At 55.3% G+C, this 56,730-nt stretch carries 56 protein-coding genes and 2 tRNA genes (2 of these 58 only partly in view); 31 read left to right on the forward strand and 27 right to left on the reverse strand.

Features of this window, described 5'->3' with window-relative positions:
- Positions 1-45, reverse strand: partial view of a UvrY/SirA/GacA family response regulator transcription factor gene (gene uvrY / locus FHW04_RS00890; RefSeq protein ID WP_031376086.1) — the 5' portion only. It extends 615 nt beyond the left edge of the window; only the first 45 of its 660 coding nucleotides appear in the window; it begins with the start codon at positions 43-45; its stop codon lies off the left edge, out of view.
- Positions 46-476: 431 nt separating this feature from the next.
- Here uvrY and FHW04_RS00895 point away from each other — a divergent pair, with 431 nt between their 5' ends.
- Entirely contained in the window at positions 477-701 is a 225-nt protein-coding gene (locus FHW04_RS00895; protein ID WP_031376087.1) for a DUF2594 family protein, read from the forward strand.
- Positions 702-733: 32 nt separating this feature from the next.
- On the opposite strand, the gene FHW04_RS00900 is transcribed toward FHW04_RS00895, so the two are convergent.
- Together FHW04_RS00900 and sdiA are read right to left on the reverse strand one after the other, a co-directional pair.
- A complete protein-coding gene (locus FHW04_RS00900) occupies positions 734-1,345 on the reverse strand; it encodes an acyl-homoserine-lactone synthase (protein ID WP_031376088.1) in 612 nt (203 codons plus the stop codon).
- 122 nt (positions 1,346-1,467) lie between these two features.
- Positions 1,468-2,190, reverse strand: a complete 723-nt coding sequence (gene sdiA, locus FHW04_RS00905) for a transcriptional regulator SdiA (protein ID WP_069728140.1) — start codon at positions 2,188-2,190, stop codon at positions 1,468-1,470.
- A gap of 546 nt (positions 2,191-2,736) precedes the next feature.
- Between sdiA and FHW04_RS00910 the strand changes: the two genes are divergently transcribed.
- On the forward strand, positions 2,737-3,411 hold the full coding sequence (locus FHW04_RS00910) for a DUF4396 domain-containing protein (protein ID WP_046288405.1): 675 nt from the start codon (positions 2,737-2,739) through the stop codon (positions 3,409-3,411).
- Between the two features lies 1 nt (position 3,412).
- Here the strand turns inward: FHW04_RS00910 and FHW04_RS00915 are convergent, their stop codons facing one another.
- The gene (locus FHW04_RS00915; RefSeq protein ID WP_069728139.1) at positions 3,413-4,108 is read right to left on the reverse strand and encodes an extensin family protein; all 696 of its coding nucleotides are present in this window, start codon (positions 4,106-4,108) and stop codon (positions 3,413-3,415) included.
- Positions 4,109-4,394: 286 nt separating this feature from the next.
- Between FHW04_RS00915 and cycA the strand changes: the two genes are divergently transcribed.
- Positions 4,395-5,792, forward strand: coding sequence for a D-serine/D-alanine/glycine transporter (cycA, locus tag FHW04_RS00920; protein ID WP_069728138.1), 1,398 nt, complete (start codon positions 4,395-4,397; stop codon positions 5,790-5,792).
- A 43-nt stretch (positions 5,793-5,835) separates the two neighbouring features.
- Here cycA and FHW04_RS00925 read toward each other — a convergent pair whose 3' ends face one another.
- Positions 5,836-6,810 (reverse strand): metal-dependent hydrolase, encoded by a 975-nt coding sequence (locus FHW04_RS00925; RefSeq protein ID WP_089561071.1) that lies wholly within the window; start codon positions 6,808-6,810, stop codon positions 5,836-5,838.
- A 37-nt stretch (positions 6,811-6,847) separates the two neighbouring features.
- Positions 6,848-7,483 (reverse strand): HTH-type transcriptional regulator RutR, encoded by a 636-nt coding sequence (gene rutR / locus FHW04_RS00930; protein ID WP_069728137.1) that lies wholly within the window; start codon positions 7,481-7,483, stop codon positions 6,848-6,850.
- Between the two features lie 307 nt (positions 7,484-7,790).
- Between rutR and rutA the strand changes: the two genes are divergently transcribed.
- The 6 genes from rutA to rutG are packed head-to-tail and all read left to right on the forward strand — an operon-like array spanning position 7,791 to position 12,753.
- Positions 7,791-8,882 (forward strand): pyrimidine utilization protein A, encoded by a 1,092-nt coding sequence (gene rutA / locus FHW04_RS00935; protein WP_089561072.1) that lies wholly within the window; start codon positions 7,791-7,793, stop codon positions 8,880-8,882.
- Complete coding sequence (gene rutB / locus FHW04_RS00940; RefSeq protein WP_031376095.1) at positions 8,882-9,604, forward strand: pyrimidine utilization protein B; 723 nt, start codon at positions 8,882-8,884, stop codon at positions 9,602-9,604. The genes rutA and rutB overlap by 1 nt, the downstream gene beginning before the upstream one ends.
- A 24-nt stretch (positions 9,605-9,628) precedes the next feature.
- Positions 9,629-10,024 carry a pyrimidine utilization protein C gene (gene rutC, locus FHW04_RS00945; RefSeq protein ID WP_069728134.1) on the forward strand — a complete coding sequence of 132 codons (396 nt, stop codon included), beginning with the start codon at positions 9,629-9,631 and terminating at the stop codon, positions 10,022-10,024.
- Positions 10,024-10,833: a pyrimidine utilization protein D gene (gene rutD / locus FHW04_RS00950; RefSeq protein WP_031376097.1), complete on the forward strand. Its 810-nt coding sequence runs from the start codon at positions 10,024-10,026 to the stop codon at positions 10,831-10,833. Before rutC ends, rutD begins: the two co-directional genes overlap by 1 nt.
- A gap of 20 nt (positions 10,834-10,853) precedes the next feature.
- Positions 10,854-11,369, forward strand: a complete 516-nt coding sequence (gene rutF / locus FHW04_RS00955) for an NADH-dependent FMN reductase RutF (protein ID WP_031376098.1) — start codon at positions 10,854-10,856, stop codon at positions 11,367-11,369.
- Between the two features lie 55 nt (positions 11,370-11,424).
- A complete protein-coding gene (gene rutG / locus FHW04_RS00960; protein WP_089561073.1) occupies positions 11,425-12,753 on the forward strand; it encodes a pyrimidine utilization transport protein G in 1,329 nt (442 codons plus the stop codon).
- Here rutG and FHW04_RS00965 read toward each other — a convergent pair whose 3' ends face one another.
- Together FHW04_RS00965 and FHW04_RS00970 are read right to left on the reverse strand one after the other, a co-directional pair.
- A complete protein-coding gene (locus tag FHW04_RS00965; RefSeq protein ID WP_046288407.1) occupies positions 12,754-13,677 on the reverse strand; it encodes a DMT family transporter in 924 nt (307 codons plus the stop codon).
- Positions 13,678-13,771: 94 nt separating this feature from the next.
- Positions 13,772-13,948: a general stress protein gene (locus FHW04_RS00970; protein WP_069728130.1), complete on the reverse strand. Its 177-nt coding sequence runs from the start codon at positions 13,946-13,948 to the stop codon at positions 13,772-13,774.
- Between the two features lie 302 nt (positions 13,949-14,250).
- On the opposite strand from FHW04_RS00970, the gene wrbA reads away from it, so the two are divergent.
- The 3 genes from wrbA to FHW04_RS00985 are packed head-to-tail and all read left to right on the forward strand — an operon-like array spanning position 14,251 to position 16,528.
- On the forward strand, positions 14,251-14,850 hold the full coding sequence (gene wrbA / locus FHW04_RS00975) for an NAD(P)H:quinone oxidoreductase (protein WP_089561074.1): 600 nt from the start codon (positions 14,251-14,253) through the stop codon (positions 14,848-14,850).
- A 20-nt stretch (positions 14,851-14,870) separates the two neighbouring features.
- Positions 14,871-15,101, forward strand: coding sequence for a YccJ family protein (locus tag FHW04_RS00980; protein WP_031376101.1), 231 nt, complete (start codon positions 14,871-14,873; stop codon positions 15,099-15,101).
- A 53-nt stretch (positions 15,102-15,154) separates the two neighbouring features.
- A complete protein-coding gene (locus FHW04_RS00985; protein ID WP_031376102.1) occupies positions 15,155-16,528 on the forward strand; it encodes an NAD-dependent succinate-semialdehyde dehydrogenase in 1,374 nt (457 codons plus the stop codon).
- Positions 16,529-16,593: 65 nt separating this feature from the next.
- Here the strand turns inward: FHW04_RS00985 and agp are convergent, their stop codons facing one another.
- The 3 genes from agp to FHW04_RS01000 form a co-directional block, all read right to left on the reverse strand.
- Positions 16,594-18,297, reverse strand: coding sequence for a bifunctional glucose-1-phosphatase/inositol phosphatase (gene agp / locus FHW04_RS00990; protein ID WP_094106254.1), 1,704 nt, complete (start codon positions 18,295-18,297; stop codon positions 16,594-16,596).
- Positions 18,298-18,569: 272 nt separating this feature from the next.
- Positions 18,570-18,657 (reverse strand) — tRNA-Ser (locus FHW04_RS00995).
- Between the two features lie 72 nt (positions 18,658-18,729).
- A tRNA-Ser gene (locus FHW04_RS01000) sits at positions 18,730-18,817 on the reverse strand.
- 220 nt (positions 18,818-19,037) lie between these two features.
- Here FHW04_RS01000 and yccA point away from each other — a divergent pair.
- Positions 19,038-19,691: an FtsH protease modulator YccA gene (yccA, locus tag FHW04_RS01005; protein ID WP_031376104.1), complete on the forward strand. Its 654-nt coding sequence runs from the start codon at positions 19,038-19,040 to the stop codon at positions 19,689-19,691.
- Between the two features lie 107 nt (positions 19,692-19,798).
- Positions 19,799-20,125 (forward strand): TusE/DsrC/DsvC family sulfur relay protein, encoded by a 327-nt coding sequence (locus tag FHW04_RS01010; protein ID WP_031376105.1) that lies wholly within the window; start codon positions 19,799-19,801, stop codon positions 20,123-20,125.
- 13 nt (positions 20,126-20,138) lie between these two features.
- On the opposite strand, the gene yccX is transcribed toward FHW04_RS01010, so the two are convergent.
- Entirely contained in the window at positions 20,139-20,417 is a 279-nt protein-coding gene (gene yccX, locus FHW04_RS01015; protein ID WP_031376106.1) for an acylphosphatase, read from the reverse strand.
- Between the two features lie 85 nt (positions 20,418-20,502).
- On the opposite strand from yccX, the gene rlmI reads away from it, so the two are divergent.
- Entirely contained in the window at positions 20,503-21,693 is a 1,191-nt protein-coding gene (rlmI, locus tag FHW04_RS01020; protein ID WP_046288409.1) for a 23S rRNA (cytosine(1962)-C(5))-methyltransferase RlmI, read from the forward strand.
- A 59-nt stretch (positions 21,694-21,752) separates the two neighbouring features.
- Complete coding sequence (hspQ, locus tag FHW04_RS01025) at positions 21,753-22,070, forward strand: heat shock protein HspQ (RefSeq protein WP_031376107.1); 318 nt, start codon at positions 21,753-21,755, stop codon at positions 22,068-22,070.
- Between the two features lie 36 nt (positions 22,071-22,106).
- On the opposite strand, the gene FHW04_RS01030 is transcribed toward hspQ, so the two are convergent.
- Positions 22,107-22,520 carry a CoA-binding protein gene (locus FHW04_RS01030; protein WP_069728126.1) on the reverse strand — a complete coding sequence of 138 codons (414 nt, stop codon included), beginning with the start codon at positions 22,518-22,520 and terminating at the stop codon, positions 22,107-22,109.
- Between the two features lie 176 nt (positions 22,521-22,696).
- Between FHW04_RS01030 and FHW04_RS01035 the strand changes: the two genes are divergently transcribed.
- Both FHW04_RS01035 and mgsA read left to right on the forward strand, forming a co-directional pair.
- Positions 22,697-23,338, forward strand: a complete 642-nt coding sequence (locus tag FHW04_RS01035) for a YccT family protein (RefSeq protein WP_089561075.1) — start codon at positions 22,697-22,699, stop codon at positions 23,336-23,338.
- 69 nt (positions 23,339-23,407) lie between these two features.
- Positions 23,408-23,866: a methylglyoxal synthase gene (gene mgsA, locus FHW04_RS01040; RefSeq protein WP_031376110.1), complete on the forward strand. Its 459-nt coding sequence runs from the start codon at positions 23,408-23,410 to the stop codon at positions 23,864-23,866.
- 1 nt (position 23,867) lies between these two features.
- On the opposite strand, the gene helD is transcribed toward mgsA, so the two are convergent.
- Complete coding sequence (gene helD, locus FHW04_RS01045; protein ID WP_089561076.1) at positions 23,868-25,922, reverse strand: DNA helicase IV; 2,055 nt, start codon at positions 25,920-25,922, stop codon at positions 23,868-23,870.
- A gap of 123 nt (positions 25,923-26,045) precedes the next feature.
- Between helD and FHW04_RS01050 the strand changes: the two genes are divergently transcribed.
- Together FHW04_RS01050 and yccS are read left to right on the forward strand one after the other, a co-directional pair.
- Positions 26,046-26,486: a YccF domain-containing protein gene (locus FHW04_RS01050; protein WP_031376112.1), complete on the forward strand. Its 441-nt coding sequence runs from the start codon at positions 26,046-26,048 to the stop codon at positions 26,484-26,486.
- On the forward strand, positions 26,470-28,629 hold the full coding sequence (yccS, locus tag FHW04_RS01055; RefSeq protein WP_031376113.1) for a YccS family putative transporter: 2,160 nt from the start codon (positions 26,470-26,472) through the stop codon (positions 28,627-28,629). Before FHW04_RS01050 ends, yccS begins: the two co-directional genes overlap by 17 nt.
- Here yccS and FHW04_RS01060 read toward each other — a convergent pair.
- A complete protein-coding gene (locus FHW04_RS01060; RefSeq protein ID WP_089561077.1) occupies positions 28,626-29,255 on the reverse strand; it encodes a TfoX/Sxy family DNA transformation protein in 630 nt (209 codons plus the stop codon). The genes yccS and FHW04_RS01060 overlap by 4 nt on opposite strands.
- A 211-nt stretch (positions 29,256-29,466) precedes the next feature.
- Between FHW04_RS01060 and sulA the strand changes: the two genes are divergently transcribed.
- Entirely contained in the window at positions 29,467-29,958 is a 492-nt protein-coding gene (gene sulA / locus FHW04_RS01065; RefSeq protein WP_031376115.1) for an SOS-induced cell division inhibitor SulA, read from the forward strand.
- Positions 29,959-30,308: 350 nt separating this feature from the next.
- On the forward strand, positions 30,309-31,376 hold the full coding sequence (ompA, locus tag FHW04_RS01070) for a porin OmpA (RefSeq protein ID WP_031376116.1): 1,068 nt from the start codon (positions 30,309-30,311) through the stop codon (positions 31,374-31,376).
- A gap of 84 nt (positions 31,377-31,460) precedes the next feature.
- Here the strand turns inward: ompA and matP are convergent, their stop codons facing one another.
- A complete protein-coding gene (gene matP / locus FHW04_RS01075) occupies positions 31,461-31,928 on the reverse strand; it encodes a macrodomain Ter protein MatP (RefSeq protein ID WP_139807893.1) in 468 nt (155 codons plus the stop codon).
- 53 nt (positions 31,929-31,981) lie between these two features.
- Here matP and FHW04_RS01080 point away from each other — a divergent pair, with 53 nt between their 5' ends.
- Both FHW04_RS01080 and fabA read left to right on the forward strand, forming a co-directional pair.
- Complete coding sequence (locus FHW04_RS01080) at positions 31,982-33,850, forward strand: AAA family ATPase (RefSeq protein WP_089561078.1); 1,869 nt, start codon at positions 31,982-31,984, stop codon at positions 33,848-33,850.
- A gap of 68 nt (positions 33,851-33,918) precedes the next feature.
- Positions 33,919-34,437 (forward strand): bifunctional 3-hydroxydecanoyl-ACP dehydratase/trans-2-decenoyl-ACP isomerase, encoded by a 519-nt coding sequence (fabA, locus tag FHW04_RS01085; protein ID WP_008925876.1) that lies wholly within the window; start codon positions 33,919-33,921, stop codon positions 34,435-34,437.
- A 69-nt stretch (positions 34,438-34,506) separates the two neighbouring features.
- On the opposite strand, the gene rmf is transcribed toward fabA, so the two are convergent.
- The 6 genes from rmf to rlmKL form a co-directional block, all read right to left on the reverse strand.
- Positions 34,507-34,674: a ribosome modulation factor gene (gene rmf / locus FHW04_RS01090; RefSeq protein WP_072050988.1), complete on the reverse strand. Its 168-nt coding sequence runs from the start codon at positions 34,672-34,674 to the stop codon at positions 34,507-34,509.
- A 281-nt stretch (positions 34,675-34,955) separates the two neighbouring features.
- Entirely contained in the window at positions 34,956-35,525 is a 570-nt protein-coding gene (pqiC, locus tag FHW04_RS01095; protein WP_046288411.1) for a membrane integrity-associated transporter subunit PqiC, read from the reverse strand.
- The gene (pqiB, locus tag FHW04_RS01100) at positions 35,522-37,165 is read right to left on the reverse strand and encodes an intermembrane transport protein PqiB (protein WP_031376120.1); all 1,644 of its coding nucleotides are present in this window, start codon (positions 37,163-37,165) and stop codon (positions 35,522-35,524) included. The genes pqiC and pqiB overlap by 4 nt, the downstream gene beginning before the upstream one ends.
- Positions 37,152-38,420: a membrane integrity-associated transporter subunit PqiA gene (gene pqiA / locus FHW04_RS01105; RefSeq protein WP_089561079.1), complete on the reverse strand. Its 1,269-nt coding sequence runs from the start codon at positions 38,418-38,420 to the stop codon at positions 37,152-37,154. Before pqiA ends, pqiB begins: the two co-directional genes overlap by 14 nt.
- 15 nt (positions 38,421-38,435) lie before the next feature.
- Positions 38,436-40,355, reverse strand: a complete 1,920-nt coding sequence (locus tag FHW04_RS01110) for an ABC transporter ATP-binding protein (RefSeq protein WP_069728121.1) — start codon at positions 40,353-40,355, stop codon at positions 38,436-38,438.
- A 6-nt stretch (positions 40,356-40,361) separates the two neighbouring features.
- Entirely contained in the window at positions 40,362-42,476 is a 2,115-nt protein-coding gene (rlmKL, locus tag FHW04_RS01115; protein WP_031376122.1) for a bifunctional 23S rRNA (guanine(2069)-N(7))-methyltransferase RlmK/23S rRNA (guanine(2445)-N(2))-methyltransferase RlmL, read from the reverse strand.
- 111 nt (positions 42,477-42,587) lie between these two features.
- Here rlmKL and FHW04_RS01120 point away from each other — a divergent pair, with 111 nt between their 5' ends.
- Positions 42,588-43,697, forward strand: a complete 1,110-nt coding sequence (locus tag FHW04_RS01120) for a YcbX family protein (protein WP_089561080.1) — start codon at positions 42,588-42,590, stop codon at positions 43,695-43,697.
- Here the strand turns inward: FHW04_RS01120 and FHW04_RS01125 are convergent, their stop codons facing one another.
- The 4 genes from FHW04_RS01125 to FHW04_RS01140 form a co-directional block, all read right to left on the reverse strand.
- Positions 43,698-44,240, reverse strand: coding sequence for a cell division protein ZapC (locus FHW04_RS01125; RefSeq protein ID WP_031376124.1), 543 nt, complete (start codon positions 44,238-44,240; stop codon positions 43,698-43,700).
- A gap of 153 nt (positions 44,241-44,393) precedes the next feature.
- Positions 44,394-45,404: a quinone-dependent dihydroorotate dehydrogenase gene (pyrD, locus tag FHW04_RS01130; RefSeq protein ID WP_089561081.1), complete on the reverse strand. Its 1,011-nt coding sequence runs from the start codon at positions 45,402-45,404 to the stop codon at positions 44,394-44,396.
- Positions 45,405-45,538: 134 nt separating this feature from the next.
- Positions 45,539-46,840 (reverse strand): flippase, encoded by a 1,302-nt coding sequence (locus FHW04_RS01135; protein ID WP_069728118.1) that lies wholly within the window; start codon positions 46,838-46,840, stop codon positions 45,539-45,541.
- A gap of 83 nt (positions 46,841-46,923) precedes the next feature.
- A complete protein-coding gene (locus FHW04_RS01140; protein ID WP_046288414.1) occupies positions 46,924-47,904 on the reverse strand; it encodes a glycosyltransferase family 2 protein in 981 nt (326 codons plus the stop codon).
- Between the two features lie 749 nt (positions 47,905-48,653).
- Here FHW04_RS01140 and ssuE point away from each other — a divergent pair.
- Genes ssuE through ssuB form a run of 5 tightly spaced genes read left to right on the forward strand, consistent with a single transcriptional unit; the run spans position 48,654 to position 52,914 of the window.
- Positions 48,654-49,205 (forward strand): NADPH-dependent FMN reductase, encoded by a 552-nt coding sequence (gene ssuE / locus FHW04_RS01145; RefSeq protein ID WP_069728117.1) that lies wholly within the window; start codon positions 48,654-48,656, stop codon positions 49,203-49,205.
- A gap of 12 nt (positions 49,206-49,217) precedes the next feature.
- Positions 49,218-50,171: a sulfonate ABC transporter substrate-binding protein gene (locus FHW04_RS01150; protein WP_031376127.1), complete on the forward strand. Its 954-nt coding sequence runs from the start codon at positions 49,218-49,220 to the stop codon at positions 50,169-50,171.
- A gap of 10 nt (positions 50,172-50,181) precedes the next feature.
- The gene (gene ssuD, locus FHW04_RS01155) at positions 50,182-51,327 is read left to right on the forward strand and encodes an FMNH2-dependent alkanesulfonate monooxygenase (RefSeq protein WP_089561082.1); all 1,146 of its coding nucleotides are present in this window, start codon (positions 50,182-50,184) and stop codon (positions 51,325-51,327) included.
- A 10-nt stretch (positions 51,328-51,337) separates the two neighbouring features.
- Positions 51,338-52,129, forward strand: coding sequence for an aliphatic sulfonate ABC transporter permease SsuC (gene ssuC / locus FHW04_RS01160; protein WP_089561083.1), 792 nt, complete (start codon positions 51,338-51,340; stop codon positions 52,127-52,129).
- On the forward strand, positions 52,126-52,914 hold the full coding sequence (gene ssuB, locus FHW04_RS01165) for an aliphatic sulfonates ABC transporter ATP-binding protein (RefSeq protein ID WP_089561084.1): 789 nt from the start codon (positions 52,126-52,128) through the stop codon (positions 52,912-52,914). Before ssuC ends, ssuB begins: the two co-directional genes overlap by 4 nt.
- Before the next feature lie 41 nt (positions 52,915-52,955).
- Here the strand turns inward: ssuB and pepN are convergent, their stop codons facing one another.
- The gene (gene pepN, locus FHW04_RS01170; RefSeq protein ID WP_089561085.1) at positions 52,956-55,571 is read right to left on the reverse strand and encodes an aminopeptidase N; all 2,616 of its coding nucleotides are present in this window, start codon (positions 55,569-55,571) and stop codon (positions 52,956-52,958) included.
- A 244-nt stretch (positions 55,572-55,815) separates the two neighbouring features.
- On the opposite strand from pepN, the gene pncB reads away from it, so the two are divergent.
- Positions 55,816-56,730 carry the 5' portion of a nicotinate phosphoribosyltransferase gene (gene pncB, locus FHW04_RS01175; protein WP_031376621.1) on the forward strand. 291 nt of this gene lie beyond the right edge of the window, so only the first 915 of its 1,206 coding nucleotides appear in the window; its start codon is at positions 55,816-55,818; the stop codon falls past the right edge of the window.

Here is a 56,730-nt window from a genome sequence, read left to right on the forward strand (position 1 = left end):
AGCACGGACCAGTTCATGGTCATCAACAAGAAGCACACTGATCAACGGGAAGACTCCAGAGGCTAAAAAGAGGAAGCAATTAACGATTTCAGGCGGTAATCATACCCGTTTTTACCTCAAAAGCACATCAACAAAGTAAAACTGTAGCGGCGATACCTGATTGAAAACCGATGATCACGCTTATCTTAGCCGCGTTAAAACCGCCACCTGTCCCACCTGAAAAATAAAATTAAAAAAGTTATTTTTCATTTACTTAAACAGAATTCGATGCGGGATTTATGTGGGTGTGCAACACCGTCAGGAACATCGTTAAGCGCTATGATAACTTTCCGCGATTGATTAGCCCTGCTGGATTGATAACCTTTTCGGCCAGAAGCGAACCGGCCCGATCAGCAACTTAATCGCCCTGTGGTATACTCACGCACTGCTGTACGGACGAGATTGCCGACACGTTGTTATTCACCAAGGAGAAAATCATGAGCGATGAAGACTTTGCAACTTCGCAGGAAGCGCGCAAATTAGCGGATGAAATAGCGGGTCTGAAAATGATGATCACGCTGATTCTGAAAGGCATGGGTCAGGCGGATGCCGGAAAAGTCATTATCAATATGGAACGCTACGTGCAGACGCTGGGCGATAAGCCGCAGGCGGAAGTGTTCAGCAACACCATTAAGCAGATCAAAGCGGCCTACCGCCAGTAAACGTTTTGCCCCCGGTTGCGGGGGCAAATTAGTTAGCTGTGTGACTGCCAGTTAACTGACACACCCAGCGACGGCAGTACTTCTTCCGGACTGAAACGCCGGGTGCCGCGATACTTCTCCGCCAGCGCAGGCTGCACCACCGGAATGCGAATCGCGAACAGATTATCTTCCGACAGGATCAAGCCCGGCGTCAGCGGCTCATACACCACCCGATGCTGCTCAAACATCTTCTCCAGCATCGGTGTGGCTGAACTGATGATGTACTCCATGCCATTCAGCTCTGCCAGCTGCACCGCGTGCCAGAGAATGTTCAGTGGCAACTCAGGATCCACCTCCAGCCGGGCCGAGAAGCGCGACATCTCCCACACCTTTTCATGGCTGAAGGGCAACACAATGCCTTCACTCTGTTCCGGTTCGAACCACGGCATAAGCCGGGCGCAGCCGCTGATCCCTTCCCGCGCATTCCAGGCAATCAGCCAGGTCACGTCTGAGCGATCGAAGCGATCGTATTCCTGTCCCGGCGTGCTAAGACGTGGCGGAATAGACCAGCCTTCGCCGCGCGCAAATACGCTATACCGGTAGCTGCCAAGTTCGGCAAGCAAAGAGGATGGCATATCCTTTAATTGCGTTTGAACTATTTTCATCATGCGCCTCTGACATCCCCATGTTTGCAATGATTTCTTTGCGCCAGCCTGGCAAAGCCCCGGCGCAGGGTAGACAACTGACCTGGACGAGGGAACTACTAAAATTGGTAGTTGCTTTTCGTCTAAATCAGCCCGACTGCTGCTGCATAACAGGCAATCTGGGTTTTATTGGAAACATTGAAACGCTTTTGCATATTTTTTTGGTGAAAGTTAACGGTATGTTCAGAGATGGATAAAATAAGTGAAATTTCCACCGCAGTTTTTCCCTCTGCAGTCCATTTCAAAATTTCCAGCTCGCGCTGACTAAACTCTTTTTTTAGTACCATCATTGCATCATCGCTAAAGCGTTCCAGCGTATCTAAGCTTAGCTCCGCTAAAAAGTGTAGTTTGACTTCCAGCTCAATGCGGCGCTGCTGAATAGGAAGCGGCTGTTGCGATGATATAGATAATATACCAATGACGCGATTTGGTGCCATTGCAGAGCAAGAAAAACCGCTACGCAGGCCGTGCTCTGCCGCCTCCTGCCACAGGTTACCGGCCTCGGTAAACAGTTCACGCGTCCAGACCATTCCCCGGCCGGGCCGCTGGCACTGTTCCAGCACCGGATCGACCGCGTAATAATTGTTCGCTTCATAATGCTTAACCCACTGCGTGGGATAACTGCTGTGTAAATGAATGCGCGGTCGGGTGAAAGGCACCGGATGCTGAATCAGGAAGGCAAAATAGTCGAAGCCTAATGATTCAGTAAAGCAGTGCAATAACGTCTTCAGCTCAGAAGAACAAGTTAATGCCCGAAATTTTTCTTCTGCGTCACCCCGCCAGGCGAAATAATCCCCGCTACTCATATTGCCTCGGCATTATTTTTACGCATTTGCGCATTATTATTCATTTTGGTTATTCAGATAAAAAATAAATTATCAGGAGTAAATTAATTTATTGTACAAACCGGCATCGCCACAATAAAGATGGCATTTAATTCTCTGAACCTCAGGCTCCCCACAACCGCCTTTCAACGTCAATATGAGGCCGTCCGGTGTAACTTTCAATCATCAGTGGAGAATAAGATTTTTCCGATGGAATTTCAATCATTATGTTTCATTCGATTTTTTCAGCAGCGTTGCAAAAGTCTCAGTCCAGATAAAAAGTTATTTCCTGAGCGCCAGTAATTTATGGTTAAACAGCAGGTTAAATAGGTGCTGAATAAGCGAAGCGGTAAAGGTTGATGTTCAACATATTTTTCATCAGGAAATAAGCATGCATTTCACTCTGGTAATCCTGAGACTACGCTTAATCTGCGGTCACCGTGACTAACCGCTTAAGATTCGGGACGAAAACAGCCGTCAGACGCGCGTTTCAACACGACATGGATTAACCCGCCACGGGAGCATACGATGCTAAATCAGTGGGCTTTACTCTTTCTGGTGTCCGGCGTTTGCACCGCGCTGATGATTACCAAGGATATTTTCCTTTACCGTCAGCCGGGCAGACTGATGAACCTGATCTGGCCACTCACCGGGCTTTATCTGCCGTTTATCGGCTGGCTGGCCTGGTGGTATCTCGGCCGGATTCCCCGACATCAGTTAAAAGCAGCGTTACTGATTTCGCCCAAATCGTCCCGCTATCGTGGCTGGCAAGCGCTATTTATCGCCACCGCCATCTCAGCCGCCGCCTGTATTTTAGCTGAGGCGCTAACCTTACCAATTATCACGCTGCTGAACTATCTGAAAATACCGCTGTTGATCTGGCAACAGGCAGCAATTTCGCTGTTACTCTCTTTCCTGTTACTGCTGCTTTTTCAATTTTTCTCCCTGCCTCAACATGAAAAAAAATCATTCTGGCAGCGCTTGTCGCTGGCATTTAAACGCAGCGCCTTTCCGCTGCTGATCTGTCAGGCCGGCATTTTTTTCTTTATGGCGCTGGCCCTGAAATTTGTGCTGCATCAGCAGATCAATCCGTCGCGGACGCTCTTCTGGTTTATGCTGCAACTCGCGATGATGACTGGATTTGTTTTTTCGTGGCCAGCAAATCATTTCATAATCAAACGCGGTATTAATCCTGTTTTATGATTTATCGACAATACCCCGCGCCGCGCATGCCCAGATGAAAATGGGTGGTATGGGCGGCGTTATAGTCGGGTCCCAGCGCATTGCCAAACACCTGGCAACCGCCACGCCACAGCGTATGCAGCATTGCGGCTTTGTCCGTAGGCTGCTGCCAGTGCTGGCTGACAGTAAGCCGCTGACCATTGGCCAGCTGAAAGCCGGTCACATCCCAGGCATCAGCCGTCGCATGTTCGCTCAATCGCCCTTCGGTCCGATGATAAATATTGCGACAGGCATAACTGCCGACGTGGCTAATCCGCACCAGCGGGCTCTGCATCTGCTGCAGGGTTTGTTCACGGCTGCGTAAGGCGTACATGGTGCTGGCAACCGCCATTGGGCAGCTGGCAAGGAAACTGCTGCTCAGGCTGACCGGGCCAAATTTCTGGATACGCAACGGATCGGCAAGGGGACAGTTGCCCCGTAGCGGCGGTCTTTCGCTGAAGCTGACCCAGCCCGCCTGCTGCGCGCGCCGCATCACCGCCAGACAGGCGGCAGGATCGCCGGCCAGCCGTTTCATTTTGAGTTGCGTCATCCAGCCCGGCGGGTCCGTCACCGACAGCGGAATAAAGGGATTAAATTGCGGCGGCAGATGCTGTTTTAGCCAGGGTAAACTGACCCATCCCAGCGCAATCAACAGCAAAAACAGAATAAGCGTGCGCATAGTCCCTCTCGCAGCATGATGAATAACCAACAGAAAGTGTAGAAGTACAATCCTCGTCACGCCCTGAACCTGACACAACGTGATGAAAAATTACCCAGCCTGCCGCAGGATTAACCCGCGTAACGCTTTGCTGCCACCTGATTGAGCGGCAATGGTCACAATTGATAAAAAACCGTTACCGGCTTTAGGGTGACTTCCACTATCTTATGCCGGCTTGCCTTCGGGCGACGCCATTCAGTAACAGCCAGCAGAGCTGACACAACATCAAGAAAGGAAAGACAATTCCATGGTTGATCAATCTAAAGACGCGCCACTCGCGCAGGAAGGCCCGGATAAACTGCGGCGCAACCTGCATAATCGCCATATTCAACTTATCGCCATCGGTGGTGCTATCGGTACCGGCCTGTTCATGGGTTCCGGTAAAACCATTAGCCTGGCGGGACCCTCGATCATTTTTGTTTATATGATCATCGGCTTTATGCTGTTCTTCGTGATGCGGGCAATGGGCGAGCTGCTGCTGTCCAATCTTGAGTACAAATCATTCAGCGATTTTGCGGCTGACCTGCTCGGCCCCTGGGCGGGCTATTTTACCGGCTGGACCTACTGGTTCTGTTGGGTGGTGACCGGCATTGCTGATGTGGTTGCTATCAGCGCGTACTTCCAGCTCTGGTTTCCCGGCTTCTCGATCTGGATGAGCGCCCTGCTGTGCGTGGTGGTTTTCCTGACGCTCAACATTGCGACCGTCAAACTGTTTGGTGAGATGGAGTTCTGGTTCGCGATCATCAAAATCGTGGCGATTGTGGCGCTGATCATTACCGGCATTGTGCTGGTATCGATGCATTATCCCTCACCCGGCGGCGGCACCGCCTCGCTGAGTAATATCTGGGATCACGGTGGGCTGTTTCCAAAAGGGCTGAGCGGCTTCTTTGCCGGCTTCCAGATTGCGGTGTTTGCCTTTGTCGGCATTGAACTGGTCGGCACCGCCGCGGCAGAAACGCACGATCCACATAAAGTGCTGCCGCGCGCGATTAACGCCATTCCGCTGCGGGTTATTATGTTTTACGTGCTGGCGCTGATGGTGATCATGGCGGTGACGCCCTGGACCCAGGTGATGGCCGACCGTAGCCCGTTCGTTGAAATGTTTGTGCTGATTGGCCTGCCCGCTGCGGCCAGTATCGTCAACTTCGTGGTCCTGACCTCGGCAGCCTCCTCCGCTAACAGCGGTATTTTCTCGACCAGCCGTATGCTGTATGGCCTGTCGCAGCAGGGCGTGGCCAGCCGTGCCTTTGGCCGCCTGTCAGCGCGCGCGGTCCCGACCACCGGCCTGCTTTTCTCCTGCCTGTGTCTGCTGGCTGGCGTAGCGTTGATTTATCTGATCCCGGACGTGATGACGGTATTCACCCTGGTGACCACCGTTTCCGCCATTCTGTTCATGTTCGTCTGGACCATCATCCTGTGCAGCTACCTGGCCTACCGTAAAAAGTACCCGCAGCGTCATGCCCAGTCCGGCTTTAAAATGCCAATGGGCAAGTTCATGTGCTGGGTTTGCATGGCGTTCTTCGCTTTCGTGCTGGTGTTGTTGACCCTGCAGGAAGATACGCGCCAGGCCCTGATGGTGACACCGCTGTGGTTTGCGCTGCTGACGATGGGCTGGCTGGTGCGCCGCCGCCGTCAACCACGCTAACCGCCTGCTGGCAATAAAAAACCCGGTCACTGACCGGGCTTTTTTATAGCCGCTGAGACAGTGTCGAGAACACCGCCTGCAAAGTAGGCCGCTCCGACGGCAGCCGCTGTGGCTGTGGATCGGGCTGTTGTGGGCTACCGAGGTTAAAGGTAAAGGTGAAATCATCGCCTTCCCCCATCCGCAGATCGGCAATGGTAATCTGCCCGTTGCGTTCCGCCATCGCATAAAAACCGTGGCTGAACCACGCGACCCGCTCGGCATACCCGTTTCCACGCAGCGCATCAAACAGTTCAGGATGACGGGGTCGCCATACCACCTGCAGCGGACGCCGTGGCGACAGCAGTGACCAGTAAACCTCACCGTAGCGGTCCGGTGTCATCACCACGCTGCGCCACACCAGGCTGTTGAAGGCGGTCGGGGTCACCAGCACCTTATCGGTTGGGATCCCCTGCCGGACCAGCGCCTGCTTGATCTGCCCTGCCGCCACGCCCTGAATCGCCACGCTCCACAGCAGGTAGAGCGTACTCAGGGTCAGGCCAATCCGGTTCCAGCGTAGCCCGCGCTCACTGCGCCGCCACAGCGCCAGCGCCACGCCAATCAGCAGCGGCAGCGTATAAAGCGGATCGACGATGTAAATACTGCTAATCGCATAGGGATGATCGGTCAGCGGCAGGCCAAGCTGGGTGCCATACACCGTCATTAAATCGAGCAGCGGATGGGTAATCAGCGCCAGCCAGATGGCGGGCCACCATGCCGGCCATCTCACCCGGTGGCGGAACAGTCCGGCCACCAGCCAGGCGATCAGCGGCGATATCAGCGTGAGATAGAGCAGCGCATGACTTTCGGTACGATGCAGCGTCATATTGCGTATCGCATCGCCATGATCGATAAACACATCAAGATCGGGCAGGGTGCCGCAGACGGCACCGACCACTGCAGCCTGCCAGACCGGCACCCGTCGTCCCATTACCGCCACGCTGACCGCGGCACCCAGCACCAACTGCGAAACAGAATCCATGGTTTTACTCCGTGGCGAACGGTCGATCCGGCGTCAGTCAGCGCACCCGAATCCCTTCAATAATCATGCGCTGCACGTTGCTGACCGTCTGATCAAAAAAATCGGGATCGTTAAGCGTCTGACCGGTGACCGCCTCGACCTGACTGGCAAAATCGGCATAGTGCTGGGTGGTGGCCCACAGCATGAAGATCAGATGTTGCGGCTGGACACCTGCCAGCCGGCCTTCATCAATCCAGCGCTCAATAATCGCCGCTTTGTCATCCACCAGCTGTTTCAGATCGCCCGCCAGTTCACCTTTAAGCAGTGGTGCGCCCTGCAACATCTCCAGGCAAAACAGCCGCGAGGCCTGTGGGTGATCGCGTGATACTTCCAGCTTAAGGCGGATGTAGCGGCGAATCGCCACCAGCGGATCCTGATCGTGCGCCAGCGCCCGCAGCGGAGCCAGCCAGACATCCAGTATCTGTTTCAGCACCGCCACATACAGCGCTTCTTTAGAGGGGAAATAGTAGAGCAGATTGGTTTTAGAGACGTCAGCCCGTTCTGCCACCTTATCGAGGCTGGTGCCATGAATGCCAAACTGTGAGAAGAACGCCAATGCCGCCTCCAGAATGGCAGCACGTTTCGCGGCGACGGCACGCGAACGACGCGTTGGCTTTTTTTCATCGGTTTTCACACGTTTACCTCATCCCTCTTGTGTCAGCGCATCATAGCAAAGTGCTTCCGCCCTGCCCAATCCACCGCCTGCACCTTTTTCGCTCAGCCTGCATGGAAAATGTGCAGCGAATTTTGACCAAACGGTCCGAAATGGACCATCTGCTCTGGTTACCTCTTTTGGGTTAAGTTTAACCTGTTGTTATTTATTGCATTAAAAAAAGTGGCACACAGTTTGCAGAATTGTGACTGAGCGCAGCCCCTCAGGGATGAAGCAGGAAGCAGTGCCGCGCGTGAAATGTCCTCCCCCGACTGCATAGAGGTTTCACATGAAGATAGGCGTCTTTATTCCGATTGGTAACAATGGCTGGCTGATTTCATCCCATGCACCGCAATACAAGCCGACCTTTGAACTGAACAAAGCGATCGTGCTGAAAGCGGAGCATTACCATTTCGACTTTGCGCTGTCGATGATCAAACTGCGCGGCTTCGGCGGTAAGACCGAATTCTGGGATCACAACCTCGAGTCCTTCACCCTGATGGCGGGCCTGGCAGCCGTGACCTCTCGCATTGAGATCTACGCGACGGCGGCCACGCTGACGCTGCCCCCGGCTATTGTGGCGCGCATGGCCGCCACCATCGATTCGATTTCCAATGGCCGATTTGGCGTCAACCTGGTGACCGGCTGGCAGAAGCCCGAATATGAGCAGATGGGATTATGGCCGGGCGATGAGTACTTCGGCAGCCGTTATGCCTATCTGACCGAATACGTTACCGTGCTGCGCGATCTGTGGGGCACCGGCAAGTCTGACTTCAAGGGCGATTTTTTCACCATGAATGACTGCCGGGTCAGCCCGCAACCGCAGCGGCCGATGAAGGTAATCTGCGCCGGTCAGAGTGATGCCGGTATGGCATTTTCCGCCCAGCACGCCGATTACAACTTCTGCTTTGGTAAAGGCGTGAATACCCCTACCGCATTCAGCGCGACCTCCACGCGGATGAAGCAGGCCGCGGAAAAAGCCGGACGCGATGTCGGCTCCTATGTGCTGTTTATGATTATCGCGGCTGCGACCGATGAAGAAGCCCGCGCCCGATGGGAACACTACAAAGCCGGTGCCGATGAAGAGGCACTCTCCTGGCTGACCACCCAAAGCCAGCAGGACACCAAATCAGGCAGCGACACCAACGTGCGCCAGATGGCCGATCCCACCTCGGCGGTCAACATCAATATGGGGACGCTGGTCGGCTCTTATGCCAGCGTGGCGCGGATGCTGGATGAGGTGGCGCAGGTGGACGGCACCCATGGCGTGCTGCTGACGTTTGATGATTTCCTGCAGGGCATCGAAGACTTTGGTCAACATATTCAACCGCTGATGCAGTGCCGCAGTGCCCTGCTGGAAGCCCAACAGGAGGTGGCCTGATGAGTACGGTTTATTGCGCCCATACCCCAGACGTGCCGCAGATTGAGCTGCCGGCGCGTCCCGAACCGATCGCCTTTCCACCCAGCCAGAGCGCGCTGATTGTGGTGGATATGCAAAATGCTTACGCCACCGAAGGCGGCTATCTGGATCTGGCCGGGTTTGATGTCTCTGCCACCCAGCCGGTGATCGCCAGCATCGCACAGGCGGTGACCGCTGCCCGGGCAGCAGGCATCCAGATTATCTGGTTTCAGAACGGCTGGGATGCGGATTACGTCGAAGCTGGCGATGCCGGTTCACCCAATTTTCACAAATCGAATGCGCTGAAAACCATGCGCAAACGCCCGGAACTGCACGGCACGCTGCTGTCGAAAGGCAGCTGGGATTATGCGCTGGTGGATCAGCTGGTGCCGCAGCCGGGCGACATTGTGTTGCCGAAACCACGCTACAGCGGCTTCTTTAATACGCCGCTCGACAGCATGTTACGCAGCCGCGGTATCCGTCATCTGATCTTCACCGGCATTGCGACTAACGTCTGCGTCGAATCGACACTGCGTGACGGTTTCTTCCTTGAGTATTTCGGCGTGGTGCTGGAAGACGCGACTTATCAGGCCGGACCTGCTTTTGCGCAGCAGGCGGCCCTGTTTAATATCGAAACGTTTTTTGGCTGGGTGTCGGACGTTGCCACCTTCTGCGAGAGCCTGAAACCTGCCGATTCCCGCTGAGCGATTCAAAAAGGAGAAGTTGTTATGCCAAAAAGCGTGATTATTCCGCCGGGAACCACCACCCCCATCGCCCCTTTCGTGCCCGGCACGCTGGCCGACGGCGTGGTGTACGTTTCGGGTACGTTACCGTTCGATGCTGATAATAACGTGGTGCACGTTGGCGACGCTGCGGCACAAACCCGCCATGTACTGGAAACCATCAAGAAGGTGATTGAAACCGCCGGCGGCAATATGGCGGACGTGACGTTCAACTCGATATTCATTACCGACTGGGCCAATTACGCGGCGGTGAATCAGGTCTATGCCGATTATTTTCCCGGTGATAAACCGGCCCGCTTCTGTATTCAGTGCGGGCTGGTCAAACCCGATGCGCTGATTGAAATCGCCAGCGTGGCGCACATCGGCAAACAGGAGGTCTGATGCAGCTGGATATCCTTGGCCTGCAGTCGCCGGATGCCCCGACGCTGGTGCTCTCTTCCGGTCTGGGTGGCGTGGCGGGCTTCTGGCAGCCGCAGCTGGCTGCCCTGACCGCCCGTTACCGGGTGGTGCTCTACGATCAGCGCGGTACCGGCCGCAGCGCCGATACCCTGCCGGAAGGTTACAGCATGGCGATGATGGCGGCAGAGCTGGCCGCCGCGCTGGCGCAGCAGGGAATCCTGCGTTTTAGCCTGATCGGTCATGCGCTCGGCGGGCTGGTGGGTTTGCAACTGGCGCTGGATTATCCGGAGCGGGTTGAACGGATAGTGGTAATCAATGGCTGGCTGACGCTGCATCCCCACACGCGCCGCTGCTTTCAGGTGCGCCAGGATCTGTTGCTTAACGTCGGCGTTGAAGCCTTTGTGCGTGCCCAGCCGCTGTTTCTCTATCCGGCTGAATGGATGGCGCAGCATCAGACCCGGCTGGAACAGGAAGACAGTCATCACATTGCCCATTTCCAGGGAATGGAGAACCTGATGCGGCGTCTGCACGCCCTGATGAGCGCTGATTTTAGCACGCGTGCCGCCGCTATTCCCCAGCCGGCGCTGGTGATCTGCAGTCAGGACGATCTGCTGGTGCCCTGGAGCTGTTCCGCTCAGCTGGCGGCGGCGCTGCCGAACGCCTCGGAGCAGGTAATGGCATGGGGTGGCCACGCGATGAGCGTAACCGATGCCGATCACTTTAATGCCCTGCTGGTGCAGTGGCTGGATGATACCGATGACGTGCAGCCACTGGCACGCGTCGCCGGGTAACCCTTTTTGTGGAGAACGCGATGAATCCGAATCATCTTGCGCCTGTGGTAGAGAAAACTGAGTTTCGTAACGCCATGTCGCGGCTGGGTGCCGCCGTCAATATCATCACCACCGAAGGTCCGGCCGGTCGTGCTGGCTTTACTGCCTCTGCGGTCTGCAGCGTTACCGATTCGCCACCTACCCTGCTGGTCTGCCTCAATCGTTCCGCCTCGGTCTGGCCGGTGTTCTGTGAAAACCGTCAGCTGTGCGTCAATACCCTGGCGGCAGGCCACGAAACCTTATCCAACCTGTTCGGCGGCAAGACGCCGATGGCCGAACGCTTTATTGCTGCCGAATGGTCAACAGCGATTACCGGTTCGCCGGTGCTGAGCGGCGCAGTCGCCTCGTTTGACTGTCGTATCAGCCAGATTGTCAGCGTCGGCACCCACGACATTCTGTTCTGTGAGGTGCTGGCGCTGGTGCGTAACGACGATACCCACGGTCTGGCATGGTTTGACCGCGGTTATCATCCGCTTATGCGGCAGGAAGCCTGTTAATCCGCCAGCCTTCCGCAGGCCTGGCCCCGGCATTCATCACTTTCTGGAGTATACGATGGCACGTTCCTGGTTCCCGCAATGGCAAAAGAAGTCGGCACTGAGTGAAAACGGCATTATTGCCCCGGATGAAACGCTGCCGATGGGGCAAACGCTGATTCTTGGTTTGCAACATGCAGTCGCGATGTTTGGCGCAACGGTACTGATGCCGTTGCTGATGGGCCTGGACCCTAACCTGGCGATTCTGGTGTCGGGGATTGGCACCCTGCTGTTCTTTTTGATTACCGGCGGTCGGGTGCCCAGTTACCTTGGCTCCAGCGCCGCGTTTGTCGGGGTGGTGATCGCCGTGACCGGTTTCAGCGGTCAGGGACTGAACCCTAATCTCAGCGTGGCGCTGGGTGGCGTAATCGCCTGTGGCCTGGTTTATACCCTGATTGGGCTGGTGGTGATGAAAGCCGGTACCCGCTGGATTGAAAACCTGATGCCGCCAGTGGTGACGGGCGCGGTGGTGATGGCCATCGGGCTGAATCTGGCCCCGATTGCGGTGCATGGCGTATCCGGATCCTCGTTTGACAGCTGGGTGGCGGTAATGACGGTGCTCTGTATTGGCGTGGTGGCGGTATTTACGCACGGCATGATACAGCGCCTGCTGATCCTGATTGGGCTGATCGTGGCGTGGGCTCTCTATGCTCTGCTGACCAACGGGCTGGGACTGGGCAAGCCGGTCGACTTTACGCTGCTGGCGCAGGCACCGTGGTTTGGCCTGCCGCACACCACCGCGCCAGCTTTTGATCTGCAGGCGATGGTGATGATCGCGCCGGTAGCGATCATTCTGGTGGCGGAGAATCTTGGTCACCTGAAAGCGGTGGCGGGAATGACCGGACGTAACCTTGACCCGTATATGGGGCGGGCATTTGTCGGCGACGGTCTGGCAACAATACTCTCCGGCTCGATCGGCGGCAGCGGCGTAACCACCTATGCAGAAAATATCGGGGTGATGGCGGTGACTAAAGTCTACTCAACGCTGGCGTTTGTCGCCGCGGCGATCATTGCCATTCTGGCCGGTTTCTCGCCGAAGTTTGGCGCGCTAATCCACACGATTCCGGCGCCGGTAATTGGCGGAGCATCGATTGTGGTGTTTGGGCTGATTGCGGTGGCAGGGGCTCGCATCTGGGTTCAAAATCACGTTGATTTCAGCCAGAACAGCAACCTGATTATGGTCGCCACCACGCTGGTGCTAGGTGCCGGTGACTTTGCGCTGAAGATAGGTTCATTTACCCTCGGCGGTATCGGCACCGCCACCTTCGGCGCCATTATCCTTAATGCGATTCTGCGCCGACGCGGCGTGACGCTACCGGATAAGCCACTGGCGCGACAGGAGGGCTAACTATTCCTGCGATTCCTGCGGTGTGGTCGCTGGCTGCACCGCCTTCTTCCGTTTCAGCCGCAGCTCACTGACAATCACGCCGCAGACAATCAGCGCCCCGCCCAGCAACGCCAGGGCTGGCAAACGCTCACCCGCTATCCGCCCGACCACACCCGCCCAGACCGGTTCACCGGCATAAATCACCGTCGCCCGGGTCGGTGAAACGCTGCGCTGCGCCCAGTTCATCGTGACCTGAATTAAGGCGCTGGCTGCGCCAAGTCCCAGCGCGCTGAGCAGTAGCGGCGTCGAAAGCACCGGAACCGTTTCACCATTGGGGATCATCAACGCAAAAGCGCACAGTGATGCCACCGCCAGCTGTATCAGAGTAACCCGGCGGACATCAACCTGACCGGCATAGCGGCTGATTAAGATGATCTCGGCCGCGATCGCCAGGGTACTGAGCAGGGTCGCCAGTTCACCGGCGTTCAGGCTGATGCGGCCATCCTGCGGCCCGGCTACCAGCAACAGGCCGGTAAATGCCAGCACGATACCGATCCACGACATCAGCCCCGGCGGACGGCGTAAAAACAGCCATTGCAGCAGCGGTACCACCGGCACATAGAGCGCGGTGAGAAACGCCGACTGGCTGCTGGAGATGGTCTGCATTCCCCAGGTTTGTAAGCCGTAACCTCCGGCAATCGACAGGCCAATCAGGGTGCCGGCTTTAATTTCCAGCCAGCTGATAGCGGCCAGATAACGGCGGAAAAACAGTGCCAGCAGCAGCGCCGCCGTAGCAAAGCGCAGCCCGACGAAGAAAAAGGGACCGGAGTGTTGCATCGCACGGTGCACCACCAGAAAGGTGCCGCCCCAGACCATGGTAATAAACAGTAATACCAGCTCCTGGCGCGTAAGGCGCAGGGATAAACCGCGGAGTGCGTCCGACATAATTCACCTGATGATGGATTCGGGCTTATTGTGCGGAGTGAACAGAGGAAAAGCAACGGCGTTGACCGCCGGTGTTTACCGGCGGAACAGAGGTTTATTCATCATCGGTTTTTTTACTGCTGCTGCGCCCCCCTTTTTCGCCAGCACGGGCAGCGCGTTGCGGATCGTTTTTGAAATTCCCGCCGCTGTTTTTACCGCCTTTCCGCCCCGCTTCTGCAGCACGTTCACGGTTTTCGGCGAAATTTCCTGAACCTCCACGATGTGATGCCATGGTCTACTCCTGTCGCGTAACGCGATAAATGAGGAAAGAAAGCAACCTGTGGCTGACGGCAATAGCACCGCTTTCAGCCATGCTTAAAGAATAGCCAATTTCTGTTTTTGCTCCTGCGACAGTCACATTTAGCAACAGACTATTCACCCTCAGTTTGATTAAACAACGCACATTCTGTCGCCTTACAACCGATTGCCTGGCGGTTTATTACCCGACTGCCGAACGCCTGACCCGCGCTTCGCCCACGTGAAACGAAAGCTCTTCTATACTTTTCAGGACGTCAAACCGACCCGGAGAGATCAATGGCTAAGATTCTGGTGCTCTACTACTCAATGTATGGACATATCGAAACGATGGCGAACGCGGTTGCAGAAGGCGCTCGTCGGGTGCCTGGTGCGGAAGTGGATATCCTGCGGGTGCCAGAAACCATGGATGCCGAGCGCTTTGCGCAGGTGGGCGGTAAAACCAATCAGGCGGCTGCAGAAGCAACCCCTGAGGTGTTGACGCAGTATGACGCCATTATCGTCGGCACCCCGACCCGCTTCGGCAATATGTCAGGTCAGATGCGCACCTTCTGGGATCGCACCGGTGGACTGTGGGCATCGGGGGCGCTGCATGGCAAGGTCGGCAGCGTTTTCACCTCAACCGGCACCGGCGGCGGCCAGGAGCTGACGATTACCTCGGTCTGGACCACCCTGGCGCATCACGGCATGGTGATTGTCCCGATCGGCTACGGCACGCAGGAGTTGTTTGATATTTCCCGGACTCGCGGCGGTACGCCTTATGGTGCCTCTACCCTGGCGGGCGGGGATGGTTCACGTCAGCCCACGGAAGAGGAACTGAACATCGCCCGCTATCAGGGTGAGCACGTTGCCGGGCTGACCGTAAAACTGAAGGACTGATTTCATCGAAGGAGAACATTATGGCTACTGAACAAGCAAAAGCACATCACGTTGGCGAATGGGCCAGTCTGCGTCATACCTCGCCTGAAATCGCCGAGGCCATTTTCGAAGTGGCAAATTACGATGAGCGGCTTGCAGAAGAGATCTGGCGCCAGCAAGGCAGTGACGACGTGCTGATTCGCGCCTTTGAAAAAACCGATAAAGATGTCCTGACCTGGGATGACAAAACAGTAGAACGAAAAAACGTGTAATTCAGGGGCGGGAATTTCCCGCCTCGACTTTTTAACTGACCAAGGAGCACGCTATGTCTTCCTATCAAAGCATTAATCCCGCGAACAACCAGGTGCTGAAAAGCTGGCCCTCCCATGATGAGGCGGCCGTCAGCCATGCTCTGGAGGTCGCCGATCGCCTTTACCACTCAGACTGGAGCAAAGGCGATATTCAGCCGCGTCTGCAGGTGTTGCACAAACTGGCTGATCTGATTGATAGCCGTGCGGAAGAGCTGGCCACCATCGCCAGTAAAGAGATGGGCAAGCTGATTGGTCAAAGCCGCGGCGAAGTAAAAATTTGTTCGCAGATTGCGCGCTACTATGCTGAAAACGCCGAACGTATTCTGAAACCGCAGCCCTACCCTAGTGAACTGGGCGAAGCCTGGGTTGAGTATCATCCGATTGGTGTGCTGGTGGCGGTTGAGCCGTGGAACTTCCCTTATTACCAGTTGATGCGGGTGCTGGCACCTAACCTGGCGCTGGGTAATCCGGTGCTGGCGAAACATGCCAATATCGTCCCGCACTGTGCCGACGTGTTTGAAAAGCTGGTCCGCGAAGCCGGTGCGCCTGAAGGTGCCTGGACTAACCTGTTTATCTCGACCGATCAGGTTGCGGATTTGATTGCCGACGAGCGGGTTCAGGGCGTGGCGCTGACCGGTTCGGAACGGGCAGGCAGCGCAGTCGCAGAGCAGGCCGGTAAGCATCTGAAAAAGTCGACTCTCGAACTGGGCGGCAACGATGTTTTTGTCGTGCTGGATGATGCCGATCTCGATGAAGCGGTGCGTCAGGGCGTGCAGGCTCGCCTGAGCAACTGTGGTCAGGTTTGTACCGCTGCCAAGCGCTTTATCCTGCATGAAAAAATTGCCGATCGTTTTATCAGTCAGTTTAGCGCGGCGCTGAGTTCCGTCACGCTGGGCGATCCGCTGGATGAGAAAACCACGCTGGGCCCGCTTTCGTCCAGTGATGCGCGTGACCGTCTGGTGAAACAGGTGGACGAAGCCGTGGCGCATGGCGCGCAGCTGGTCACCGGCGGCAAAGCGGTCGCGGGCGTGGGCTGTTACTATCAGCCTACCCTGCTCACCGGTATTACGCCGGATAACCCGGCCTATTATCAGGAGTTCTTCGGCCCGGTTGCGCAGGTCTACGTGGTTGGTGACGATCAGGCTGCTATCGCGCTGGCCAACGATTCACACTACGGTTTAGGCGGCTCGGTCTGGACCCGCGATATCGCCCGTGGTCGCAAGCTGGCGTCAGCGATTGAAACCGGCATGGTGTTCATCAACTCGCAAAGTGATACCTCGGCAGAGCTGCCGTTTGGTGGGGTTAAACGTTCCGGCTATGGCCGTGAGCTGTCAGACCTCGGCATTAAAGAATTTGCCAATCAGAAGCTGGTGGTGGTCGCCGGCTAACCGGACGTCAGCCATAAAAAAACCCCGTTTCGACGGGGTTTTTTATTTTACCGCGGCAGGAAAACTTACTGCGCTGCCGTTGCCACTGATTTCGCGTCGTTGCTTTGCGCGGCGGTTGGGGCCTGGCTGGCTGTCGCGTTGTCGGCTTTAGCTTTTTCAGCCGCGGCTTTCTCAGCGTCTGCTTTCTCTGCTTTGGCATTCTCGGCCGCCGCTTTATCGGCTGCTGCTTTATCGGCTGCTGCTTTGGCTTTTTCGGCTGCCGCTTTGTCAGCCGCTGCCTTATCTGCTTTGGCTTTTTCAGCGGCTGCTTTGTCCGCTTCAGCTTTCTCTGCCTTCGCTTTTTCAGCGTCTGCTTTGTCCGCTTCAGCCTTCTCTGCTTTGGCTTTATCGGCGTCAGCTTTGTCGGCCTTCGCGTTGTCAGCCGGCTTATCGGTTGCGCTGTTAGCCGCTGCAGCAGCCGGTGCCGCATCGCTGTCAGGCTGAGCCGCTGCCGGTTTTGGTGCGGCCGCAGGTTGCATTGGGGTCCCCTGCAGCGCGCTATTTAACGCCTGCGAGAACTGATCCCAGCTGCAATAGCCATTCGCATCTGTCTGACAACCGGTCAGTTGCAGAGTAACGCGCTTCGGCGGATTTTTCAGGCTCAGTACATCGGCATCACGCAACTGATCGGCGGTCTGGTAAACGTACTCGACCTTCAGCAGATCTTTATCATTTTTGGCATCGTGCCAGCGCTCAAATACCACCTGACCGCCAATCGGCGTTTTTTCATAGGTATCAGGCAGCTCATACGGCTTCACCTGCAACGCACTCAGTAAGGAGGCGATGTTGGAGTCGTGGCCAACCATCAGGGTCACTTTTGGCGCATTGGCCTTGTCCTGATCGACTAACTGGCTACGGATGTAATCCACCAGCGGGGCCGCCACTTCCCGGGCAATCGTCGGGCTGGTGAACAGCGTATCCTGATAACCATTTTTAATCGCAGACAGCTCTTTCCACTGCTCAGGCGTTTTGATCTGGCCCCAGGCAACCTGATCCAGCGGGAAACCTTCATAATATTGCAGCGTAAAGGCATCCATCAGCGAGTTACCCACTTTTAACGGGCCACTGACGTTTGGTTCTTTGCCATTTTCCGCGCTGAAGCTGTTCTGGCCGCTGCTCAGATCACACTGCTTTTTGTTGTTACACGCCGGAGAGGATTTGTAGTCAACGATCTTTTCCAGTCGCTGGAAAGCGGGCTTCAGCGCCAGCTTTTCATTAGCGGCAGCCATGTCAGCCAGCGCTTGCTTGTTGAACGCTTCGCTGCCATCGGTGATGACCGGATTGAAGATAGGATCCATGGTTCCCATCGCGTCCTGATGGGTGACGGCAACATCACAACCCGGGAAGGCACCATTCACAAAGAACTGGGCGGTGGCGACGGTACGCTGCAGGCTATTGGCGTAAACGAAGACGTTATTGCTATCAGGGCAGCTGCCATTCTGCACCAGACCCTGTTGCGCCAGCCACTGACGGGTGTAGTTACCCATGTAGATTTCCAGCACGCCGCCTTTGGTGGTCAGTTGTCCACCGGGCACATCCCATTGCGGCCAGCTTTTTTTAGTCGACTGCTCCAGCACGCTGCCATTATCCGCCAGCGGCGCACGCAAATTATGTCGACTTAACATCAGCACCTGTTGCAGTTGCATATCGCCATCAGCGGCGAAGGCTACCGTTCCGACAGGTAATGCTGCCAGCACTGATAATGCGCAAAGACTCAGTTTCTTGATCATTGTGCCTATTCCATTCATTCAGTAGAGAAACACTCTGGCTATCAACCGATTAGCTCGCCTCAGAGCGAAGTGCTAAACAGTGTAACCCAGCTCATCCAGGAAAATCGCCAGATGTTTACAAAAACAGTGAGTGGACTATAGCAGAGATGCGCCGGGCAGATGAACGCTGCCGCCCTCATCAGAAAGCTAAACGGGAGAATTTCGGAAATGCGGAAGACGGATCGCAGAAACAGAACAGGCCAGCACATTGTGCTGGCCTGTTCTGTAAAATGTGGCGGAGGAGGAGAGATTCGAACTCTCGGATGGTTTCCCATCGGCGGTTTTCAAGACCGCTGCCTTAAGCCGCTCGGCCACCCCTCCGTTTTGTAACATTACTGCATAAGCAAAATCATCATCAGACATTTTGCCGCTTTATCGCCTGAGCAGATAAAGTGGCGGAGGAGGAGAGATTCGAACTCTCGGATGGTTTCCCATCGGCGGTTTTCAAGACCGCTGCCTTAAGCCGCTCGGCCACCCCTCCGCAATGACGCGCACTATAAACATCCCGTTTAGCGATGTAAAGCATCGATCAATTCATTCGCCTGAAAAACAGTCAAATTGCTGTTATTCGATGTCAAAATCGCCACTCTGCTCAAAGAATTAGCGGAATAACGCGTAAAGAAGGGTAAAACGCCTTTTCCCTCATTATTGCACTGCGTATTCTCAGCGCATATTTAGTGTTCTGCTAAAAGGAGCGCAACATGGAAAGAATTGTTACTTCATCGCAGTCGTCACTGCTGACGACCCATAAGGTCCTGCGTAATACTTATTTTCTGCTCGGCCTGACGCTCGCCTTCTCGGCGGTAACCGCTACGGCCAGTACACTGCTGGCCCTGCCTGCACCAGGACTGATCCTGATGCTGGTCGGCTTCTACGGTCTGATGTTTCTGACGTACCGTCTGGCCAATAGCCCGATGGGTATTCTGGCCGCTTTCGCCTTTACCGGCTTTCTTGGCTATTGCCTTGGTCCTATCCTCAGTTCGTTCCTGACTGCCGGCATGGGCGATGTGATTGCGCTGGCGCTGGGCGGTACTGCGCTGGTGTTCTTCTGCTGTTCGGCATATGTGCTGACCACCCGCCGCGATATGTCGTTCCTCGGCGGAATGATGATGGCCGGCTTTGTCGTGCTGCTGGTGGCGGTTATCGCTAACCTGTTCCTGCAACTGCCGGCGCTGCATCTGGCTATCAGCGCACTGTTTATTCTGTTCTCAGCCGGTGCGATTTTATGGGAAACCAGCAATATCATTCACGGCGGCGAAACGAACTATATCCGTGCAACGGTCAGCCTCTATGTCTCGCTGTATAACATCTTTATCAGCCTGCTGAGCATCCTCGGCTTCTCGCGCAGTAACTAACCGGTCACTGCCCGCGAAATCTGCTCAACCCCGCTTCGGCGGGGTTTTTGCTTTTTCCGGTGAGCGAATTTGGTAAAATACGCCGTAATTAATCAAGAGGACCGAACGTGAATTTCAACGGTAACGAAATCGCCGTCGATGCCGAAGGCTATCTGAAGCATCGTGACGACTGGAGTGAGGCACTGGCCAGCCAAATCGCCGACCAGGAAGGTATTGTGATGACCGAAGCACACTGGGAAGTGGTGAATTTTGTGCGGGCGTTTTACCTCGAATACAACACCTCGCCAGCGGTGCGGATGCTGGTTAAAGCAATGGCACAGAAATATGGCGAAGAGAAAGGCAACAGCCGCTATCTGTTTCGGCTGTTTCCTGAAGGGCCGGCCAAACAGGCGACCAAAATCGCTGGTCTGCCCAAACCGGCCAAATGCCTGTAACCCGGACTTTTAGTCAGCCGGTGGTAAAACCGCGCGGTGGCTGAGCGGGCTGATGTGGTTCTACCAGCACCTGGTCAACCCGGGCGCTGCGCGGCCCGCCCGCTTTTAGCCAGCTGATTAACGCATCAACCTGTTCAGACTCACCGCAGGCCAGCACTTCAACGCTGCCATCGTCCAGATTACGCGCATAGCCCTGCACGCCGAGCGTTTTTGCCTCGGCCTGAGTGCTGTAACGAAAACCGACGCCCTGTACGCGACCGTGAACCCACGCTTTGACACAGGCTACTGACATTTTTCACTCCTGCTGCTGTTCGTTGCAATTTCCCGTTATCCACCGGACAATGGCGCCTCATTTTTTCAGGTAAGCATAGCAAACTATGACAGTCAGATTGATTCTCGCGAAGGGACGTGAAAAGTCCCTGCTCCGTCGCCACCCCTGGGTCTTTTCGGGTGCGGTTGCCCGTATGGAAGGCAAAGCGCAACTGGGCGAAACCATTGATGTTTGTGACAGTAACGGTAAATGGCTGGCCCGTGCCGCCTGGTCACCTCAGTCGCAGATCCGTGCCCGCGTCTGGAGCTGGCAAGCTGATGAATCCATCGACATCGCCTTCTTTGTCCGCCGTTTTGAACAGGCGCAACAGTGGCGCGAATGGCTGGCTGCCCGAGATGGTCTGGATAGCTACCGGCTGGTTGCCGGTGAATCAGACGGTTTACCCGGCGTCACCATCGACCGCTTCGGCAACTTTTTAGTGATGCAGCTGTTATCTGCCGGGGCGGAATATCAGCGTCCGGCGATTATCTCGGCCTTGCAGCACTGCTTCCCGGGCTGCGCCATCTATGACCGCTCTGATGTTGCGGTGCGTAAAAAAGAGGGACTGGAACTGGCGCAGGGCACCGTCACCGGTGAGATCCCGCCGCCGCTGCTGCCGATTACCGAACATGGTATGAAGCTATTGGTGGATATTCAGGGCGGCCATAAAACCGGCTATTACCTCGATCAGCGCGACAGCCGTCTGGCGACGCGCCGCTACGCCAAAGATGCCCGGGTGCTGAACTGCTTTTCCTATACCGGTGGATTTGCCGTCTCTGCCCTGATGGGCGGCTGTAAAGAAGTGATCAGCGTTGATACCTCACAGGATGCGCTGGATGTAGCGCGTCAGAACGTTGAACTCAACCAACTGGACGTGTCACGCGCCCGTTTCGAACGGGATGATGTTTTCAAACTGCTGCGTCGTTACCGTGACGCGGGCGAAAAGTTTGATCTGATCATCATGGATCCGCCGAAATTCGTTGAGAATAAAAGCCAGTTGATGGGCGCCTGTCGTGGCTATAAAGATATTAATATGCTGGCTATCCAGTTGCTCAACCCAGGCGGCATTTTGCTGACCTTCTCCTGCTCCGGCCTGATGGCGACCGATCTGTTCCAGAAGATCATTGCCGACGCGGCGCTGGATGCCGGACATGAGGTGCAGTTCATTGAGCAATTCCGTCAGGCGGCTGACCATCCAGTCATTGCCAGCTATCCGGAAGGTCTCTACCTGAAAGGTTTCGCCTGCCGGGTAATGTGACTTGAAAAAGTGGCTCCTGACCCCATATTGGATCAGGAGTACTTTTTTCGGAGGTCACTATGATTGCCAGTAAATTTGGTATTGGTCAGCAGGTTCGTCATCGTTTGTCCGGTGTGCTGGGCGTTATCGTCGATGTCGATCCGGAATACTCGTTAGATGAGCCTAAAATTGAAGACGTTGGCGCAGAAGAGAAGTTGCGCAGCGCGCCCTGGTATCATGTAGTGATGGAAGATGAGGAAGGCGATCAGGTGCATACCTACGTTGCTGAGATTCAGCTTGCCGGTGAAACCAGCGTTGAGCATCCGGAACAGCCGTCAATGGATGAACTGGCTGCGTCAGTCCGCCAGCAATTGCAGGCCCCCCATCTGCGACATTAATCTGTGGCGGCACGGTTTGCCGCCACGTCTGCTCTGTTAACGCGTGATTCCCAGACGCGGAATCTCAATCTTCGGGCAGCGATCCATAATCACCGTCATGCCCGCATCCTGTGCCAGCACCGCCGCCTGTTCATTAATCACCCCCAACTGAAGCCATAGCGTATCCGCGCCCGCCGCGATCGCTTCCTGCGCGACGCCCCATGCGGCTTCAGAATTGCGAAACACATCCACCATATCGATTTTCCCGGGCACCTCAGCCAGGGTGGCATAAGCCTGCTGTCCCAGCAGCGTTTTACCCGCCAGTTTCGGGCTGACCGGGATCACCTCGTAACCCTGATCGAGTAAATACTTCATCACCCCATAACTCGGGCGCTCCGGGCGGTCGCTTGCGCCCACTAAAGCGATTCGCCGGGTGCGTGTCAGCACATCACGAATTGTCTGATCGTTCATTGTTATCTCCTTTCTGGCCTGCGTTGAGTGTAGATTGGCCTGGTGGTTCACGGCTAAGCCGGCAGCGAAATTAATTGAACCGGCGCACGAATAAATATGTTCAAATGTAAATTAACTGCCATAATGTAAGAATTTGCTACACACCTTCCCTTGCGCCCACTGCTACTGGAGTTGAAATGAAGCTGTCGCTGGCTGTCACGGGGTTGTTAACACTCCTCGTCTCGGCGTCTTGTTCTGCCATCACCTTAAAGCTCGATCCGCAGATTGACCTGTTAGTGCTGGATGGCCGAAAAATTTCAGGCTCGCTCCTCAAAGGCGCTGACAGCTTAGAGCTGGATCGCGGTCAGCATCAGTTTCTGTTTCGGGTTGAAAAGCAGCGCAACGATCGGCCGGATATGGTTCAGCGCTACCAGTCGGTACCGATGATCGTTACGTTTACCGCCGCCGCCAAAACCATCACCATTAAGCTGCCGCCACTGGAGACGAAACGCGAGCGTTACCATTTCGATCGCAGCCTCAATTTCCAGCTGGTGGATGAGCACGGCAAAGAGATTATCAGTATGCGTGACCATCTGCCGGCCAGCGCCACCGCGGATATGGAAAAGGCGATGCTCAACTATAATCGCACCGGTCAGGTCGCCTCCGTGCCGCAGTTTGCCCGGCAGGTAAAGAGTTCCGCCCCCTCCGCCCGGTTAACTGCCGATCTTGCCTGGACCACCCAGGCGGAATTGCCCTCGCTACATCGCTGGTTTCAGCGTTTCGATGAAGCAACCCGCCAGCAGTTTATGACGCTGGTCAAAATGTTGCGTACGAGTTGATAGAGAGGAAAGGCCAGGGGTAAACTCATGCCACCGATTCTTCCGCATGAGACTTATCAGGAAGCCTTTATGGAACAAACCGTTCGTACCCTTGGCATAAAAAAACATATCGCACTGGTCGCCCATGACCATTGCAAAGCCGCGTTACTCGACTGGGTTAAACAAAACCAGGCCGCTCTCGAACCGCATACCCTTTACGCCACCGGCACCACCGGCACGCTGATCAATCGGCATACCGGTTTAACCGTTAACGCCATGCTGAGTGGCCCGATGGGCGGCGATCAGCAGGTTGGCGCAATGATCTCCGAAGGCAAAATTGATGCGCTGATGTTTTTCTGGGACCCGCTGAATGCGGTGCCGCACGATCCGGATGTCAAAGCGCTGCTGCGCCTGGCGACCGTGTGGAACATTCCGGTCGCCACCAACCGCTCAACCGCCGACTTCATTATTCAGTCGCCACTGTTTGCCGGCGCGGTCGATATTATGATCCCCGATTATCAGCGCTACATGGCAGAACGCCTGAAGTAATTCAGGCTTTGCGCAGCACCGGTACACCGAGTTCGCGGAACTGTTCGACAAATACCGACGGCTGCGCTTTATCGAACATCAGCCAGACCTGCTGACGCGCCCGCGTCAGCGCCACATAGGCCAGACGTCGCTCTTCTGCATCCGGGAACGCTTCCGGCTGCGGTAACAATCCCTGTTCGATGATCGATTCGCGCGCCGCCGCAGGAAAGCCTTCTTTCCCCTGCTGTAAGCCGAGCAGAATCACGTAATCTGCCTGCTGTCCTTTACTGGCGTGAATCGTCATAAAATCCAGCTTGAGCTTTGGCCAGCGGGTCTTCGCTTTCTCCAGCAGTTCCGGTCGCAGGTAGTGGTAACGCGCCAGCAGCAGGATCCGTTCCTCCGGTTTTGCGTAGCCGCTGAGCTTGTTCAGCAGCCCTTCAAGCTGATCCTGCGCCAGCAGCGAAATCGACTTTTTATTCCCCCTGGTCACGCTGTTAAGCGGTTTGCGTAACTGCTGTGGATTTTGCTGCACAAAGCGATTGGCGATCTCTCCAATGCGATCGTTGAAGCGATAGGTGGTGTCCAGCACACAGCGATCGCCTTCACCAAAATAGTGATGAAAGGCGGTGGTCAGCGACATTTCTGCCCCGCTGAAACGGTAGATCGCCTGCCAGTCATCTCCCACCGCAAACAGCGAGGTACGCTTATTCTGCTGGCGTAATGCGGTCAGCAGCGCTGCGCGTTGCGGGGAAATATCCTGGAATTCATCGACCAGAATATGTTTCCACGGGCTGATGAAACGGCCCTTTTCCAGTATTGCAATCGCCTGGTGAATCAGGCCGGAAAAATCGACTGCGCCCTCCTCTTTCAGCGCACTCTTCCAGGCTTTCAGCAGCGGAGCCATTAGCCGGATGCGTTTGCTGAACAGGTCGCGCGTTTCCTCCGGCACTTCAGCAATCATCGCCGCCCGGGCGCCGCCGTGCATCCGCATCAGGCTCAGCCAGCGCTCCAGTCGCGTTGCCAGCCGGTTAGCCAGCCGGTCATCCTGCCAGAACGCGCCGTCCGGCAACTCCCACTCCAGCTCATCACGCAGCCATTGCCGCCAGCCGTTGGCCTGCGCTTTCTTCTCACTGCACTGCTGACGCCAGTGCTGAATCAGTAAGGCGCGGCGAGCTTCGGTATCGCTCTCCAGTTTACTGATCGCCGGCTGCTTATTACTGCCTTCGCGAATAATGTGCAGCGCCAGCGAATGAAAGGTACGCGCCTGAATCTCGCTGGCACCCAGTCGGGACTGGATCCGATCGTTCATCTCCTCCGCAGCCTGTCGGCCAAAGGCCAGCAGCAGGATTTGATCGGCGCTGGCCAGCCTGCGCTGCATCAGCCAGCCTGCCCGCGCCACCAGCACCGAGGTCTTACCGCTACCGGCACCCGCCAGCACCAGCAACGAAGCCTCACCGTTCACCACGGCTTCACTCTGGGCGGTATTCAGCGGCGTCGTTTCTACGCTGGCAAAGAAATCGTGGTAACGCGTCAGCATGGCGGCGGTCCAGTCACGGTTACGCTGACGCAGTGCCGTCTCGCCCTGCTCCAGCCAGCGCTGGCAAAATTCCAGGTCATCACGACAGGTGGCAAACTCATTGAGGCGGGTCAGCGGCAAGGGTAAGGCATCGAACTGTTTCACGATCTGCGCTTTTAAATCCTGCAGCTCACTGCGATTGAGCCAGCGATCCTGGGTGCTAAACGCCTCAATCGCGCTACGCAGCGCTTGCAGAACCTCACTGCACACCTCGCTCATCTCCAGGCTCCACTGCTGCCAGGATTGCAGCAGATAGTGATGAAAACGCTGCGTTTCCTGCCATTCCGTCCCGTGCAGCCGGACCACTTTTTCGTCAGCCAGTAAAAATTCCAGTTCACCCCACACCAGCCCGCGCTTGCAGGTGATATCCAGCAGCTGGTTAAAAGGGATCAGGTACTCATGCTTATCGCCGCTGACTTCCACGCCAGCCGCCATCAGACGGACCCGATTGTAAGGATGCTGGGCAAGTCGTTTGCCCATGGAGGTTGCTTTCAGTTCCACGCCGACACCAACGACAGAGAATAGGATTAGGGGGAGTTTACCTGTCAGACCCTTGGCGCTCCAGCCTTAAAACAGGCTAAACTTGGCGTCACATCTTGCGGAATGCAAAAGGAAAAAAATGTCATGCGCACCGTCTTAAACGTTCTTAATTTCGTTCTGGGTGGCTTTTTCACCACCCTGAGCTGGCTGTTTGCCACCTTAATCAGCATTGTGCTGATTTTTACCCTGCCGCTGACCCGCTCCTGCTGGGAAATTACCAAACTGTCGCTGTTGCCATTTGGCAATGAAGCGGTGCATGTCGACGTGCTGCGCCCGGAAAACCGGAGTCACATCATGAACACCGGCGGAACCTTCCTGAATATCTTCTGGCTGATCTTCTTTGGCTGGTGGCTCTGCCTGTCGCACATTTCGGTCGGCATTGTGCAGTGCATCAGCATCATCGGCATTCCGGTCGGTATCGCTAACTTCAAAATTGCCGCGATTGCGCTGTGGCCGGTAGGACGCCGCGTCGTATCGGTGGAAGAGGCGCGTGCCGCGCGCGAAGCCAATGCCCGTCGCTATTAGTATGATGTCGAAAAGCCTGCCCGGCTGGCGGCAGTATCTGTTTAACAGTACCTGGCGCTACCTGCTGCGCATTCTGTTTGCACTGAGCGGGTGTGCCGCCATTCCCTGGTGGCTGCACCAGATTGAGTGGACCATCCCGCTGACGCTGGGCGTGGTGGCCGCGGCGCTGGCGGATCTTGATGATCGGCTAGCCGGGCGGCTAAAGAATCTGCTGATCACCCTGCTCTGCTTCTGTATCGCTTCGGTGTCGGTTGAACTGCTGTTTCCCTACCCGCTGGCGTTTATTGCCGGACTGGCGATCTCCACCTGGGGCTTCATTCTGCTGGGGGCGCTCGGTCAGCGCTACGCCACCATTGCCTTTGGTGCCTTGCTGATTGCGGTCTATACCATGCTCGGCATCGGGTTGTTCAGCCAGTGGTATATGCAGCCGATTCTGTTGCTGGTGGGCGCGCTCTGGTACAACCTGCTGACCCTGCTCGGTCACCTGATGTTTCCGGTTCGGCCGGTTCAGGAACAACTGGCGGGCAGTTTTTCCCAGCTGGCGCGTTATCTGGATGCCAAAGCCAATCTGTTCGATCCGGATGCTGGCGAACAGGATGATGCGACCTTTATTGATGCCGCGATGGTCAACAGCCAGCTCGTCGCCCAGCTCAATCTGACCAAGACCACTCTGCAGAGCCGGTTGCGTGGCGATCGCGGTTCACGTGGTACCCGGCGCAGTCTGCATTACTACTTTGTGGCGCAGGATATCCATGAACGTGCCAGCTCCTCTCATCTGCAATATCACCTGCTGCGTGGTGACTGGCGCTATAACGAGATCCTGTTCCGCTTCCAGCGCTTACTCAATATGCAGGCCCAGGCCTGTCGGCAGCTGGCGCACTCTATTTTAATGCGTGAACGCTGGGTGCACGACAGCCGGTTTGAGCGGGCATTTGAACGGCTGCAAAAAGCCATAGAACGCCTTGAGCAGCGTGAGCCAGAGGCCACCCATACCCGTGCGCTTTACTGGCTGCTGCGCAACCTGCAGGCGATTGACGCCCAGCTGGCCTCTATCGAATCGGAGCAGACGCTGGCAGGCGACGATCCGCAGCACAGCGACAATCTGCTGTCACGCGAAGGTCTGAGCGGCTGGAGCGATATCAGGCTGCGCTTCAGTCGCCACCTTACCCCCGCTTCGGCGTTGTTCCGCCACGCGGTGCGGATGTCGGTGGTGCTGTGTATCGGTTACGGCTTCATTCAGATCACCGGGCTGGAGCGAGGCTACTGGATACTGTTGACCAGTCTGTTTGTCTGCCAGCCCAACTACAATGCGACACAGCGGCGGCTGGCGCTGCGTATTGGCGGGACGCTGGCCGGGATCGCTATTGGTCTGCCGGTGCTCTGGCTGGTGCCCTCGGTCGAAGGGCAACTGATTCTAATCGTGATCAGCGGGGTGCTGTTTTTCGCCTTCCGACAGGTGCAGTATGCGCAGGCCACGCTGTTTATCACGCTGCTGGTGCTGCTCTGTTTTAACCTGCTCGGCGAAGGATTTGAGGTGGCTTTACCGCGGGTGGTCGATACGCTTTTGGGCTGCGGTCTGGCCTGGCTGGCCGTCGCCTTTATCTGGCCAGACTGGCGCTTCCGTCAGCTACCGGCGGTAGCAGAACGCACCTTACAGGCCAACTGCCGCTATCTGGATGCGATTATGGAGCAATACCATCAGGGCAAAGATAACCGCCTGGCTTATCGCATCGCCCGGCGGGATGCGCATAATGCCGATGCCGAACTGGCGTCGGTGGTCTCCAACATGAGCAGTGAAAGCCGTACCAGCCAGACAATGCGTGATTCCGCTTTTCAGTTGCTGTGCTCAAATCACTCTTTCCTGAGCTACATCTCTGCACTGGGTGCGCATCGCGATAAAATTAGCGAACCGGAACTGCTCAAACTGCTGGATGATACGGTCTGTTATGTTGAGGATGTGCTGCAAACGGATGTCGTCAGCGATCAACAGGCTGAGACGATGCGTCATCAACTGGCTCAGCGGATCAGCCAGCTGGCCGCCGATGCGGATACACGCGCGCCACTGGTATTGCAGCAACTCGGCTTGCTGGTGGCGCTGATGCCTGAAGTCGCTCGCCTGCGCCGCACGCTTAACGCCGATTAGTTTACGCCGCCTTTGGGATTCAGCGTCATCAGTACGGTGCGCTGAAACCAGGCATTGAGTTCCGCCCTGACCGCCTGTGGCAGGGCGGCATAGTGATGGCCCGATATCGCCCCCTCCAGCGCCAGCAGCGTCTGTAGCCCGACATGCTGGTTTACCGCTTTCAGCTTCAGCCAGCATTGCTTAGCGCCGATCTCATACAGATGCTGCACGTTCAGAATACCCGCCTCATGTAACATCATCTCCATACGCACACTGAGATTAGGCAGATCTTTTAAGCGCAGTGATAACTGCTTACGCTGCTGCTCTTCCCTTGCGGTCTCCAGTGACGCCGCAGATAACGTCAGCAGATGCGCTGGCGCATGCCATAAAGCGTCATCAACCCGATAGTAGTTAAGGCTGACCAGTACGCCACGCTTACGAAAGATTAATGGCTCGAGTGGACGCTGTGCGATGTATTCACGCAGTGGCTCGCTGGCGCGCAGATAGAGTGCGTCATTATTTACCAAAGCAAAAACTACCCGTTCGACAGCCAGCGCATAGCCACCAAACTGGGTTCGCGACTCGATCGAGCCCAGCGGGGCCAGCTGCGCTCTGGAACGTTCAATGATCGGATTTAACTTTTTCATCACTTCACCTCCGTGTTATAGAAATATCTGAAATTATGTTTGGTTTCAGATAATTAGAAGATAGGAAAAAGCCTTATCCGGTTCAATGAATTAATAGCGGTTCCGCTAACCTTGTGACGTTTTTGCGAGGCGTTATCAGAAATTTGGGTTGATCTTTATGCGTAACGCCAGTACTGTATATTCATACAGTCCACTGCTGAGTGATTAACTTATGCGAACACAACATCCGAACAATGCACGCTATGCTCATCATTACGCGTCCTCTTCCGTATCCGCTTCTCAGCATGGCTGGATTACAGAGTTACGCTATAGTGAGCAGCCCGGAATGATGCAGATGTTACTGTTGCCGCTGTTGCAGCAGCTGAGTCAGCAGTCGCGCTGGCAACTGTGGTTAACCCCTGCGCATAAGCTGAACCGTGCCTGGTTACAGCAGTCCGGCTTGCCGCTGGATAAGAGCATGCATATTGCCGATTCTGAGCGTATGAACGCAGTTGAGGCGATGATAAAAGCGCTGCGTACCGGAAATTACAGTGTCGTTCTGGCATGGATTCCGTACGAACTGGATGAAGATGAACGACGTCAACTGGAAAATGCAGCGGCCGAAGGCGATGCCCTGGGATTGATTTTGCGATCGAGTGGAACACCCGAAGCGCCTCTGGGACCACAAAATGCGCTAAAAATTCAGTCGGATTTGTTTCATTAAGTAAAAGTCGGAACTTTCTCAAGCTATATTTCTTATCTGTCGTCGCTAAACCACTGATTCTGTTAGTTCGAGCGTTGACAATGGTTTAGCAGGTTTTTTGGCTATTGATCCGCGACGATAATACCAGGCTAATTGTTAGAATTTGTGTATAAATCTCTGTTTTTTTACAGAAGCGCCTCACATCATACTTGTAAGTTTCCAATCTCGTTGTAGACTTTATCTCGCCAGGGTGCTCAATAACCTCCGTTTTTTTGCGGTAGAGTCATAAGCGAGCGTTTTGACCCGGCGAAGGATTAAACCAAGAGCAACCTTTTTGCTCATTGCCTATTTGGATGATAACGAGGCGCAAAATGAAAAAGACAGCTATCGCAATTGCAGTGGCACTGGCTGGCTTCGCTACCGTAGCGCAGGCCGCTCCGAAAGATGACACCTGGTACACCGGTGCTAAACTGGGCTGGTCTCAGTACCACGACACTGGTTACTACGGTAACGGTTACCAAAACAATGACGGTCCAACTCACGAAAGCCAGCTGGGTGCAGGTGCATTCGTTGGTTACCAGGCAAATCCATACCTGGGCTTCGAGCTGGGCTATGACTGGCTGGGTCGCATGCCTAATAAAGGCAACGTGACTAACGGCGCGTTCAAAGCACAAGGCATTCAGCTGGCTGCTAAACTGAGCTACCCAATTTATGACGATCTGGACGTGTATACTCGTCTGGGCGGCATGGTATGGCGTGCAGACTCAACGCAGACTAATCCTGTTAATGGCCGCATCAGCGACCACGACACCGGTGTTTCTCCACTGGCAGCAGTTGGTGTTGAGTATGCGCTGACCAAAAACTGGGCTACCCGTCTGGATTACCAGTGGGTTAACAACATTGGTGATGCACAGACCGTTGGTACCCGTCCAGACAACGGCATGCTGAGCGTAGGCGTTTCATACCGCTTCGGTCAGGATGAAGCTGCTCCAGCACCAGCTCCGGCTCCAGCGCCAGCACCAGTTGTTGAAACCAAGCGTTTCACTCTGAAGTCTGACGTTCTGTTCACCTTCAACAAAGCTACCCTGAAGCCAGAAGGTCAGCAGGCTCTGGATCAGCTGTACAGCCAGCTGAGCTCAATGGATCCTAAAGATGGTTCCGTTGTCGTACTGGGCTTCACCGATCGCATCGGTTCAGAGCAGTACAACCAGAAACTGTCTGAGAAACGTGCTCAGTCAGTAGTAGATTACCTGGTATCTAAAGGTATCCCTTCTAACAAGATCTCTGCACGTGGCATGGGTGAATCTAACCCAGTTACCGGCAACACCTGTGACAGCGTGAAAGGCCGCAATGCCCTGATCGACTGCCTGGCGCCGGACCGTCGTGTAGAAATCGACGTTAAAGGCATCAAAGACGTTGTAACTCAGCCACAGGCTTAAGTTTACACGTAATAAAAAACCCCGCTAAGGCGGGGTTTTTTTATGCCAGTCTCTCGGCAAAGTTGCCAGACTATACGGGTGTAGTTACTCTTTTTCTGAGCCAGACTTACCGAGAATCGCCTGCAGATCTTCTCTGAGACTCGACATCTGATTGGCATACTTCTCTTTGCGTTCGGCATCTTCAATCAACTGCACTACCGTCTCAGACAAGGTACTGTTACGCCGTTGCGCCAGTCCTGCCAGCCGTTGCCAGACCAGATACTCAAGGTCAATCGACTTCTTCCGCGTATGCTGATGCTCAGCATTGAAGTGACGTTTGCGCCGCGCACGAATGGTCTGCTTAAGCCGATTATCCAGGTCGGCATGAATATGCTCAGCAATCCATTCGTTGACCGTAACCGGATTATTTTCCATCGCCAGCAGCTTATCGACTGCCGCCTGCGCCGCACTTAATTCAAGGTGACGCGTGATCAGTTCACCTTCCCGATGTTTTTTCACCAGGTATTTCCATTTCCATCCACTTTCAAGATTTTCGAGTTGCTGGTATTTCATCGGAATCTCATCGTGATCACGTAACGAGCTAAGAATAACAGCTTTTTTCCCGGATGCAGCAACGAAAAACATGCTGTCAACGTCACATCTTCAACAGGAAGTCTGCAGTGCTTAACAAGGGTGAATCCTGTATAATCTCGCTTTTCTTAAATCAGACAAATGCGATTATTTTGACCAGCACCCAACTTACGTGGCAAACCTTACAGCCGGATAGCGCACAATACCAATCCGTTTTCTCCCGAATTGCTGATGAAGAAACCGATGCTCTGGCAACGGTACAGCCCCGATTGCTGAATGCACTGGCGCATTTACACCACCAGACGCAGGGATTCCCGTTACTGCTGGTTCGCAGCCAGGAAAATCGCGACTACCTGGCGCAGATAACCCAGGCGGCTCAACGGGTCATGGAGGAAACCACTACGCTGTATGGTGGTGATTACCATATCATGGCCGACAACGTCACGCTGCAGCCCCCTTCTGACCCGCAACGTCCTTTCACCAGTCAGGGCGGTATTCACTTCGCCGACTGGATTGAGACCGAACAGCTGTTTGGCTGCGTGCGTCAGCATAAAGATCGCATTCAGCTTGAGCCGGGCCTGATCCATCGCGCTAACGGCGGCACACTGGTGCTCTCGCTGCGCAGTTTTATGACCCAGCCGATCCTCTGGTTACGCCTGAAGAAATGCATCGAGCAGGGTTATGTCGACTGGACCTCTCAGGATGAACGCCGCCCGCTGCCGATCGCTATCCCGCCGCTGCCACTGCAGTTAAATCTGGTCCTGTGCGGCGATCGAGAAGCGCTGGCTGATTTTCAGGAACTCGATCCTGAAGCACATGAAATGGCGATCTACACCGAATTTGAAGAGAACATTCAGATTCTGGATGAAGATGACATGCTCGCCTGGTGCCGCTGGACTGCTGAGCTGGCGCAGCAAGCCGGGCTGCCGTTACCGGAAGTGGATTTCTGGCCGGAGTTGATTAAAGAAGGCGTACGGTTCAGCGGCGATCAGGAAACGTTGCCGCTCTGCCCGCGCTGGTTACAACGCCAGATGCGTGAGTCAGCGCTGATGGGCGAAAAGCTTAATGCGGAAGCGCTGCGTGATGCGCTGGAAGCGCGCCTGTGGCGTGAAAATTATCTCAACGAGCGGATGCGCGATGAGATCCTGCTGAAACAGATCCTGATTGAGACCGAAGGCGAAGTGGTCGGCCAGATTAACGGCCTGTCAGTGGTGGAGTATCCCGGTCATCCACGCGCCTGGGGCGATCCATCACGTATTACCTGCGTAGTGCATCCCGGCGACGGTGAATTTACCGATGTTGAACGCAAAGCAGAACTGGGCGGCAATATTCATGCGAAAGGCATGATGATTATGCAGGCCTATCTGATTGCCGAGCTGGAACTGGAACAGCAGTTGCCCTTCTCGGCGTCGCTGGTGTTTGAACAATCCTATTCTGAAGTCGACGGCGACAGCGCCTCGCTGGCAGAGCTGTGTGCGCTGATTAGCGCGCTGGCAAACCAGCCGGTCAATCAACAAATTGCGGTTACCGGCTCGGTCGATCAGTTTGGTAATGTGCAGCCGGTCGGCGGGCTGAACGAAAAAATCGAAGGCTTCTTCGATATTTGCCATCAGCGCGAACTGACCGGCCAGCAGGGTGTCATTATTCCTGCCTGCAACGTACGCCACCTGAGTCTGAATCAGGCGGTGGTCAGCGCGGTTGAGCAAGGTCGCTTCCATATCTGGGCGATTGAACGTGCTGATGAAGCACTGCCGCTACTGACCGGCAAAGTCTGGGATACTGAGGATGGTGAAGGCGACAGCCTGCTGCGCACCATTCAGGAACGTATTAGCCAACTGAACCAGTCGGACGTGCCGCACCGTCCATGGGGACTACGCTGGCTTAACTGGTTCAACCACCGTTAATCCGATTTGCTCAGCGTACAACTGTTCGCTAATATTCGTGATTCACTAAAAAAAGGCTTATTGTAAACATGGTAGATAAACGCGAATCCTATACCAAAGAAGATCTGATTCTGTCAGGTCGTGGTGAACTGTTTGGCGAAAATGGTCCGCCGCTTCCGTCAGGCAACATGTTGATGATGGACCGCGTGGTCAAGATGACCGAAGACGGCGGCAAATATGATAAAGGCTTTGTTGAAGCAGAGCTGGATATCAATCCTGACCTTTGGTTCTTCGGTTGCCACTTTATTGGCGACCCGGTAATGCCCGGTTGCTTAGGTCTGGATGCCATGTGGCAGCTGGTCGGTTTCTATCTGGGCTGGCTGGGTGGCGAAGGTAAAGGTCGTGCGCTGGGCGTAGGTGAAGTGAAATTTACCGGTCAGGTTCTGCCTGAAGCGAAGAAAGTCACTTACCGTATTCACTTCAAACGCGTTATCAACCGTAAACTGGTGATGGGCGTTGCCGATGGCGAAGTGCTGGTCGATGGCAACCTGATCTATACCGCCAGCGATTTGAAAGTGGGCCTGTTCAAAGATACGGCGGCTTTCTAAGCGTTTCCCCGCAGAAACGAAAACCTCCGCGCGCAGCGGAGGTTATATTCCCTTTTCAGTGACATCCGGCTAGGCAGCTACCGACCTGTCCTCCATGGCTTGTCGCCACCCTCCCAACCAGTGAGACTTAGCGTCAATCATCTGATACGGACACATCTCTTTTGAGCGTCCAGTAATGCCTGCCTGATAACCACGTGAATGGGCGCGTTCGAGGCGGTCTCGTTTCTGTCTCTTCATACTCCGTGTCCCTCATGTAAGGTCTGTGGAATCTGGTGGAAAGAAAAAGGTGGTGAATTAATGTTCAACCACTCTAATGTTCTACCCGCTACGCGCCCAAAGATCAATGCGCAATCTTCACGCCAGTGTCATAAATGTGACCTCTGTCTGACAAAAATGCGCTATTTTGTGATGCAGACGGCAACACTATCCCACTGATTAAGCTAATAAAAAAGCCCCTGCTTTTCGTCGCTAGTGCTTAACGAAAAATCAGGGGCTTAGCTTATTTATTCATACTCTTCTTAATTTAACGCAACCGTACTGTTGGCGATCTGCTGCGCAGTTTGCTGCCAGCCCACCGCCAGCGTTCTGACCAGCGCATCGTAGCCATCTTCGTTCTGCGGCAGCGCCAGATTGAACGCCTGCTTTGTCAGATGGCCCTGATGTTCCAGCGTCCACTCTCCACTGATCACCGCTTTGCCGTCGTAGCGACCCTGGAAGCCAGTAATGGTCACGTTCAGCGTGTCGTGCTGCGCACCCATCGGCGTACCGGCAACCAGTCTGCCCGGCAGGGCTTTGCTGAGGTTGGTAATCAGCGTTTGCTGCAATTGCTGATCGAGCGGACTGGCCCAAAGATTATTGGCGGCGATAACATATTTTACGTCACTGGTCTGATAGACCAGCCCGTTACCCGCCAGATAATCAGGCACCGTAACCTGCTGCACCCACAGCATCGGTTGTGCTTCAGTCGTGCTGCTACTGCTGACCTTCATCGGTGCCGCCCCGGAGGGCAGCTGATACCAGGTATTATCGATGGTGCTGCTGCACGCGCTCAGCAGCAGCGCGGCAGAGAGTATCATTCCTTTCTTCACTGTTTCGCCCTCTTAGGCTGGGGATCCTGTCCCGGTTTCGCCTCAAACACCAGCGCGTTGCTCTTGGTATTCAGCGTCTTCAGCACCGGCTGCAGTTCACGCAGCACCTGGTCGAGTCGCTGCATATCTCCGACCAGCTTGCTGTACGCTGGCGAGCCTGGCTGCAGTCCTTTCATGCTGCGGTTCAGCTCACGCAAGGTCTGTTGCATATCTTCCGGCAGCGTTTTCATCGCCGGGCTGGCCGTCACTTTATTGATGTTATCGATGGTGCGTTGCAGGTCACGCATCGTTTTCTGGCTCTCTTTTAGCGTGCCGGTCGCCTGGTTAATCATACCGTTAAGCGGCAGTCCGTTGATCTTATCCAGCGCCGCCATCAGCTTCTGCTGAATCTGGCTCAGGCCACCGCTGACGGTTGGGATTACTTCATAACCCGACACTTTCTGCGGCCCTTTATACGCTGGTGCATTGTCGTAGAAGTCGAGATCAACGTATAACGCGCCTGACAGCAGGTTGCCGGTTTTCAGCGTGGCACGCAGGCCGCGTTTCTTACCATCCTGCAGATGCTGCTGCAGATCGAAGTTCTCGCCCAGTCGGCTGATAAAGCGATCCGGTTCGATGCGAATCAGCACCGGCACGCGGTAATCATTGTTCAGCGCCTGATCCAGACCCGCTTTCATCAGCGGTGCTTCAGATACCGTACCGAGGCGAATGCCGCGGAATTCAACCGGCGCACCGGCCTGCAGACCACGAATCGAATCGGTGAAGAACAGCAGATAATCGATATGGTTGGTATACAGTGAATCCTGAATGCTGCGTTGATCGTCAAACAGATGATAATCAGACTGATTCTGTGCGGCCTGGCCCAGATCCCAGCCATCCGGCACGTCAAAGCTGACGCCACCGCTGAACAGCGTGGTCAGTGAACCCATTTCTACCCGCATACCTGAGGCAGACATATCAACGGCGATGCCGCTGTCCTTCCAGAAGCGGACATTGGTGGTGACCAGCCGATCATACGGTGCCGCGATAAACAGCTGATAGGTCATCATGCGTTTATCGGTATCGAAGGTGCTGGTTTCTACCGTACCAACACGATAGCCACGGAACAGCACCGGATCGCCAGGGTTAAGCTGGCCGGCTTTTTTACTGTCGAGGATAATGCGGATGCCTTTAGCATCCGGCGGCGCTAAAGGGGGTGCATCCAGCAGGTTAAATTGTTCTGGCGCTTCACTTTTGGTGCCTGGCTGTAATTCAATGTAGGCACCCGACAGCAGGGTTCCTAATCCGCTAATGCCTTCGCGACCAATCTGCGGTTTAACTACCCAGAAAACGCTGTCTTTGTGCAACAGTTTTCCCATACCGGCATTAAGGCGGGCCTTAATTTCAACGTGGTGGAGATCGTCGCTTAGCACCGCGCTCTCAACCACGCCAACATCAACGCTGCGGCTTTTAATGGTGGTTTTACCCGCTTCGATGCCCTCGGCATTTTCGGTAATCAGGGTGACTACCGGTCCCTGATGGCTGAAGTGATAGAACAGAATCCATCCGCCGATTAACAGCGTGACGATGGGGACAATCCAGACCGGCGACCAGCGCTTGATCTGCTCCACCTTTGCGTGGCCGTGGTTAATTTCCGTCAAGGCGCGGCTCCTTTACATTGTTTGCGTGTACACGATCCCAGGTTAATCGCGGGTCAAAGGTCATTGCAGCAATCATGGTCAGAATGACCACCAGCGCAAATAACACTGCCCCCCACGCGGGATACACACTCATTAATTGCCCCATGCGCACCAGCGCAGAGAGCACTGCAATCACAAATACGTCGATCATTGACCAGCGGCCTACAAATTCAACCACTTCATAAATCAGGTGCATCTTGTGGCTATCATGCCTTCCACGTCCGCCGGCATCCCAGCAGAGCCAGCCGATCGCCAGCATTTTCAGCGTCGGCACCATAATACTGGCGATAAAAATCACCAGCGCCACCGGATAAGAACCGTCGCTCCACAGTAAGATAACGCCCGCCATAATATTGGAGGGATAAGCGCTGCCCAGCGTTTCTGTCACCATAATGGGCATCAGGTTAGCGGGAATATAGAGAATGACCGAGGTCAGCAGCAGCGCCAGCGTCCATTGCAGGCTGTGTTTACGGCGGACGGATGCCACCACTCCGCAGCGGGTACAATGCCGCTGGTCGGCGGGCAGAATGGCGGTGCAGCAGGGACAAGATCGCAAACCCTGCTGCAGGCCGGTGACGCCGACTTTGGGTGGATGCGGCAGAGCCGGTAGTGGCGCAATGCTCTGCCACAGCTGACGCCGATCGATGCACTGAAAGGCCCGCAGTTGCAGCAGGCAGAACAGACACCATGGCCAGAAGCTGGTTTCCAGCCCGATATCGCCGTAGGCCATCAGCTTGACGAAACTGACCAGTACCCCCGCCATGAAGATTTCCGCCATGCCCCAGTTGCGTAACTGAAACAGAATGCGCGCCAGCCCCAGTTTCAGGCTGTTGGGCAGCGGCACCGGATTTACCAGCAGCAGAATGGTGATCATGCAGAACGCCGGGATCGCCTGAACAAACAGCAGGAACAGCGTCGCCAGACTGCTGTAGTCCTCCGACACCATCACCTGCGGTATCTCCGCCAGGCTTATCTGGCTGCTGAGCCCGGCCACTTTCATGGTGATAAACGGGAACAGGTTAGCCAGCAGCAGCATAAACAAGGCCGCCAGCGCATAACCGGTTGGCCGTCTGCGCGGCTCGTGCCAGTTCGCCGTCAGGGAAGTCTGGCAGCGCGGACATGAGGCGCGGCTGCCAACAGGGATGTCCGGCAGCTTATTCATTAAATCGCATTGTGGACAGAGCATCCACGCGTCACTTTTATCTGCTGAACACATCCGTTATCCCTTGCTCTACGCGCCGTTTTTCATTGACTCAAGCTCTTCCCAGCGCGCAAAAGCCGTTTCCAGTTCCTGCTCAGCCTGCGCCAGACTGTCCAGCACCGGTTGAGTCTGGTCATGGGCCTGGCTGAAGAAGTCCGGATGACTCATTTTCGCCTGCAGTTCGCCAATTCGCGCTTCCAGCTGTTCCAGCTTTTGCGGCAGCTGTTCCAGCTCACGCGCCAGGTTATAGCTTAGTTTGTTAACGCTGCGTTTGGCAGCATCGCTTTTCTCTGACGCAGGTTTTGCCACAGCAGCAGTTGCTTTCGCCGGTGCGCCCGCTTTTTGCTGCTTATAGGCCGCACGCTGCTGTTGTGCATCGTGATAGCCGCCGACGAAGGTGCCGATCTCACCGTTGCCTTCGAAGATCCAGCATTCGGTGACGGTATTGTCGACAAACTGACGATCGTGGCTCACCAGCAGCACGGTGCCCTGATAGCCATCAATCAGCTCTTCCAGCAGCTCCAGCGTTTCAACGTCGAGGTCGTTGGTCGGTTCATCGAGAATCATCAGGTTGCTGGGACGCAGGAACAGACGCGCCAGCAGCAGGCGGTTACGTTCACCACCGGACAAGGCACGCACCGGCGTCATGGCGCGTTTTGGGTGGAAAAGGAAGTCCTGCAGGTAGCCCAGCACGTGACGTGGCTTGCCGTTGACCAGCACTTCCTGCTTGCCTTCCGCAAGGTTATCCATCACGGTGCGGTCCGGATCGAGTTCGGCGCGATGCTGGTCGAAATAGGCCACTTCCAGCTTGGTGCCAGAGTGCACGCGGCCATGATCGGCTTGCAGCTGCTGCAGCATCAGGCGTAGCAAGGTGGTTTTGCCGCAGCCGTTCGGGCCGATCAGCGCAATTTTATCGCCACGCTGGACCTGGGAAGAGAAGTTCTTCACCAGCACTTTGCCGTCAACCGCATAGTCGACGTTTTCCAGCTCAAATACGATTTTGCCTGAGCGCGAGGCTTCGCCCACCTGCATATTGGCTTTGCCCATGACTTCGCGACGTTCTGAACGTTCACGACGCAGCGCTTTCAGTGCACGCACACGGCCTTCATTACGGGTACGACGCGCTTTGATACCCTGACGGATCCAGACTTCTTCCTGCGCCAGCTTGCGGTCGAATTCCGCGTTCTGCATCTCTTCAACGCGCAGCGCTTCCTCTTTCCCTTCCAGATACTGGTCATAATTGCCCGGCCAGGAGACCAGCTTACCGCGGTCGAGATCGACAATTCGCGTCGCCATGTTGCGAATAAACGAACGGTCATGCGAGATAAACACGATGCTGCCGCTGAAGTTCTTCAGGAAAGTTTCCAGCCAGTCGATGGTTTCGATATCGAGGTGGTTCGTCGGCTCATCCAGCATCAGTACGCGCGGATTGCTGACCAGCGCCCGGCCGAGCGCCGCTTTACGCAGCCAGCCACCCGACAGCGATGAAAGTTCGGTATCAGGCTGCAGACCAATCTGCTCCAGCACATCATTGATACGGCTTTCCAGCTGCCACAAATTCTGGTGGTCAAGAATGCTTTGCAGACGTGCCATCTCATTGAGGTTTTTATCGCTGGGATCTTCCATCACCACATGGGAAATGGCGTGATAAGCCTTGAGATGTTCGGCCTGCTCTTCCACGCCTTCGGCGACGAAGTCATACACTGAACCGGTAATATTGCGCGGCGGGTCCTGCTGCAGACGCGCAACAACCAAATCGGTTTCATAGACGATGCGGCCATCATCCAGCGGCTGTTCACCGTTGATGATCTTCATCAGAGTCGATTTACCGGCACCGTTACGGCCCACCAGACAGACGCGTTCGTTCTCTTCGATGTGCAGTTCGGTATTGTCTAACAGCGGCGCATCGCTGAAGGAGAGATAAGCGCCGTGGATACTGATTAATGACATGTAAACTTATTCCTTACCGACGTGAGTGATCAGCCAGCAGTTGTGAATTTGACGGTTACGCGCGAAGTCCTGCGACTGCGTTTTTTGGGTAATGTCCTGCGCCTGCAGGCCCAACGCCTTCAGACCATCCATATCCATTTTGAAACCACGTTTGTTGTTGGAGAACATGATGGTGCCGCCGCGACGCAGCAGACGCTTCAGGTTGCGCATCAGCATCATGTGATCGCGCTGAACGTCGAAGCTCTCTTCCATACGTTTTGAGTTTGAGAAGGTCGGCGGATCGATAAAGATCAGATCAAAATTCTCATCGCTTTCGTTCAGCCAGCTCAGGCAATCCGCCTGCATCAGGCGATGCTGACGACCGGTCAGGCCGTTCAGACGTAAATTGCGCTCCGCCCACTCCAGATAGGTACGCGACATATCCACCGTGGTGGTTGAACGCGCCCCGCCAAGGCCGGCATGCACGCTGGCGGTGCCGGTATAGGCAAACAGGTTGAGGAAATCTTTCCCCTGACTCATCTGACCCAGCATTTTGCGCGCAATTCGGTGATCAAGAAACAGACCGGTGTCGAGATAATCAGTCAGGTTGACCCAGAAACGCGCATTAAACTCTTTGACCTCAAAATAGTCGCCCTTCTCGCTCAGCTTCTGATACTGCGCTTTGCCTTTCTGGCGTTCACGCGTTTTCAGGATCAGGCGGTCGGCGGGCAGTTCGAGCACGGTGAGCGTCGCACTGATCACATCGAACAGGCGCTGGCGCGCTTTGTTCGGATCGATGGTTTTCGGCGGCGCATATTCCTGAATGATCACCCAATCAGCGTAGCGATCGACCGCCACGTTGTAGTCAGGCAGATCGGCATCATAAATGCGGTAACACTCAATGCCTTCCTGCCGCGCCCACTTCTCCAGCTTCTTCAGATTTTTACGCAGACGGTTGGCATAATCTTCCGCAATCTGGCCGGCGCTTTCACCGCTGTTGACCGACAACTGATAATTTTTCTGTACGCAATCCAGCGGACCGTTTTTCGCTTTGAACTGGCGATCGGCGCGCAGTTGCAGACAGCTCAGCAGTTCCGGCGAGGCGCTGAACAGTGACAGGTTCCAGCCGCCAAAGTGCAGCTTCATCAGGCGTCCGAGCTGGCTGTGCAGCGCAATCAGCGCCGGCTCGCTCTCCAGACGTTCACCGTAAGGCGGGTTGCTCAGCACCGTGCCGTGGATCAGCGGATCGACCGGATTGGTCAGCTTCAGCAGATCCTGCTGGGCGAAGGTAAAGAGTTCGAAGACGCCAGCGCGACGGGCATTGGCCTGCGCCCATTCCAGCACCCGACCATTGTTGTCATAGCCGAAGAAGCGTGCCTGAGTCGCTGCCGTGCCGTTACGGGCGCGGGTCTGCGCTTCGGTTTTCACTTCCTGCCACAGCGCGGCGTTAAACTGACTCCATGCGGTGAAGCCCCAGTGCTTACGCAACAGGCCCGGCGCGCGATCGCAGGCGATCAGTGCTGCTTCGATCAGCAATGTGCCCGATCCGCACATCGGATCGATCAGCGGCGTGGTTGGCTGCCAGCCTGAACGCAACACGATCGCCGCAGCCAGGTTCTCTTTCAGCGGTGCCTGTCCGGTCTGCTGGCGGTAGCCGCGCTGATGCAGCGCACTGCCGCTCAGATCCAGCGCAATACTGGCGCGATCGTCGTTCAGCCAGACGTTAATCCGGATATCCGCCTGTTCGCGATCCACATTCGGGCGCTCCAGATTCTGGCGGGTAAAGCTGTCGACAATGGCGTCTTTAACTTTCAGAGCGCCGAACTGGCTGTTGCGGATCGAATCATTGGTTCCGCTGAAATGCACCACAAAGGTTTTGTCGCTGCCGAACATCGTTGGCCAGTCAACACTTTGCACACCCAGATAAAGATCCAGATCGCTGTAGACGCCAAACTCTCCCAGCGGCAGCAGGATGCGGGAGGCTAAACGGCTCCACATCAGGCTTTGATACATTACGCGCTCGTCGGCCTGGTAGTGAACACCGCCCTGCACCACCTGCAAATCCTGCGCGCCCAGCGCGTCCAGCTCACTTTTTAACAGCTCTTCGAGCCCACGCGCCGTGCTGGCAAACAGAGAATTCATATCGTCACTTTTTAACTCTTGAGAAAATTGTTGCGCATTATAGCGAATCGGAGACCTATGTCATAAAGTTAGCTACTTTTGTCTTGCGCGCCTGGTTTCAAGGAGATCACCATGATTACGCTTTCCCGCCTGTTTATTCATCCTGTGAAGTCGATGCGGGGATTGCAACTGTCGCATGCGCAGGTCTCAGACAGCGGACTGGCGTTTGATCGCCTGTTCATGGTGACTGAACCTGATGGAACCTTTATTACCGCGCGACAATACCCGGAGATGGTCCGTTTCACGCCGGCGAGTCTGCCGGATGGCCTGCTGCTGCTGGCGCCGGACGGCACTCACACAAGCGTTGGCTTCAGCGATTTCAACGGGCAGTATCATCCGACCGAAGTCTGGGGCAACCATTTCACCGCTCGTATTGCGCCAGATGCGATCAATCAGTGGCTCAGTCAGTTCTTTCCGCGCGAGGTGCAGCTGCGCTGGGTCGGCCCGCAACCCACCCGGCGGGTTAAAAATTTCGCCTCGGTGCCGCTCAGCTTTGCCGATGGCTTCCCGTTCCTGCTGGTCAACAGTGCCTCGTTAGCCGATCTGCAACAGCGCTGCCCGGCCAGTGTGCGTGTCGAACAGTTTCGGCCGAACCTGGTCATCAGCGGTGCCGCAGCCTGGGAAGAAGATGGCTGGGCGGAGATTCAGATTGGCGAGGTGTTATTCGAGGTCACCAAACCGTGCAGCCGCTGCGTGTTCACCACCGTCAGCCCGGAGACCGGAAATAAACATCCGGCCGGCCAGCCACTGGCGACATTGCAGGGCTTTCGCAGTGCGCAGGACGGCAGTGGCGACATCGATTTCGGTCTGAATTTAATTGCCCGTAATTCGGGCGTGGTTCGCGCCGGCGATACGGTTACCGTTATTAAACGACGTTCGCCGCGTGTTTACGGAGCAGGTGAGGTGGTTCAGACGCTGCAACCCCGGCAGCAGACGCCGTCGGCCGTCAATATTACCTTTCAGGGTCAGACCTTCACCGGTGATAATCAGCAGGTGCTGCTGGAACAGCTGGAGATGCAGGGATTCCGCATACCTTACTCCTGTCGGGCAGGATTATGTGGCAGTTGTAAACTCAGGCTGGTCGCGGGTGAGGTAAAGGCCCTGAAGCAAAGCGCCATTGGTCAGGATGGCACTCTGTTGAGTTGCAGCTGTATTCCGGCAGGCGATGTGGAACTGAACTGATTACACCGCGCGGGCGTAGCGCGGCATAATATCCTGACAGTAAGGTTGCAGGCGGTCGTTCATCACTTTGATGGCATCGCCAAGCACCATTGCTTTGCCCGCCAGCGTCAGTCCAGGCTGAGCCAGCAAACAGAGCGCAGCGTTATCCCCCTTCTCTACCACCAGCAGTCGTGCCTGCTCGCCATTTTCCGCCAGCGTAACCTGCACCATCTCACCGACATTCGGCCGCAGGGCCGGCGCATAAGAGGAAAAGTGCCAGCTTTTCGGCATCAGCGGTTTCAGGAATCGTGCCGCCACCAGCGCATTTAACACCAGCTCAGCGCGGTGCTGGCTGCTTAACTTACACTGACGACAGGTCTCTTCGAAGGTGAAATAGAGCGCAGCATCATCGACACAAAAGCCGGTTTCATTAAACGCGTCCGGGGTGAGCATTTTGCGGGAAAAGCGGGAACGAAAAAGCATACCGTCAGCCAGGTCGAGCATCATTCGGTCGTGGCTGGCATCAAAATACCAACGCCAGTTATCATCAGGTTTGATTTTCATAGTGTGCCCTGTATTTACCGCTGCGCCAAAAATCACGCAAAATTCAGCGAAAAATGAAACATAAGGAAAAGCTGAAAATTCGTGCAACAGGCCAAAATATAAACGAGCCGGAAGGATAAATAAACCCCCCGGCTTACGATTGTGAGAAATGTCTTAAAGATACGTGACGATATCTTTAATTAATCCTGGCCCCTGATAAATAAAGCCGGAATAAATCTGCACCAGCGTGGCACCCGCTGCGATCTTTTCGCGCGCTGCGGTCAGAGAATCGATCCCGCCTACACCAATAATTGGCAGTTGCCCCTTCAGCTCCTGAGACAGGCGCCGAATCACCTCGGTGCTGCGCGACTGGACCGGACGCCCACTCAGCCCACCGGCTTCTTCAGCATATTTAAGGCCACTCACCAGTGAACGATCGAGGGTGGTATTGGTGGCAATGACGCCATCAATCTGGTGCCGGACTAAACTGTCAGCGACCTGAATTAACTCCTCTTCGGTGAGATCAGGCGCGATTTTTACCGCCACCGGAACATATTTTAAGTGACGTTGTTCCAGCTCTTTTTGTTTTTGTTTGATTGAAACCAGCAGATCGTCCAGCGCTTCGCCATATTGCAGTGAACGTAATCCCGGGGTGTTCGGCGAGGAGATATTGATCGCAATATAACCGGCATGGGCATAGACCTTTTCCATGCAGATCAGATAGTCCTCTTTGCCCTGCTCGACCGGCGTATCTTTATTTTTACCAATATTGATCCCCAGTACGCCTTTAAAACGCGCTTTTTTCACGTTTTCGACCAGGTGATCAACGCCGAGATTATTGAACCCCATGCGATTAATAATGCCGCCCGCTTCGACTAACCGAAACATCCGCGGTTTGTCATTGCCCGGCTGGGCACGTGGCGTCACAGTACCGACCTCAACGAAGCCGAAGCCCATCGCGCCAAAGGCATCGATACATTCGGCATTTTTATCCAGACCTGCCGCCAGGCCAAGGGCGTTATTAAAGGTTAATCCCATGCAGGTTACCGGACGCGACGGCAGCTTCTGGCGGAATAACCCTTCCAGCGGTGTGCCGCTCATAAAACGCAGTTGCTGAAAGGTGAGTTCGTGCGCGCGCTCGGGGTCGAGTTTGAACAGCGCCGGTCGGACGATAGGATAAAACATGCACTCTCCTGAAGGACGGAAGCAATCGTGAAAGTCGGTGCACGGGAAAATGTGCGCCAGAATGGTAAAGTGCTCTGGCGCAAAAGTAAATCGAACGGCGAGGATGGGGAAAAGTATCTGAAGCTGAGTTGATCTTACCCCACGGAATCGTTTACGGGGTCGATTCGGGCGTGTGCAGGAAACAGGTATTCGCGAAGAATACCGCGACGCAGCATGATGCCAAAAATGCCGATACAGACGAATGCTTCCGCCAGCACCATCGACCAGGCGGCACCTATCGCCCCATACTGCCACGCCAGCAGGCAGCAAAGCGGCACGTTAATTACCCCGGCCGCCATCATCACCAGCATACGCTGGCGCGCCAGGCCATGCGGGATCAGGATCTGCAAACCGGCCGGATAAGAGATATTACCGAACAGGAAGCAGAGCACGAACACCCGCAGCACATCCGCCGACGGCATAAACGCTTTACCCAGCAGCAGCGATACCACCTGATCGGCAAACAGCCAGGTAAATATCACAATCGACAGGCTGAGAGAAAAAGAGAGCAGCAAACTTTTGCGGGTTGCGGCAATCGCTGCGCGCTTATCGCGTCCAAACAGGTGGCTGACGCGTGGAAAGAAGGCGCTGCCGATCTGTTCAGGCACCGAGTTCGCTGCTTTACGCAGGCGGTCTGCTCCATTGTAGATACCGACCATATAGTGCGAGGTAAACGACGCGAGGATCACCACATTGACGCTGTTAAACAGATTGGCCCCGGCGATAGCGATAAACACATCCATGCTGTCAGTGATGCGCTGTTTGATTTCGCGTGGCTCAAAGCGATAACGGCCAATCACCTTCATCTCCAGTACAAACTTCAGGGTGATGGCCGCACTGATAATCGAAACGGCACCCGGGATCAGGGCAGCCAGCCAGGTATCCTCAGGCGTTTTGACCAGCAAAAAGGTCAGCGGGATGGCGCAGAAGTTACCAAAGGTGGCAATCACCGCCGTTTTGCCGAGCTTCTCAAAGCCCTGCATCAGCCAGCCAAACGAAAACAGCGAGCCGATCAGCGTGGTGCAGTTGGCAAGGATAATAAAGAACAGCGGATGCCAGGCCGGGTTAAACCAGGTGGCCGTCAACAAGGTGCCGCTGGTCAGCACCAGCAGCATCAGTTTGGCATTGAAGGTCGACCAGAACAGCTGACTGACCCGCGCTTTGTCATCACGATGGTGAGCAATATCTTTGGTGGTAAAGACGTTGAACCCCCAGTCGGAGATGGTGCTGCAATAGAGCACGCAGGCAATCGCCAGCGCCAGGGTCCCCATCTGCTCGACGCCGAGAATACGCGCCAGATAAGGCAAGGTCGCCAGCGGAAACAGAAACGAAGCGCCGCGGTAGGCCAGCAGTGAGAAGATATTAATAATCAGACTTTTATCAAGAACTTTTGCCATGTCGCAACAACCTTATACACATTGCATGTCTCACCTTCTCATTTCGCTAAGGCATAAACAATATCGCTAAACACTTTTCAGAATCAGGCTGCGCGGTTAATTTCTTTTTTGACCTTATAACTCTGCAACGCAATAAACAGATCCGGTTGATTAAACAGCAACCACTCTTTAAAGTTCTGCGCTTTCACCTCTCGCCCCATAAAACGAATGGCATTGCGCACATATTCCGGCACCGGCGTCTGATTATACAGTGATAAATAGATCATCAGGCGGAACGAATGGGTTAAATAGGCTTTCTCCAGCGTCGTGCGCCACTCTGTTTTAGCCTGGGAGCTATTCAGCGTATTGTAGGCATGCATAAAGGCGTCGTAGCGCTGAAAGAAAAACTCATCGCCTTTGGTACTGTTTGTCAGTGAGCCGCTGCGAATACGCTGCTTATAATAAACCTGACGGCTGACCCATGCCTGCTGACATTTCATAAACACCGACAGCGTGAAATTATGATCTTCATGTATCCGGCGAACGAAGCGTAATTTATGCTGCTCTATCACGCTTTTTCTCAGCACGTAGTTCCAGACCGCCGAGGTATAGCTGCCGTTACGCAGCAGGCGCATAAAGACTTCCTGCGGCGGCTGCACACCAAACTGGTCATGCTTAACTTTGGGTGAGGTGACGTCGATATGGCCATCTTCGTAGACGCAGGAATTAAAGCAGAACAGGTCGGTGCGGGGATGTTTCTCTACGACGCTGGCCAGTTCCGCCACCAGCCCATCGACGACCACATCATCCGGGTCACAGAAGAACAGGAACTCGCCCTGAGCCAGCGCAATACCGGTGTCACGAGCATTGCCGAGCCCGCCGTTTTCAATGGTGATAACTTTTACCTGAGAAAGATGCGCATAATTCTGTTCAATCAGGGCCAGTGTTCCATCGGTTGATCCATCATTAACGATGATTATTTCATTGGGCGCTTTTACCTGGCGCAATAATGAATCAACGCACTCCACAATATATTTCTCAACGTTGTAAGTCGGAATAATCACCGATAACAGGATGTCAGACATAGGCAATTCTCTGCTGTTAGAAAATGACAATACGATTCACCTGCCTGATGCAGGTCCAGACCAGAGGCGAAACGTCGGAAAAGGAATAGTCGTTATTATGGCTGCTTACTTTGAGCCTGATTATCTTAAACCGGTTAAGCCGATAAAGACCAGTCGGGAAAAAAAGGCTGCAGTGGTCAGGTGACTCTCACTGTTAAATAAGTTGCATCTATAGTCCGGCACGACGATAAAACGGTTGAGGATTGATTTAATTTCCCGGCAAAAAGCAGCGGTAACCAGAATCCGGAAAATGTAAGCGAATACCTGAAAGCGTTAATATCTTCAACATTACATTCTGTTCGTTTCAGTGACGTTTCTGCAATTAATCTGAGTCCCACTCCCTGCCACGCCCTGGGAGGGGTTGATTTTATATCGCTTTTCCTGATTTCTGCCCCTGCCGCTACGTTTTTTGCGCGGCTCACCATAATAAGAATGTTTAAGCAATCAGCCAGCGGATGATTTACTGGCGACGGCTCGCTTATTTTGTGATCTCGCATCATCACCTTTAATGAGTGATCGGACGAACCGCCCGAATTTTAAGAATTATCGGAAGCCGCTTTATCACGGCTTATTGCTTAACCCGCCTATTTGCAGATTTCACTTTTAGATTGCCAGATAAATCATTTAAGCCCACTCCCCTGCTCTGACAGTATGAAGGCATAAGTTCTCAACATTAGATAATCAATAACTTTTAGTTATAAGGAGTGATGATGCGAGTTATTACGCTGGCAGGCAGCCCACGGTTTCCTTCACGCTCAACGTCGTTATTGACGCTGTGTCAGCACAAACTGGAAGCACGGGGTATCGAAGTCATTCCGTGGAACATTCATAACTTCCAGCCGGACGATCTGATCAATGCGCGTTTTGACGCCCCGGCGCTGCTGGCGTTACGCGAAGATCTGGCCGCCGCGGATGGTCTGATTGTGGCGACGCCAATCTATAAAGCCTCTTTTTCTGGTGCACTCAAAACCCTGCTTGATCTGCTGCCGGAACGCGCACTGGAGCACAAGGTGGTGTTGCCTTTAGCCAGCGGCGGCAGTGCCGGCCATATGCTGGCCCTCGACTACGCCCTTAAGCCGGTGCTTAACGCGCTGAAAGCACAGGAGATTCTGCACGGCGTGTATGCCGAAGATAACCAGATTCATCATTATGATCGTCAGCCAGAGTTACAGGACTCGCTGGCACAGCGCCTTGACGACGCGGTAGCTGCGTTCTGGCTGGCGCTGACCCGTCATCATCATCCCGTTGCACAAGCGGTATAAAGGAGCAGTTCGATGAAACAGAGGTTCGCTAAGTGGCTGACGGCGGGATTATTACTGGCTGGCCTGCAGGCGCAGGCTGCTGAGCCCGATCCAGCGCAAATTCGTATCGGTTATCAAAAAGGGTCAGTCAGTATGGTGCTGGCAAAATCGCACCAGCTATTAGAGAAGCGTTTTCCGCACACCAAAATTCAGTGGATTGAATTTCCGGCCGGTCCACAGATGCTGGAAGCGCTGAATGTGAACAGTATCGATCTCGGCAGCACCGGCGATCTTCCGCCGCTGTTCGCCCAGGCGGCGGGCGCAGATTTACTCTATGTCGGCTCCGAACCGCCCAAGCCGCAGGCTGAAGTGATTCTGGTACCGAAAACCAGCACGCTGCAACAGGTAGCGGATCTGAAAGGCAAGAAAGTCGCCTTTCAGAAAGGCTCCAGCTCGCACAATTTACTGTTGCGAGCCCTGCAGCAGGCTGGTCTGAGCTTTAAAGATATCACCCCGGTTTATCTTACCCCCGCGGATGCACGCGCCGCGTTTCAGCAGGGAAATGTTGATGCCTGGGCGATCTGGGATCCCTATTACTCGTCGGTGCTGTTACAGGGCAATTCCCGGGTGCTGGTTGATGGCAGCAAACTCAATCTGACCGGCTCGTTCTATTTAGCCACCCGCAGTTATGCCGAGGCGCACGGTGCATTCATTCAGCAGGTGCTGGACACCTTTAGTGCAGCCGATGCGCTGACCGTCAGCCAGCGGCCACAGAGTATTACGCTGTTAGCGCAGGCGATAGGCTTACCCGAGCCGGTGATCGCCAGCTATCTCAGCCATCGTCCGCCCACCACCATTACGCCGGTTAGCGACAAAACGGCGGTTGCCCAGCAGCACACCGCTGACCTGTTCTATGCCAATCATCTGCTGCCAGTGAAAGTGTCGATTCGCGATCGCATCTGGCAACCGCATACCGTGACTCAATAAGGAGCAAAAAATGGTATCCATATTCTGGTTTCTGCCAACCCATGGCGACGGCCACTATCTTGGCACCGCAGAAGGCGCACGTCCGGTGGATCACGCCTATCTGCAACAGGTGGCGCAGGCAGCCGACCGTCTCGGCTTTGGCGGCGTACTGATCCCGACCGGCCGATCCTGTGAAGATGCCTGGCTGGTTGCCGCGTCATTGATCCCGGTGACACAGCGCCTGCGTTTTCTGGTGGCTTTACGGCCTGGCGTGATTTCGCCGACCCAGGCGGCGCGTCAGGCGGCAACGCTGGATCGCTTATCCAACGGTCGCGCGCTGTTTAATCTGGTGACCGGCGGCGATCCGGAAGAGCTGGCGGGCGACGGGGTGTTCCTCGATCACCGTGAGCGCTACGCCGAGTCAGCTGAATTTACCCGCGTATGGCGTCGGGTGCTGGAGGGCGAAACGGTCGATTACGAAGGCAAGCACGTTAAGGTGCGCGGTGCCCGCCTGATGTTTAAACCGGTACAGCAACCGCGTCCGCCGTTGTGGTTTGGTGGCTCGTCTGAACCGGCTCAGGATCTGGCAGCTGAACAGGTCGATGTCTATCTTACCTGGGGTGAACCACCGGCTCTGGTGAAAGAGAAAATCGACCAGGTCCGTGCGAAAGCCGCCGCGCAGGGACGTACGGTACGTTTCGGTATTCGTCTGCACGTGATCGTGCGTGAAACCACTGAAGAAGCCTGGCAGGCGGCCGACAAACTGATCGCCAACGTGGACGATGCCACCATCGCCAAAGCGCAGGCGGCGTTTCAGCGAGCAGATTCGGTCGGGCAGCGTCGGATGGCGGCGCTACACGGCGGACGGCGCGACAAGCTGGAAATCAGTCCGAACCTGTGGGCTGGCGTCGGCCTGGTGCGCAGCGGCGCAGGGACCGCGCTGGTCGGCGATGGCCCCACGGTCGCCGCGCGGATTAAAGAGTATGAAGCGCTGGGTATTGAAACCTTCATTTTGTCCGGCTATCCACACCTGGAAGAAGCTTATCGGGTTGGCGAGTTGCTGTTCCCGCATCTCGATCTGCAGGTTCCGCTGGTGCCACAGCCGCGCATAGTGCAGGCACACGGAGAAGCGGTCGCCAACGATTTTACCCCTGAGAAAAAAGTCGCCCGCGGCTGAGGAGAACATCATGGCCAGAACAGGTAAACGTCTCGCCGATACGCTGGTGCCGTGGGTGCTGCCAGCTCTACTGGTGGTGACGTGGCAGATCGCCTCGCAAACCGGCTGGTTATCGACCCGCATTTTGCCGGCGCCTGAAAAAATAGTGACCACGTTCTGGCAGCTGGCCGCCAGCGGTGAACTGTGGCAACACCTGGCGATCAGTAGCTGGCGGGCACTGATTGGTTTCAGCATCGGCGGATCGATTGGTCTGCTGCTGGGGCTGATCACCGGCACCTCCCGCACCGGCGAGCGGCTGCTGGATACCTCGGTTCAGATGTTACGTAACGTTCCCCATCTGGCGCTGATCCCGCTGGTCATTCTGTGGTTCGGTATTGATGAGTCGGCCAAAATCTTCCTGGTGGCGCTCGGCACGCTGTTTCCGATCTACCTGAATACCTACCACGGCATTCGTAACATCGATCGCGGACTGGTGGAGATGGCCCGCAGCTATGGCCTCACCGGCTGGAGCCTGTTTATTCAGGTGATCCTGCCCGGTGCGCTACCGAACATCATGGTAGGCGTTCGTTTCGCGCTCGGCCTGATGTGGCTGACGTTGATCGTGGCAGAAACCATTTCGGCAAATTCGGGCATCGGCTATCTGGCGATGAATGCGCGTGAATTTTTGCAGACCGATGTGGTGGTGGTCGCCATCATTCTGTATGCCCTGCTCGGTAAACTGGCTGATGTCGCCGCGTTGTTGCTGGAACGCGTCTGGCTGCGCTGGCATCCGGCTTATCAACTGAAGGAGGAGAACGCATGAGTCAGACCCTTTCCCCGGCGCGCCTCAATGCGGGCACCCCGGTTGGCGTTAACAACGTCAGCAAGCAGTATGGCAACCGTACCATTCTGAAGAACATCGACCTGCATATTCCGTCAGGTCAGTTCGTGGCGGTGGTTGGCCGCAGCGGCTGCGGCAAAAGTACCCTGCTGCGCCTGCTGGCCGGGCTGGAGCAGACTTCCAGCGGCCAGCTACTGGCGGGCAATGCGCCGTTACAGTCGGCACGTGACGATACCCGCCTGATGTTTCAGGACGCGCGGCTGCTGCCGTGGAAAAAGGTGATTGATAATGTCGGCCTCGGGCTAAAAGGCAACGCCTGGCGCAGTGCGGCACAGGAGGCGCTGGCGGCGGTCGGGCTTGCCGATCGGGCCAGTGAGTGGCCGGCTACTCTCTCAGGCGGACAGAAACAGCGGGTAGCGCTGGCCAGAGCGCTGATTCATCGGCCGGGTTTGCTGCTGCTGGATGAGCCACTGGGTGCGCTGGATGCCCTGACCCGCATCGAAATGCAGGAACTGATTGAATCGCTGTGGCAGCAGCATCATTTCACGGTACTGCTGGTCACCCATGATGTGAGTGAAGCGGTGGCGATGGCCGATCGGGTGCTATTGATTGAAGAAGGCGAGATTGGTCTGGATCTGCTGGTTGATTTACCGCGTCCCAGAAGGCGCGGATCGCCGCGGCTGGCAGAATTAGAGGCGGAAGTGCTGGATCGGGTAATGCGACGCACCGCACCCTCGCAACCGGTCCGTGTCGCGCGACAGCGTTAAAAAAAACGGCGGAGCCCGACTGGCACTCCGCCGTTCTGCTATCAGGCGTTCAGCGCCCGGGTGATCTTCTCGTAGAGATCGCCCGACAACTTCTCCAGCCCTTTCAGCTGTTCCAGTGCCTCGCGCATCATCGCCTGACGATCGTCGTCATAGCGTTTCAGTCGAATCAATGGCTCGACCATCCGCGCCGCAACCTGCGGGTTACGGGTGTTCAGATCGATCAGCATCTCCACCAGGAATTTATAGCCGCTGCCATCTTTGGCATGGAACGCAGCCGGGTTAGCGGAGGCAAAGGCACCCACCAGCGAGCGTACCCGGTTAGGGTTGCTCATGCTGAAGGAGCGGTGGTTAAGTAACTGACGCACATTACGCAGCACATTGGCCGCCGGACTGGTGGCCTGCAGCACAAACCACTTGTCCATCACCAGACCATCCTGATGCCAGCGCTCATCGTAGGCCGCCAGCAGCGCATCGCGGCACGGCAGCTGCGCCGCTACCGCTGCGGAGAGTGCCGCCAGCGAATCGGTCATGTTGGTCGCCTGGTGATACTGCACCTGCACCAGCTTGTCCGCCAGTTGCGCATCGCCAAAGGCCAGATAGGTCAGGCAGATATTTTTCAGGCTGCGCTGACCAATCGCGTCATGCTCAACCCGGTATTCACTCTGCTGATTGGCGTTATAGATCGCAAAGAACTCGTCAGCCAGCTCGCGCGCCAGGGTGCGCTGCAGTGCGTCACGTACCAGCGCAATCGCCTGTGGATCGATGACATCGAACAGTTCGGCGATCTCATTTTCAGTCGGCAACGTCAGAATCAGCGCGGTCAGCGCCGGATCGCAGTCGGCATCGAGCAGTACTGCGCGGAACGCGTCTGCCACATGCAGCGGCAGTGACAGATGCTGCCCCTGCTGATAGCGCGCCACGTTGAGACGGATATAGGTTGCCAGCAGGCTCTGTGCTGCATCCCAGCGTGAAAAATCGTTACGCGCATGACGCATCAGGAAGGTGAGCTGCGCATCGCTCCATTTGTAATCGAGCTTCACCGGCGCAGAGAATTCACGCAGCAGCGACGGCACCGGCTGGAAGTAGACATTATCGAAAATGAAGGACTGGAACTCCTCGGTGACGTTCAGCACGTGATGCACCGGGTGGCCGTTGTGCTGCAGCGGAATCACCTGCCCTTCGTTATCATACAGCTCGATATCGAGCGGGATATGCAGCGGCAGCTTCTCTTTCTGATCGGCGGTCGCTGGCGTGTGCTGCGTGACGTGCAGCGTGTATTGCTCCAGCTCCGGGTTGTAATCATCGCGTACCGTCAACACTGGCGTACCGGACTGGCTGTACCAGCGGCGGAACTGTGACAGATCCACGTTGGAGGCATCTTCCATTGCCTGCACGAAGTCATCGCAGGTGGCCGCACTGCCGTCGTGACGATCAAAATAGAGCTGCATTCCCTTCTGGAAATTAGCCTCGCCCAACAGGGTGTGCAGCATCCGGATCACTTCCGATCCTTTTTCATACACGGTAAGGGTGTAGAAGTTATTCATTTCAATCACCTGATCCGGGCGGATCGGGTGAGCCATCGGACTGGCATCTTCAGCAAACTGCGCGCCACGCACGATACGCACGTTGTCGATGCGATTAACGGCACGTGAACCGAGGTCAGAACTGAACTCCTGATCGCGGAATACCGTCAGCCCCTCTTTCAGGCTGAGCTGGAACCAGTCGCGACAGGTGACACGGTTGCCGGTCCAGTTATGAAAATATTCGTGGCCGATCACCGCTTCAATACCGAGATAATCTTTATCTGTGGCGGTTTCCGCTTTCGCCAGCACATATTTGGCGTTAAAAACGTTCAGGCCTTTGTTTTCCATCGCGCCCATGTTGAAGAAGTCGACCGCCACGATCATAAAGATGTCGAGGTCGTATTCGAGACCGAAACGCTCCTCATCCCACTTCATGCTGTTTTTCAGCGAGGTCATCGCCCAGTCGGCGCGGTCGAGATTGCCACGATCGACAAAAATCTCCAGCGCCACATCACGGCCGGAACGGGTGGTGAAACTGTCGCGCAGCACGTCGAAGTCTCCCGCCACCAGCGCAAACAGGTAGCAAGGTTTCGGGAACGGGTCCTGCCATTTGACCCAGCTACGGCCCTGCTCATCACGTCCACTGTCGACGCGGTTACCGTTTGACAGCAGGTAAGGATAGCGTTCGCCGTCGGCAAAAATGGTGGTGGTGAAACGCGCCAGCACATCCGGGCGATCCAGATACCAGGTAATATGACGGAAGCCTTCAGCCTCACATTGAGTGCATAGCGCCTCGCCTGATTTGTATAACCCTTCCAGCGCCGTGTTCTGATCCGGATGAATATCGTTGATGATTTTCAGCGTGAAACTTTCTGGCAGCTGGCTGAGCACCAGCGCACCGTTCTGCTGGCGATAATCCGTCCAGGGTTGTCCATCCACCTCAAGCGCGATCAGCGTTAAATCTTCGCCATCCAGACGCAAATCAGCCTGGCTGTCACCGAGACGTTTAACCTGACTGATAGCCGTTACGCGGGTGGTCGACGCATCCAGTTCAAAGGTTAAATCAATGTCAGTAATGGTGTAATCCGGCGCACGGTAATCGTGGCGATATTTAATTTGGGGCTGTTGCGTCATATTCCGTCTCGCGTTGTTATAAGTTTACCTGGCAAAGTCTAAGCTTGTTACTACAAGCTTGCCACGCACAATGCACGTAATGCGTGAAATGGCTACAATTTGTTAACAATGGCACAGATTGGCCTCGACCCACTACAGTGAAATATGCTGTGATTGGCGTTAATGACTGAATTATACTTCCGCGTCTTTAAGACTGTGTACAACACCGGGCTCTGCGCCACCGAACAGGATGCTGAAACGCGCCATGACAGGACATGCTTCCCCGATACTGACCTCGCTGCTCGATACGGACGCTTATAAGCTCCACATGCAGCAAGCCGTCTTCCACCGCTATCATGATGTCACGGTGGCGGCGGAGTTTCGCTGCCGCGGCGACGAACTACTGGGCCTCTACGCTGATGAGATTCGTGACGAGATTCGCGCAATGCAAACGCTGGCGCTGACCGATGACGAATATCACTGGTTATCCCGCCTGCCCTTCTTTCAGCAGGATTACCTCAACTGGCTGCGCGATTTTCGCTACAACCCCGATCAGGTTGAGGTACGTAATCACCATGGCAAACTTGAACTGCGTATTCAGGGACCGTGGCGCGAAGTGATTTTGTGGGAGGTGCCGCTGCTGGCGCTGATCAGTGAAGTGGTGCATCGTCACCGCACCCCTGAGGTCACCACTCAGCAGGCGGTCGATCATCTGCAGCAGAAACTTGCCGACTTTACTCACCAGGTGGCCGATCTGGATATGTCACGCTTCCACCTGATGGATTTCGGCACCCGCCGTCGCTACTCGCAGGATGTACAGCAGGCGATAGTGGCGACGCTGAAACAGGATTTCCCGTGGCTGATCGGCACCAGCAACTACGATCTGGCGCGGCGCCTGACGCTGACGCCGGTCGGTACGCAGGCGCACGAGTGGTTCCAGGCGTTCCAGCAGATCAGCCCGGTACTGGCCAACAGCCAGCGCGCCGCGCTGCAGGCGTGGCTGGATGAATATGATGATCAGCTCGGCATCGCCCTGACCGACTGTATCGCTATGGATGCCTTCCTGCGTGATTTCGGTCCGGTGTTTGCCCGACGCTATCAGGGGCTGCGCCACGACTCCGGCGATCCGGTCGAATGGGGCGAGAAAGCCCTCGCCCACTATCAGAAGCTGGGTATCGAC

It is taken from the genome of Pantoea sp. AN62, assembly GCF_050432985.1.
GTDB lineage: Bacteria > Pseudomonadota > Gammaproteobacteria > Enterobacterales > Enterobacteriaceae > Pantoea > Pantoea brenneri.

Bases quoted from the DNA above. Each gene is read 5' to 3' on its own strand.
- FHW04_RS00895 (WP_031376087.1), top strand. From the start codon at position 477: ATGAGCGATGAAGACTTTGCAACTTCGCAGGAAGCGCGCAAATTAGCG.
- FHW04_RS00900 (WP_031376088.1), bottom strand. From the start codon at position 1,345: ATGAAAATAGTTCAAACGCAATTAAAGGATATGCCATCCTCTTTGCTT.
- sdiA (WP_069728140.1), bottom strand. From the start codon at position 2,190: ATGAGTAGCGGGGATTATTTCGCCTGGCGGGGTGACGCAGAAGAAAAA.
- FHW04_RS00910 (WP_046288405.1), top strand. From the start codon at position 2,737: ATGCTAAATCAGTGGGCTTTACTCTTTCTGGTGTCCGGCGTTTGCACC.
- FHW04_RS00915 (WP_069728139.1), bottom strand. From the start codon at position 4,108: ATGCGCACGCTTATTCTGTTTTTGCTGTTGATTGCGCTGGGATGGGTC.
- cycA (WP_069728138.1), top strand. From the start codon at position 4,395: ATGGTTGATCAATCTAAAGACGCGCCACTCGCGCAGGAAGGCCCGGAT.
- FHW04_RS00925 (WP_089561071.1), bottom strand. From the start codon at position 6,810: ATGGATTCTGTTTCGCAGTTGGTGCTGGGTGCCGCGGTCAGCGTGGCG.
- rutA (WP_089561072.1), top strand. From the start codon at position 7,791: ATGAAGATAGGCGTCTTTATTCCGATTGGTAACAATGGCTGGCTGATT.
- rutB (WP_031376095.1), top strand. From the start codon at position 8,882: ATGAGTACGGTTTATTGCGCCCATACCCCAGACGTGCCGCAGATTGAG.
- rutC (WP_069728134.1), top strand. From the start codon at position 9,629: ATGCCAAAAAGCGTGATTATTCCGCCGGGAACCACCACCCCCATCGCC.
- rutD (WP_031376097.1), top strand. From the start codon at position 10,024: ATGCAGCTGGATATCCTTGGCCTGCAGTCGCCGGATGCCCCGACGCTG.
- rutF (WP_031376098.1), top strand. From the start codon at position 10,854: ATGAATCCGAATCATCTTGCGCCTGTGGTAGAGAAAACTGAGTTTCGT.
- rutG (WP_089561073.1), top strand. From the start codon at position 11,425: ATGGCACGTTCCTGGTTCCCGCAATGGCAAAAGAAGTCGGCACTGAGT.
- FHW04_RS00965 (WP_046288407.1), bottom strand. From the start codon at position 13,677: ATGTCGGACGCACTCCGCGGTTTATCCCTGCGCCTTACGCGCCAGGAG.
- FHW04_RS00970 (WP_069728130.1), bottom strand. From the start codon at position 13,948: ATGGCATCACATCGTGGAGGTTCAGGAAATTTCGCCGAAAACCGTGAA.
- wrbA (WP_089561074.1), top strand. From the start codon at position 14,251: ATGGCTAAGATTCTGGTGCTCTACTACTCAATGTATGGACATATCGAA.
- FHW04_RS00980 (WP_031376101.1), top strand. From the start codon at position 14,871: ATGGCTACTGAACAAGCAAAAGCACATCACGTTGGCGAATGGGCCAGT.
- FHW04_RS00985 (WP_031376102.1), top strand. From the start codon at position 15,155: ATGTCTTCCTATCAAAGCATTAATCCCGCGAACAACCAGGTGCTGAAA.
- agp (WP_094106254.1), bottom strand. From the start codon at position 18,297: ATGATCAAGAAACTGAGTCTTTGCGCATTATCAGTGCTGGCAGCATTA.
- yccA (WP_031376104.1), top strand. From the start codon at position 19,038: ATGGAAAGAATTGTTACTTCATCGCAGTCGTCACTGCTGACGACCCAT.
- yccX (WP_031376106.1), bottom strand. From the start codon at position 20,417: ATGTCAGTAGCCTGTGTCAAAGCGTGGGTTCACGGTCGCGTACAGGGC.
- rlmI (WP_046288409.1), top strand. From the start codon at position 20,503: ATGACAGTCAGATTGATTCTCGCGAAGGGACGTGAAAAGTCCCTGCTC.
- hspQ (WP_031376107.1), top strand. From the start codon at position 21,753: ATGATTGCCAGTAAATTTGGTATTGGTCAGCAGGTTCGTCATCGTTTG.
- FHW04_RS01030 (WP_069728126.1), bottom strand. From the start codon at position 22,520: ATGAACGATCAGACAATTCGTGATGTGCTGACACGCACCCGGCGAATC.
- FHW04_RS01035 (WP_089561075.1), top strand. From the start codon at position 22,697: ATGAAGCTGTCGCTGGCTGTCACGGGGTTGTTAACACTCCTCGTCTCG.
- mgsA (WP_031376110.1), top strand. From the start codon at position 23,408: ATGGAACAAACCGTTCGTACCCTTGGCATAAAAAAACATATCGCACTG.
- FHW04_RS01050 (WP_031376112.1), top strand. From the start codon at position 26,046: ATGCGCACCGTCTTAAACGTTCTTAATTTCGTTCTGGGTGGCTTTTTC.
- yccS (WP_031376113.1), top strand. From the start codon at position 26,470: ATGCCCGTCGCTATTAGTATGATGTCGAAAAGCCTGCCCGGCTGGCGG.
- FHW04_RS01060 (WP_089561077.1), bottom strand. From the start codon at position 29,255: ATGAAAAAGTTAAATCCGATCATTGAACGTTCCAGAGCGCAGCTGGCC.
- sulA (WP_031376115.1), top strand. From the start codon at position 29,467: ATGCGAACACAACATCCGAACAATGCACGCTATGCTCATCATTACGCG.
- ompA (WP_031376116.1), top strand. From the start codon at position 30,309: ATGAAAAAGACAGCTATCGCAATTGCAGTGGCACTGGCTGGCTTCGCT.
- matP (WP_139807893.1), bottom strand. From the start codon at position 31,928: ATGAAATACCAGCAACTCGAAAATCTTGAAAGTGGATGGAAATGGAAA.
- FHW04_RS01080 (WP_089561078.1), top strand. From the start codon at position 31,982: ATGCAGCAACGAAAAACATGCTGTCAACGTCACATCTTCAACAGGAAG.
- fabA (WP_008925876.1), top strand. From the start codon at position 33,919: ATGGTAGATAAACGCGAATCCTATACCAAAGAAGATCTGATTCTGTCA.
- rmf (WP_072050988.1), bottom strand. From the start codon at position 34,674: ATGAAGAGACAGAAACGAGACCGCCTCGAACGCGCCCATTCACGTGGT.
- pqiA (WP_089561079.1), bottom strand. From the start codon at position 38,420: ATGTGTTCAGCAGATAAAAGTGACGCGTGGATGCTCTGTCCACAATGC.
- FHW04_RS01110 (WP_069728121.1), bottom strand. From the start codon at position 40,355: ATGTCATTAATCAGTATCCACGGCGCTTATCTCTCCTTCAGCGATGCG.
- rlmKL (WP_031376122.1), bottom strand. From the start codon at position 42,476: ATGAATTCTCTGTTTGCCAGCACGGCGCGTGGGCTCGAAGAGCTGTTA.
- FHW04_RS01120 (WP_089561080.1), top strand. From the start codon at position 42,588: ATGATTACGCTTTCCCGCCTGTTTATTCATCCTGTGAAGTCGATGCGG.
- FHW04_RS01125 (WP_031376124.1), bottom strand. From the start codon at position 44,240: ATGAAAATCAAACCTGATGATAACTGGCGTTGGTATTTTGATGCCAGC.
- pyrD (WP_089561081.1), bottom strand. From the start codon at position 45,404: ATGTTTTATCCTATCGTCCGACCGGCGCTGTTCAAACTCGACCCCGAG.
- FHW04_RS01135 (WP_069728118.1), bottom strand. From the start codon at position 46,840: ATGGCAAAAGTTCTTGATAAAAGTCTGATTATTAATATCTTCTCACTG.
- FHW04_RS01140 (WP_046288414.1), bottom strand. From the start codon at position 47,904: ATGTCTGACATCCTGTTATCGGTGATTATTCCGACTTACAACGTTGAG.
- ssuE (WP_069728117.1), top strand. From the start codon at position 48,654: ATGCGAGTTATTACGCTGGCAGGCAGCCCACGGTTTCCTTCACGCTCA.
- FHW04_RS01150 (WP_031376127.1), top strand. From the start codon at position 49,218: ATGAAACAGAGGTTCGCTAAGTGGCTGACGGCGGGATTATTACTGGCT.
- ssuD (WP_089561082.1), top strand. From the start codon at position 50,182: ATGGTATCCATATTCTGGTTTCTGCCAACCCATGGCGACGGCCACTAT.
- ssuC (WP_089561083.1), top strand. From the start codon at position 51,338: ATGGCCAGAACAGGTAAACGTCTCGCCGATACGCTGGTGCCGTGGGTG.
- ssuB (WP_089561084.1), top strand. From the start codon at position 52,126: ATGAGTCAGACCCTTTCCCCGGCGCGCCTCAATGCGGGCACCCCGGTT.
- pepN (WP_089561085.1), bottom strand. From the start codon at position 55,571: ATGACGCAACAGCCCCAAATTAAATATCGCCACGATTACCGTGCGCCG.